The sequence below is a fragment of the Magnetofaba australis IT-1 genome, from assembly GCF_002109495.1.
Classification (GTDB): Bacteria; Pseudomonadota; Magnetococcia; order Magnetococcales; family Magnetococcaceae; genus Magnetofaba; species Magnetofaba australis.
The window spans coordinates 1-57671 of the sequence record NZ_LVJN01000004.1; the positions used below are offsets into that span (position 1 = coordinate 1).

Below are 57671 nucleotides of genomic sequence, written 5' to 3' on the forward strand. Positions count from 1 at the left end.
AATGAGTTGGCCGTTGCCCTGCGCGAAGTCGGGCGCATTGAACGCACGCTGTTCATCATCGATTGGGTTTTGGACGCCGATATGCAGCGCCGCGCCCAGATTGGCCTGAACAAGGGGGAATCCCACCATGCTCTGAAAAACGCCTTGCGGATAGGCCGTCAGGGGGAAATTCGGGACCGGACGAGCGAAGGTCAACATTACCGCATGGCGGGTCTGAATTTGCTCGCAGCAATCGTGATTTACTGGAATACAGCCCGATTGGGAGAAGCTGTGGCGCAAAGAAAACGCACCGGGTTGCCGGTTCCACCCGAACTCCTGGCGCACATCTCGCCTCTCGGGTGGTCCCATATCCTGCTCACGGGTGAATACAGATGGCCAAAAAGACGGTGAGCAATCCTTAGCGTGTCATTTCGCCCCCTACCGGATCAGACCCCGGCCAGCTAACTGATATTTTGGTATGGGCGGCTGTCATGTTCCCGCTGAACCAGCACAGAACTGCGTCGGCGCGTGCAAATCGGCTTGAACAAGGGCGAGGCCAAGAACGCTCTTGCCCGCGCCGTTTTCCTGAACCGGCTTGGTGAAATTCGCGACCGCAGTTTTGAGAACCAGCGCTACCGTGCAAACGGCCTCAATTTGGTAGTGGCGGCCATCATCCTGTGGAACACGGTCTATCTGGAGCACGCAGTCCAGGCGCTGCGCGACTCGGGCAGGAAAATCGACGAACAGTTACTATCGCATCTTTCTCCGCTTGGCTGGGAGCACATCAACCTCACCGGCGACTACATTTGGCGGCAGAACAAGCAGGTTGAGCAAGGCAAGTTCCGGCCACTACGAATACCCAGCGAGGCTTAGCGTACGATTTTTTCCGTTTCGTGAGCTGACCCCGAATACTCCATCTCAGATCTGGCCGAGCTCTTTTCAGTTTCGCGAGCAACTATCTATCGGACCCTTAAAAGAACCCCTGTCTGAGTTTTTTTGCAACAGAGCCCTCAGATCGATACCACCACGGCAAGTGGACGGCTGATTTTCGGGATCTTCGCCACACTGGCGGATTTTGAGCGGGAGTTGATCCGGGAGCGGACCATGGCGGGACTCTCCGCCGCCCGCGCCAGAGGACGGAAGGGCGGGAGAAAATTTGCGCTGACCAAAGCCCAGGTGCGCTTGGCGCAAGCGGCTATGGCGAATCGGGACACTTCTGTTGCGGAGCTCTGTAAGGAGCTCGGAGTGAAGCCGGTGACGCTCTATCGCTACGTGGGACCCGGTGGCGAGCTGAGGAGTCACGGCAAACGCGTGCTCAACCCTTAGCGTAGGATCTGACACTCAGCCGGAACAGACCCCGTCGATGAAGGAAGATGAGGTTGAAGTGGTCCTGCTCCGAGCTCAGGAGGCCTATCCGGAAGCTAAGCCGCGGCTGATCTCAGACAATGGGCCGCAGTTCGTTGCCAACGATTTTAAGGCGTTCATCCGGGAATCCGGCATGACGCATGTGAGGACTTCGCCTTACTATCCGCAGAGCAACGGAAAGCTGGAGCGTTTTCACGGTAGTTTGAAGCGTGAGTGCATTCGGCCTCAGACGCCATTATCGCTGGAAGATGCCCAACGGGTTGTGGGAAAGTACGTCGAGCATTACAACACCCGGCGGCTCCATAGCGCCATCGACTACGTCACCCCACAGGATCGCCTGGAAGGGCGGCATGTGCAGATCCTGGCCGAACGAGATGAAAAGCTTGAGGCGGCCAGAGAACGGCGTCGGACGACGCACCAAAAGCAGTCTTTTCAGCCATCCCAAAAAATGGCTGAAAAGGCGAACGGCTAACTGATATTTTGGCTTAGGCGGTTGTCATGTTTCCGCTGAACCAGCACACATCAACTTCGGGAGAACCAAATCCGCTGATAGCCCTGCCAGATCAACTCAGTGTCAGATCCCCTGTGGTGGGTTTGGTACCTTTATGCAGACGGACCCAGGATACGCCACCTGATCACTTCTCGCTCATACACAACTTTCGATCATAGCTCATCGGAATACGCAGCTGACCCCTCTTTGCGCATTAACGATACGTTTTTATCAGAAACCCCTTAATACCGAGCGCAGTCATGCTTTCAGCCGCCAAATCCGCCTCTGGACGGGATTCAAAAGGACCTGCTAAAGCACAGTAAAGTGTTGAACTTGTTCTTCTTACAGTACGTTGATAAACAGGCAGGCTACGGGCTTGGACTTTGGCCAAAATTTTGTGCGAACTCTGCTCGGAGCCATAGCAGCCAATCGCAATATAGTACCCGACCTGCTCACTGGCTGGAGGTGGCGCATACGCCACCAGTTTGGTTATTGGTTTGGTTTTTTGGCCAAGTCTGACGACAGAGCTTGTTTTGTCAACAGGCTTTGCTGGTTTGACAACAGGCGTTTGTGATGATGCGCCCGCCTCTTTCACTGGGGATGACGCAGGAGCAGCAGGTGCTGAGACTGCTTTTGAAATAGGAGTCTGATTGTTTGATACAGCAGGGGAGCCCATTGTAGTTAGAGAGGAAAAATCGATCTTTGGCGGCGCTTTTTGTGTCTCCACACGCATAGAAAACTCCGGATACCGCTCGGTCCAATAAGCGACATTATCCGGTTTTTTGAGAAGATGCGCCATCAACAGACGCACCTGATCATGCGCTTTGATCAAACTTAGCTCATTGGACTCGGCAGTGTATTCCTTACCGAGATCTTGCGCCCATTGCGCCGCCAGTTTTGGCATTTCGCTCAGGTCGTTTTGGCCGATCTGTTTCCCACGCAGTGTAAAACTGTCGCCTAGGGAGCGATCCCCGACGCTGCCTAAAAGCGCGCCAACCGCAATCAACCAACGCGCGTGTTTTAAGCTCCCTAGACCATAGATGCGGGATACGATCGTTTCAACTCGTTGCAGTTCCGCTTTGGCGCCGCCTGAAGCGCCGGTTCTGGCTTTCAGTATAGCGCCCATGGTCGCCGCTTCCATCCAAAAGGCGTTCTCTTCTGCGCTCATTTGCGTGTGCCCCCCGCCCACATCCGCCAATGCGGCGGCCATCGACTGCATGGCCTCGTCCATGCGGTTAAGGCGAGCGAAAAGTAGAGCGTTGAGAAACTTTAACCGGGCTCTCTGTAACCGCGTGGCGTTGGGTTGGCGACCAGACCAACCACCCTCAAGCGCTTGAATTTCTGTTTGCGCTTCTCCCAACTGGCCACGCGCTAGCAATATTTCGATATTGAGCAGACGCGCGGCGATGGACTCGGCGTGAAATGGTCCCAACTGCTCCGTTAATTCAGGAATAGACTGGTTCATCAGTACTGTTGCGCTCGCGAGAGCTGAACCACGGGTTAAAACCGTCTGGGCCAGACCGGAGCGGGCGCGCGCCAGGCCTAAATTCATGCGCTTGACCCAACTGGCCGTCAAGCGCGGTTTGGCGCGTTGTTGTACCAGCAAGGCATTGAATTTACGTGTGGCGAGTTCATAGCGCTCATAGGCTAGATCAATCTCGGAGACTTGTGTGGTGAGCGCCATGATGCGCGCATAGTTCGGCGGTTTGCTGAAAGTGGCCAGTTTGAGCGCGCGCTCTAAGTAGGGTTCGGCCAGCTCAAAACGCCCCTGCGCCAAGTAGAGATCGCCGATCTCTTGAAGCAGTGTGATCTGATCTTCTTTGCTCGAAGCGCTATCCAGAGCGATTTGCCGAAGTTCAACCAAAGCTTCGCGCAATCGCGGGCTTTCGGCTTGAGCTGGGTTTAGCAAAACTGCAAACGCCAATGCGCAGCAGAGCGTCACAAGCATCTGGAATGTATGAAAATGGGACGATTTCATGAAAAATTCTGTATTTTCCGCAGCGTTCCGAGCATCGCCATCAAGCGTCTCCCCTCCTCACGACTGATGTGGCGCGCATAGACAGCATCCAGAATTCGGCCAATGCCACGCTCAAAATCCTCTGCGCTGCATAGCGTCGGGATTTCAACTCGTTGGGAGAGTTTCTGCTCCTGTCGCACAGGAGCCGGGCCGTGCTCCAGTTGTTCCACACACTGTTGTAGGGCGGTTTGATCCCCCTGGGCGGCGCGCCCCATGGCCAGTTGCCGCGCACGGTCCAAAAAAGCGTCTCCCGCTTTGCGCACCCAACTGCCATGGGCGTTGCGACGCCGAATGGGGTTGCCGCGTTTGGCGTTTTGAGCTGATTTGACAAACGGGTTTTCCATCATCGTGCCTACCTTCGGTTCTCGGCAGAGCCAGTATTTTGCAGACCACACAATGGTTCGCCCGTCTGTCTATCCGCCAATTCAGCGCTTGAAAAATTGATTCAACGCACTGTAGAAGGCCGGATCGTCCGAGCTGTCGCGCGGGGGGCGACTCTGCACGCCGCCGCCCGCACTCTGTGGCCTGTCCGCAACGGGCGGCGCCGCGCTCTCAATCTCCTCCCGCCTGTCCACTTCATGCCCGGCAGGCGTTTGCTCCGCCGCAGCTTCGGGTTCAGTGGGCATGACCGCCGGGGGCTTTGCTACATTGATGCGCGTTTTGCTGCTCTCTTTGGCGTGCATAGAGTTGCGCGCGCGCTGCGCCAATATGGGTTTGGGTTGCTCCTGTGGGCTTTGTTGTGCCTGGACTGGGGGCTGCGCAACCTGCTGATCAGTCCCAAGCCCCGGCTTATGGGGGGAACTGGACTGCAATATGCGTGCAAGTTTGAGGAATCCCACATCCATTCCAGACAGATCCTCCGCGTTTACAAAGCCTTGGGATTTCAAGTTCGACAGCGTCTTAGCCATAGCGCTGACCACACGGATTACTTCGGAATCGGTGATTGGGGCGCCGCCGCGCAATTTGTTACTCAGCCACGCCACATCGTGGGAAAATTGTTCCGCCAACTGCGTGTTGCAGTCGGCAATCTTGGGTTGTAAAAACGCCAGGAGTTTCAGCATGCCGGTCTCCATGGCGCTGAGCGGCGCCGCCTCTTGCTGAGGCGTTGGCATGCTGGCCGGGCGCGTATCATCCGGGGCTTGCAGAGCGGGATCCGAACTGGGCGCGGCTAACATCTCGCCTGGCGGATCATCGGCGTCCGGCAATGGGATGCTGGGAGCGTCAGCGGCGACTTTTTTCGGCTCTGGCGGTGGCGACCAACTGGAGCGTTTAGCGCGGCGCACGACGGGTTCGCCAGCCCCTATTTCGGAAGCTTCTGCAATAGGGGCGCTCTGAGGGCTGGGTGACGGCGCTGATTTACTGGGGAGCAGTTGCGCGCTTACCGCGTGACACAGCGCGTCGACGAAACGCGTTCCCTCTTGCTCCACCAAGGTAGTGACCGCGTCTACATCCATCGATTGGGGCGCATGTTGGGATATCTTGCGTAGATTGCCGCCAATTTGCTCAGCAAGCGCCTGAAACCATTGATGGCTTTGAGACTGAATCCACTCTGCCAAAGCACGGTTCAGCGCATCGGCCTGCTGCGACCATTCGAGACTCTCTGCTTGTGGGGGCGAACTATCGCCATTCCCGCTCATGGTAAAATCCTTTGTAGAGTGTTCGCTAGCATCGCAATACGAAGAGATGAACATTGCAGCGCATAGGCGGCAGACAATAGCGACCGGTCAATTTTACGCTTTAAAAAGTAAATTGGTTGAAGATCTCCTGCATGACCAATAGTCCAAAGCGAGAGGTGTCTTCGGTTATGGTCAACATGACATGGTTCCCCTGCACGCGCACGATTCGACAGGGGAATCCGGGTTCATCGATAAACCTGCTCAAGTGAAAAACGCCGTGCGCATTGGCTTGTAAACCATGCTGACCATTGTGGATAACCATCTGCACGCCGGTAATGCTGATATCCTCTGTTTCGCCTTGTAGCACCCACCCCTCTTCGGTAATCAATTCCGCTTGCGAAACATGTGCCGAGCGCTCAGCCTGCCGTCCAGAGTATTGCGGTTCGCTGGCGCGCGTCAGAGACTCGGGGGCGCCTGGCGCCTGGAACATGGTGTTGCGGGATCTGGGTGCGACGGTTTTGCGTGGCGTGATATTGCGTGTAGAGCGCACCACTTGTTGGCCATAACGGGGGTGAATCTCCTGTGGCGAGGGTGCAAGCGGCTGGGGCGCTCTAGCCTCTGCCAAAGAGGGCGCGCTCTGCGGTGCGTTAAAGAGCCCGGCCAGTTCCGGCGGCAGATCCAGAGCCTCTAGCTGTGCGGACATTGGCGGCTCGGACTGCGGCGAGTCCAGATGTTGCACAGTGGGCGGTGCGCTCGGACGGTCGATGGTTTCAGGCTGGGGGGCGGGTATCATTTCCCTGGGGTTAGTGGGATTTTCCAACGAATCAGGGGCATGGCTGAGGGGGGGCGCCGTCTGTGCCGTAGGCTCGGCGGACGCAGCAAACTCAAAGTGATCGATCTCTTGCCCATCGGCGGACGACGCTTCCAGGGCCGAGGGCGTCTCATTTTGTCGCGTTACGCGGGTGCCCGGCTCAAAGTGCAAAGAGACATCCACGGACATGCGCGCATCTTCAACTTTCGACTTTAACTGTTTGATCCGGTTATGCAGTTGGCTCAGTTGCTGTAGGGTATGTTCCGGACCCTCATCGCTGGTGGGACTTTCATTCAATTCGTTGGTGACACGCGTGATCTGATCCACCTCATTTTCAATCTGCGTGTGAAGTTGCGCGCCGCTCATGGACTCCCAGCGTCCGCCGCGACCGGAGCTGACTGAGTTCATTTTCAGATGCATCAGGTCGCGTTTGACCCCCATGGCGATTTCGTGAATCTCCTGTACGAATTCGCGGGTTTTGGATTTGACCTGAATCTCCGTAGTAGCGTGCTGATGTGCGTCGAGGACCAACCGCTGGATTTCACGGAACTGCTCGAGCAGGGTAAAGGATGCGGTTTTCTCATCATACATTATGGTTTCTATATGTTTGTAATCATTATCAGAGATATCAACCACATCCGTACTCTGGCAATTCTTCCCAATGCCGATAATGCGTTTACTCTCCTCTTCAATATGATTCAGAACAACGCTATACTGCCTCAAGGAGAGCCTTAGAGTTTTTCCCCAAGTCTCAGATATGCCTTCCAGTTGGTTCAGAGTTTCGGGGATGATTTTATCTCGCAGTTGCGGAATCTCATCCAGCGCAATCCGAGCTTCGGGCAGGGCGTTTTTAATCGCCAGAAGCTTGGTCTGCGACTCCGAGGTTGATATGACGATGGATTTGACCCAGTCAAAACGGGTAAATCTCAAGGAGGGTTCGGGCGCTTGGGCGAAGCTGACAATAAACAATTTATGGTAGAGCGTGCGCGTTAGCAGCCGCAACATGAGCAACTGCTTTGGCGTCTTGGCGCTACGGAGCGAAGAGTTCGTTTTGCGTACGCTTTTAGCGCTTAGCGCTAGCCGGTTACGACTGCTGCGTGCAGGGCGCTCATCGTGTTTCTCTTCTTCGAAGCCGTCACCAGTGATCACTTCATCCGTTGATTTTTGCGCCGTTTTTTTCACACTTTCGAGCAGTGCGCGTTGCTGTGCTGGCGGCTGGAACAGATCCCGAAACTCAATGGTGGGCGGGCTGGCGGTGACCTTTGTCACATACTGGCAAAATTTCGAAAAATTTTCTTTTGTCTCTTCAATACCACTCTCTATCGAAAGTTGAACCTCGTAGAGCATTCTATTTTCGTCAGCGACGGTTTCGATCGTGAAACCGGGAAAAAGGGCATTCCACACGCAGTTTGTCTTATTCCTATGGTTGCTCAGGTCTTCAATTAACTCCGCCCAAGCGTTATAGATCGCAATCTGTTCAATGCGCACGCTGGTGAACAGTCCAAACATCCAATAGCGAAACCGCCTGAATGGGTGCAGAGTTTGCGGGTGATGAGTCTGTGGGGCCCACCGCTGCGCGCAACGAAAAATCACATCCCGCAGAGAGATCGTTGAAGGCGTTGGCAACCAGTTGGTGGCAATGCGCACCGGTTCGCCCGTTTTGAAGAGGCTCTGAAGCTGTGTTGCAGTCTCCTTTTGCCAGTTCAGAAGATCCTCTTGTCGCGCGTTGAGCTCTTTGGCGTCCTCACGGCCCAAACGCGCGGTAAATAATGCGAAAAACAGCAGATCGGCTAAGTCGATGCTAATCGCCAGGCAGAGGATGACGGTCAGGATGAAGGTGGCCATGGCCAAGCCATGCTCCTCCTCTAAGAAGCGCTTGAGTTCGTCCAGCCCCTTATGTGTCGCTGCGGGAATCACCCCCTTCTTGAGCGCTTCAATCCCTTCGATGGGGCGTACATCCACGTTGGCGGAGATTCGATAGCTGTCGCGCCGCGCCGCGCCAAACTTGTCCACCTGTTCGAGCACGCGCACATGGGTGGAAATAATGGCGTTCAACTCCGCGGCAACGCTATCGTAGAGGTTTTTACTCCTCTCCAAATGGCTTGTGATGCGACGCACCAGGTTATTGACGTCATAGTGTTCCAACGCCATTAATCGCGCCACTTCATCAAACTCGTAGCTTTTGAGGGTCATCATGCTATCGAGTTGTTTGGTTAATTTATTGACCTCACTGCGCGTTTGCTCCAGGTTTTCGGCGTACCGATCCACCAGGCGCTGAATTTTATTCTCAAAAGGCTGGCTCAAATCAAGCCCTGAACTAAGCAGCATGTCGTTGACTTGACGGGCCGCGGTGGTGTTGCGATAGACGCTGGGCAGGTCCATCACGCCCTGCTGAAAGCCGCCATAAACAATAAAATGTTTCGCCCAATAGCGCGGTCCCTTGCGCGGGTCGCTGCTGGAAGCCAGGCCGGAGAGCTCATCTTCAGGCAGTTTGTTGAAAGAGAGAATCGCCTGGCGCGCGGTCAACTCCAGGGAGAGTTGTAAACCCGTGAGGGACTGCGGGCGGTCGGGATTGCCAAACCCCACTTTTCCCAGAACCGCATCCACGCGCGAACGGATTAGCGTCGCCTGATTGGCCAGATCGCCCTGTTTGGAGAATACCGAGACGATGCCATCGTAGTTGGTCCATATGGAGACCGCCGTCAACAGTGAGGCCAATAGGATAAAGCGGGGAGAGTATAAAAAGACGTTGCGCACCCCCTTTAATACGCTGCCACACTCAGCCATGGCCTGGAAAATGCGGTTTTTAAAGCCCAAAATAGCGGCCGACAGCACTGTCCCAGCTACAATGCCCAGCAAATAGCGGAGGTTCTGCCCCTCCTCGCCAATAAAGAGTGCTCCAAATAACTGTTCGGAAACCGGCAGTTGCAGAACTTCGCTGACGCCGCGAAAGGTGGTGAAGGAGGAGAATACGAACAGCAAAGCGGCCAAGGGCATTTTCAGCCCGATCAGGAACCACTTGATGGTTAAACTCACCCGGATTAAAAGCGATGCACCCCGATTCTCCCGGCTCCAGATGATCTGCGGTGGGGGGGTAATGGGGATGGGCTCCACTTGTTGGGCGCCCTCAGTACTGGCCAAGCGATAGCCTACCTCCTTTTTAATAGCGATCAAATTCAGCCGTAGAATCGCTCGCAACAGATGATAGAAGGGGTTGCTCTCCATCCCCTCCTCACGCCCGGCGCGCACGGCGATCTTGAAGTCACTGTAGGCGTTTAGAAAGGGGGTATGAGCGTTAGCGCTTTCGCTGTCGTCGTGGTAATCATTGGTGAGGTGGCGCTCATCTTGAAGATGATTGCGCAGGGTTTTTATCGCTTCCTGGACCTCTTCCAACTCGTCGCTGGGCGCTTTGGCCATAAATTGGGCGCAGCGCTCCTCATCAACGCTGTCATTGTACCGAACGATGGGAAGAAGACAGGTGTCGACGTCAGCCCGCTCGGTATTGAACAGATTGATAACGCTTTGCCCGTACAGGACAAATATTTTCGAAGAGTTTGACTTGGCTTCGGCCATTAAACATCACCGAAATCAGGTTCCGTCAACGGGAGGGTCATGGCTCAGAGGGCGGCTCTTTAGATGCGCCGGGCAGACTTTCTACGGAGTGGTGCAGGCCATAGGTCACCAGATAGGGCGCCTCAATCATACGCTTGCCGTGCGGCACCAGAAAAACACCGCGACGCTGCTCCTGTAACCACACAATACGGTAGCGCACAAAATCGCCTGCACTGACGTTAAAACGCAGGCGCACAGAGCGCCGCACCTGTCCGCCGATATGAATCCCCAACTTGCGTTTGATGTGCAAAGCCGCCTTGGTCTCCACCAGATTGAGCAATTCGCCTTGGATGGAATCGGCGATGTCGCGCCCTCGCTCCCACTCAAAATTGACATTGGCGCTACGGGTAAATTCGTGTTCGCTCACCAAGGCGCTGCTGCCGCAACGATTATCCAATGGGATCTCTTCAGTGGCCAGAATCACCTGCTCGGGATCTGCGAAATCTTCGCTGATGATCTCAGCGCCGCCATCCACCAACTCCAGATTAGCGGGCTCCTGCTTGCTCAAATCACTGGGGCCTAGGGATTTTCTACGTACTCGGTTGAAGATTCCAACCCCCAAACCCACGCCTAATCCCGCAGCTAATCCAAGGGGTATCAACACCAGCATCTTACACCTGTTATGCCCGAACACGGGATACAAAATGGGATTAAACGCTACAGATTGTCTGGATCTTCTTCAACTTCCATGATGCCTTATTGAGTGGCTCAAGGCAAATAATGGTTCACTTTATCACTGGGCGTCGTTGTCGGTTTTCGGCTGGGGATGCGCCATGACAAAGCGCAACTCGACACGACGCGCTTGGGCCGTATCGTCATAAGAGGCCGCCATGCCGCCGACGCGAATCAGCGCCTGGCCATCGGCGCCCTTGAGAGCGTGAAGCTTGGGATTCTCGTTGACCAGAAACTTGAACGTCGCCAGAGCCCGGCCCAGAGCCAGCGACCAGTTGGCGCTAAAATTGGGCTCATCCTGGCCAACGAAACGGGATTGACCGGTGATGTAAACGCCGGACAATGGAATCTCCGAAGGGGACTCTTGACATGGCGTTGCAGCGTACGCGGAGGCGACATAGCACGGCAGGATGCGCTCCAGCGTATTAACCAATGCGACCAATCGCTTGCGTTGATCACGACGCAGGCTTTTTTGTCCACGATCAAAGTGCAGCAGATTGGGCAGATACAACACGCCAAAGTTTGGTTGTGGTTCAACTTTAAGGCCTGCGGCCTCCAACTCCATGACCAGCTGGGTCAAGAGGGTATCGCGCGCCAAGCGCACGCTATCCACAACCGGTTGCGCAGGGGGGGGCGCCTCTTCGGGCGGTGGTGCAGACTTATTAGGTAGTTGCTCGACTTTAGGGGCGGGCGTGGAAACGGCAACGGGCGCCACGGGCGCAGGGAGTTGATGCGGCTCCTGACTGACGACAACCAGCAGCATCAGCACGAAACCAATCAGCAACACCTCCAGCACAATTAGATTTAACCCTGAATCCAGGTCTCTCATCATTTCTTCCCGCGGTTCATCCCGTGCTGATGCGCCGGTCAGGCGTCATTATTGCGGAAATGCCGAACCAGTCCCTCAAAATCGGAAGCGTGGCGGCGGTCGGCAGGCGCGTCGCTTGACTCTGACCAGGATGCTTTAGCCTCTTCCAGATACCCTTCTTGAAGCGCTTCATCCAGTTTGTCGGCCAGCGCCAGGGGGAACTGTTCGGTCAGGTAGCGCACCGATTCCTGAGTACGACGCATCCCTTCCGCATTTTCATGCAGGAAATCCGCCAACTGCATAAACGGTTCATCCAGATCCGCCAACTCCTCGATCATATCGTCGGAGCTTTCCGTCAGATCAGTCACCGCTTCAGCCAGCATCAGCAGTTTATCCATAATCTCTTCGCTGGCCGCGCCCACGCCATTATCCAGTTTACTTTGCAACTCTTCAATAACGCGCTGCATCGGCCCGCCCTGTTCGGAGACCGAGGCGATTATTTTTACGGAAATCTCTTCAAGCATCAGCTCCAGCGCCTGTTTACGCTGCTGTTCGAGGTTTTCATTGTGCTCACGCAGCGCGCCCAGCACTGGTTCAAAGGCGTCCGCGCTCAATTTGGCTGGAGCCTCCTCAAGCTGTTTGACGGCGCTAACGACCTGCTGCGTCAACCCCTCCATATCGCTGAAAATATCTCCGCGCATCTGTTGGTTCAGATGAACCACAGAGGCGTTCAAACGCACATCCTGCGCTTCGAGTGCGCGCTCGGTTGTCTGTTGAAGTGCGACGCGCATTGATTCGCCCAGTTGTGCTGCCAATGCATTGACGTCCAGGCTCTGCTCCTGATCGGCCACGCGCTGGGCCACCGCGTCGACCAACTGCGCCAAAGCTTGCATGCGTTGGGTCTCGGCGGCCACATCGCTGCGCACTTCTTGACTCAATCCGGCCAAAGCGCTCTGCACGGTGGCGACGCTCTCCTGGGAGAAGCGTTCGCCCTCCTCTTTGAGCAACTCCAAGGCGGTGTCGAGGAATTGGCTCTCCATGTCGGATGCTTTGGCTTGCAGCGCGGCGACAGTCTGTTGCAGGCCGTTGTTGATCTCGCCCAACTGGCTGGTTTCGTCGGCGATGCGTTCGCGCACATCCGCTGCCATCTGCTCCAGAACATTACGCCACTGCTCCCCGCCGCCCATGCCGCCCAGCGCCTCAGAGACGCGCTCCATCACGCCGGTCAGGCGCTCCGGCGCCAGGGCTTCAAAGCGCTGCTCAAGGGTTTGGCCAATTTTCTCCACCTGGTCGCCAAGGTGCGCTATGGGTTGACGCTCCGCCTCCAGTCGCTCGGTCAACTGCGCGCGCAGTTGATCAAGCGATTCGCCCAGGGCGTCCATCAACGACTCGTCCGTTTGCGCGCCGTTCTCGTCCAGCGCCCGCTCAATGGCGGCCAGACGCGCAAGCGCCGCACTCTCAGCCTTGGTCTGCGCGCTCTGCAACTGCGCCCAGTTGTCGCTCAGTTGTTCCGCCTGAGTCTGCGCGGTTTGGCCCAGACGCCCGATTTCGTCGAGGATGCGCGTCTCTGAGGTGCGCCACTGCTGTGTCGCTTCGTTCAGGGTTTGGCTCAGCACGCTGTTGATCGCCGCCACATCTACGCCAGAGGACTGTTGTGTGATCTGTTCGCTCAGCGCCGCATGGGCAGCTGTAAGTGTGCTCTGCGTCTGCTCTGATTGCTCGACCAGCGACGCCATCAACGCGCTCTGTGTTTGCTCTGACTGCTCGGCCAGCAATGCTTTCAATGCGCTCTGCGTCTGGTGCACCTGCTGCGTCATCGATTCCGAGAGCATCTGTTGCAGAGATTGAATATCCAGCGTCTGGCTCTGCTCGGCTATGCGTTCCAGCACCTGGGCGGCTGAGTTCGCCAACTGCTGAGCCAGACTGCTTTGCTCGCTCCATTGCGCCTGCGCCTGGGCGGTCAATTCACGCAAGGAGACTTCAACAGCAGCGGCACCTTCCGCCGATTGGCGACGCCCCTCCTCCTGCAACAACGTTGCGGCAGTCTCCAGGAAGTCGTTTTCCAACTTCTGCGTTTGCGTTTGCATGGATTTAACAGCGTGCTCCAAATCGGATGTCAGCACGCCGACCTGCCCGGTCTCGGCAACGATGCGTTCTCGCACTTCGGCGGCGATTCCTTCGAGCATCTCACGCCACGTCGCGCCGCCGGCCATGCCGCCCAGTTCGTCGGCTAGCCGTGTCATCACTCCCTCCAGACGCTCCGGTTTGAGCGCTTCAAAACGCGCATCCAGCGTTTGGGAGATCTGCGCCATGCGTTCAGAAAGGGTGTTGAGCGCGCTTTGTTCCCGCCGCGCAGGCTCGGCCCATCCGGCGCGCAGCTCATCGAACAGCGTCTGAATGCGCGCAATCATTGGTTCAGTGAGCGCCGAATCGCGGGTTTCCAATTGCGCAACAAGCGTCTGTATCGGCGTCAGGTCCGGTTGTTGAGTAGACAGCTGCTCCATGCTCCCAGCCAGTTTGGCCAAGCGCTCCGCCTGGGCGTTCAGATGGTCATTGAATTTGTCGCCCCATGCCTCCATGGCCGCGCGCAGTGTCTGGTCATGATGGCTCGCGATGCGTTCGCCCTCTTCGCGCAACTGGGCTAAAATGGGCTCCAGAGAGATCACTTCACCACCGCTGGGCGGCATTTTGAATTGGTTGTTGAGCGCTTCTGCGGTCCCCCGCAGGCGATTCATCTGCTCAATGATCTCCTCACGCAGCCCCGCCAAAGCTTGATCAAGCACGTTTTTTATCTGCGGCGCATCGCTCAGAGCGCTCTGTTCATCGCGCCAGGCCTGCAAGCTCTCAGCGCGGCTCTCCAGGGCCTCGGCGGCGCCATGGAGCTTCTCCACCGCCGCCTGGAAGGTGACAATATTTTGCGCCTGCTCCTGCTGTATGCGCGCATGGGATGAATCCAAAGCTTGTCCAATGCCTTCGGCGGCGTGTTGGCGCAATTGCTCCGGCAGGTCGTTGAGCGCCGCCTGCAACTGGTTCAATAACGCCTGGCCAACACTCGGCGAATCGTTGGCGGGCGTAACGGTCAGCATCCCCTGAATGCGCTCAGCCAACTGTTCGGCATCGACGCCCTCCTCCTGGGCGCTCCATTGTGCTTCAAATTCGCTCAACGCCTCGCGCACCAGCGATCCCAATGCGGCCACATCATGGGCCTCCAGGCGCGCCACGGCGTTATTCATCCGCTCTTCATGAGCGCGCATGCGGGACTCCAACTGCCCGGTGATGCGCTGTAACTGCGCGCTCCACGCCGCCATCGCCTCGGCGTCCACGCTCTGCGGAGCTTGCGCCAACTGCGCAATCTGTGCGCTGATCTGCGCCATCGCCTCGGGCTGCTGCGTTGTCTCTTGTTCGGAATGAAGCGCGGTCCACAGCCCCTGCAAGGTTTCGGTGAGACGTTCTCCCAGACGCGCCATTGCCTCATCTAACGCAGCGACGTCTAGCGATCCAGCGACCTCCTGCGGCGGCGCGCTCTCCTGAATGCGCGCGGCCAACTCCTGGGCGTCGGGCAGGGTGAGAATCACCGCCTCCAGATCCGCCAGGCGATTGACCACCGCCGCCCACTCATCGCGCAGATCCACGCTGTTGAGCTGACTCTCATCTTGATGCCGTTCACCCTGCGCGCGCGGAACTTCGTCAGATTCGGGCTGCGGCGGCGCGGCGGTGATGGCGTCCAGCAGCTCCTCCAGGCGCTTATCCAACGCGCCCAGGCGCGTCTCCATAACAGTGACAAGCTCCGGATGGGCGCCGTTCAGCGGTGCGGGCGTGGCCTCATCAGCTCGGGGCGCTTCTCCAGCACGCCATGTCGCCAAAATCTCACGCAACCCCGTGATCTCGCTGGTCACCGTCTGACTTAACGTTTCGGCGTGCTCGCGCAGACTCTCTTGTAAACGTTCGCTGCGCGCGCTCCAGTCGCTCCAATTGGGCAACGCCTGGCGCAACGCGCCTATGGTCTCTGAGAAGTGGGCGGTCACTTGCTCCACCCCTTGCTTCTCGGCTTCGCGCAGTTGCGCAATGGCCTGCTGCAAGGTGGCCATCTCCGCTGCGAGGCGCTCTTGATAGGCGTGCATCTGCTGCGTGCTTTCGTCGCGCAGACGCTCCCAAGCCCCCTGCGCCGCTTCCTGCGCCAAGCGTTGATTCTCATCACGCAGCAGCGCGCTCAACTCATCCAGGCGCGCGCCCAGCACCATTACCGTATCACGCTCCTCTGTCTGACGTTGCGCCCCTTGTGCGCGTAACGCGCTGGCCAACTCTTCCAACTGCGCGCGACTCTGGGCGTAGGCGCTCATCATCTCCTGGCGATGATTCTCCAGGATCGGGCTCAGATCCGCTGCGCCGTCCGCCAACGGCGCCGCACCGGTTGTATTCAGAGACTCCAACTGCTGCGCCAACTGCCCCCAATTCTCGCGCGCGTCGCCATCACGGCTCTCCAGCGCGCCTTTCAATTCACCCAACGCATCGGCAATGGCGCGCCGGTTGTCATCAGCCATGCGCGCGCTCTCGTCGCGCAGCCAGTTGACCACAGGCTCCAAAGAGGCGCCGCTGGTCGGTTCACGCTGTAACGACAGCAGATCCAACGCGCGGTCAAGTTTGCCCGCAAGCTGTAGCATTTGCCCGCCGTCACTCTCCTGCTGGGCCGCGCGCCACTGCTCGCGCAACTCCCGCACCGCGCGTTCAAGGGTTTGCGACAAGCGCTTTTCACTGTTCTGTTGCTCAGCGCGCCAATCATCAAACAGCGCCTCCCAGGCGCTCTGCGGCGCTTGCGCCATACGCTCTTCCAAGCGCGCCAGGGCGTTGCTCACGCGCGTCAACGCCGGCCGCGTCTCTTCCCCTTGCAGACGGACAGCCAGTTTCAGATCCTCAGAAAACCCATCAAGCCAACCCTGCATCGCCTGGCGCGAATCAGACATCGCTTGCGCCTGACGCCCCACCGCTTCGAGCAGAGTCTGTTTGCTGGCGGCCATATTGGTTTGCAAACCCGCCATCGCCTCACGCAGCTGCGTGCTGGCGTGATCACGTTGTTGACGCTCCTGTGCAAACCACTGACGGGTTTCGCCCAGCCACTGCTCCGGCCCCATCTGGGCGACGGACTGAGTAATCTCACCCAACGCTGCATGGGCCTGATTCAGGCTCTGATGCACGCCGCCCAGCTCTCCGCCCAGACGCTCACAGACGCTGCGCGCAGCCCCTTGAACCTGTTCGGCAAGCGCCTCCATAAACGCGCCGCGCCACCAATCCCCGCGATTCAGCGCTTCAATGATGCGCTCTACACCCTCTTCAGAGGCTTGCGCCATGCGGTCTCCCAGCGCCTGCATGCGCGATCCCAGCGCACGGGTCTCCTCGGTCTGCTTTTCGCACCTCTGGGCCAGCGCCTCAATCCACTGTTCGCTATGTGCTCGCCAGCTATCGCGCAGCTTCGCGCTCTCCTCAAACAGGGGGCCAAGCAGGCGGCTACTGATCTGTTCCGGCGCCGCATCCAGGGCGCTGCTCACGCTTCGCAGCGCCGACTCTTGTGACAAGGCGTTCTGTTCGCGGCGCTTCTCTTCATGCGCGGCCTGCTCAAGCAGGTCGCGTCCCAGATCGCGCACGGCGGCGCTGACCTCTTGGGCCGCCAGCCGCTCCGATTTAGCCACCTGCTCAATGACCCCGCGCAGCAGTTCATCACGTGAGTGCGCATCTTCGCGCCATTGCGGGCCAAGTTGCTCCTCCAGCCAACGCGCGGCGCGCCCCTGTTGCGCAAAGATGTTGCGCAACAGAGTCAACTCATCGCCACGAGCATCGCGCATTGCCTGGGCGATGCCCTCGCGAATCCGCTCAGCCAACTCCCCTTGCTGCGCGTTCTGCTGATCACTCAGGCCGCGCATCAGGCCGCCAATCTCCTGCGCCAGTCGCTCGGCCATTTGCTCGGCCAGCTTCTCTGGCAAGTTGGCGCTCCAGGGCGAGGAAGGCGTGATGATCGGCGCGCCGCCTCCTTGCAACTGCTGAATGATCAGCGCTTCGCCTGCGGCGTACTCAATGCGTTTGTCCAACTCCGCGCAGATCGCCAGGATACGCATCTCCAGGCTATTCAGACGCCGCCGCATCTCCATGCTCATGACCACTGCGGCGGCCAGGCCAACGCCAGCGGCAAGGAAATTGAGCCCCGAGAGAGAGAGAACCTGACGAATTGATTCGCGAATTGCAGCGGAATCCTGCTGCGCTGCGTGTTGTAGCGCGGCGTACAGGCTGCCTGACAGCGCCGCCAACGACAGTAGCAGTCCCAGGCTAGCCAGCAGAATCGGAGCAGAGCGCATGCGCCGCATGTCGATATGCGGCGCCAATAGGGCGTTGATTTCAAAGTGGTCGCCTGGACGCGCCACGCTACGGACCGGTTGCGCGCCACTGACGTCAATAATCAGGGAGCCGTGGAATGCGCTCCAGGCTCGACCAATAACCGAATTGGCGCGTAGCTGAGCATCGGCCACAGGCGCCGCCTGGGCAAACTCTTCAGGGTCGACAGGGAGACCTTGCAGTTGGGATAGGGCTTTATTTAGCGCGCGACGGGCAGGCCGCAACTGGCCACCCACGAGTTGCAGCCACTCCACCATGCCCCAGGCGATGACAACCAAAGCCAGGAGGTAGGGAGCATAGGGGTGATGAAACCAGGAGATGATCTGCTCGATCATGTTGCTCCTCACTTGGGAACTGGCATGGACACCACGATATCATGACACTTGATGCAACGACCTGCCGCAGGGTGTCTTCGGGTTGAATCCGGGCGAATTGGCGGCCCGATTTTGTGCAATGTAGAGGCCTGCTCCAATACTTTGCCCACCGGCGTAATCGGTTGACTACCCGGCGGCGCGCCTCCTCGAATCAGATGGCATTTCACGCAAGGCCCCCAATAGGGGTGTGGCAACTTGGCGTTGCGTGGAATCGTTGGTAGACGCTGCACCACCATTTTTGCCTGCGCCTTTTTCCGCGCTTTAGGAGAAACGGTCTCTGTCACGCTCTCTTGTAGTGTCGGTTGCGTGGGCGCTGGATATGAGCCGAAAATCTCACCGCGTATATAGCGCGGCAAGCGATCGGTGCTCCACTCATTGAGCGTATCCTTGTACTTTACGTACATCAGCAAACCGGCTCCAAGAATCAGCAGCAGCACCAAGGCTCCCTGTAGAGGGCTGGTGCGTTTGGGGTTAGGGGGGCTCATCTACGCTCACCGCAATTTGTTGGACCACAGGGCAAAGCCCTCGTCGTTGCGCAACTGGCAACGGCGTCCATTAATGGTGAACTCTTTGGCGTAGACCACAGGATCCCGCTTGTTGGCCCGATCGAATTTAAACCCCCGACCATTCACCTGAGCATCATGGCTGAGCGTACAGCCCATAAACTGTAAAAACCATTTTGGCGCCACCGACACATGCAACTCCCGACCGCCTGGTTCCGTGACCCAAATATGGATCTGCTGATCGCGGCGCGGCAGCTCCGTTATCTGTTGTATCGTCCCGCTAAAACGCTTGATTGGCGCGCGCTCAAACGGCATCAAGCCCGGTTGCGCCGGCGTGGCGCCATCCTGCTGTGTTGTTTTGGCCCCGGGGCCGCCAGCCGCCAACGCCGCATTGCGGCGCTGCTTGGTCACGTTCTGTTGCTGCGCCACTTGCAGCGCCTGCCCTTGCGGCAGCAACTCCGGCGGGGCGTTTTGCGGCGTCACCACCGTGCCCACGGGCGGCGGCGAGAAGCTCGCATTCCCGCTCCACGATTGCGGAGAAAACAGCGCATCCCGCCATCCTGTCGGCGCCACGGCAAAAAGAGCGACCACGGCGAAGAACAGTATGGCCACAACGCCAATCCACTCTTCCAGCTTCATTTTTGGGGTTCCCATTTGGGCCTGTTGGCGCAATACGCCGTTAATTTGACGCTAACCTCTTACAGCAAACGTTAAATATAACAGCATGCAAGCGCATCGGGAACCAATCCTTAAACCAAGCGCCGACGTCAGCTTAGCGAAACGCAAAATTCAAGCCAAGATAAACAGAAAAAAGAAAGCGCCGCGTGGACATACGCGGCGCTTTCTCAGCATCAGGTGGCGGTGAACTGGCGTTGAAGCGGCTAAACGCCCTCTTCAACTGGAGTAAGAAACACTTCAAGTTGCCCAATATGGTCGATTTCACGCATCACTTGCTGCTTGAGCAGATCAACAATGAGGTCCCCTTCATACACTTTCAGATCCGCTGGCACATGGACGTTTACCTCCACATGGAGATCTTCGCCCAGGGTGCGCGCCCGCATATACGAGATGCCCATTACCCCCTTGGCCTTGGATACCACATTATAGATCGACTGTAGCTCATCCATCTCCGGCGAGGCGTCCATCAATCCATCAATGGCGTCAACATTCAGCTCAACCCCAATGCGGATCACCATTAGTGACACCATCAACGCCGCCAACGGGTCAGCGATGGGAAATCCAAAGGTAGCGAAAACAATCCCCACCAGCACCGCAATGGAGGAGTAGGCGTCGGAGCGGTTATCCCAGGCGTTGGCCATGATGGCGGGGCTGTTATTTTCTCGCCCGACGCAGCTCTGATAACGAAACATCAGTTCATTCATAGCCACTGAGATGGCGGCGCCGACGATCGCGATTCGATCCGGCGCGCCGTAGTCGCCGGTATAGATCGCTCTGATGGCGTCGATCAGAATGAAGATTGCCCCAATAATAAGAATCGTGCCCACAATGGACGAAGAGATGAACTGGATTTTGCCGTGACCATAGTGATGGTCAGAGTCCGCCGGTTTGTTGGAAACCTTGAGACTGACCATGGTCACCGAGGAGGCGATCACATCCGCCGACGAGTGGAATGCATCCGCAACCAGCGCCTGACAACCGGATAAAACGCCCAGCGTGCCTTTGTAGAACACTAGGAACACGTTGGTGAAAATGGAGAACCACGTCACCTGGTCCCGACACTCTTTACACTCGTCATACTTCATGGCGTAGCGCCCTTGTCAGCTCCGGCGGCGGGACGCGGCGCCGGGTTGGATTGCATGGCTGCGCCCGTTTCGCTAGGCAGCAGACGTTTAAAGATCTCCGGCGACGCTTTGGGCACAAAGAATGTGCTCTCTGGATGGTCTGTACGCACAGCAAAGTAATCATAGCGCTCAAAGCTAGTCACTTTGGCCAGAATATACCACGGAAAGGAGGAGATCAGGGTGTTGTAGATACGCACCTCTTCATTGTACTCGTCGCGCCGCATGGAGATACGGTTCTCCATCTCCACCATTTTATCCATCAACTGCTGATAGGTGACAGAAGCTGTGATATTTGGGTACTGCTCCACAATGGCCAGCAGCTTGGCCAATGGCGCGCCGCCCCCTTCTGGATTGATGCCCAGCATGTTGGCCAGCATCGACTGGGTTTTTGGATCGGCTCTTTTAGGCTCCGCCTCCACAGGCTCTGGTGGCGGCTTGGCTTCTGAATCCCCCTCGCGCCCCACATCCTTGCGGGTGGTGGCGACATAGCGATACACCTCCTGCTCCAACGCCGCATGATTGAGCGCCACATTGACCAGATTGGCAAACAGATTTTTACGCCGTTGCAGCACATCTTCCACATGGCCACGAGCGGAAAGAACCCGCTCTTCAAGCGTCACGAAACGGTTGAAATTATACAGTGTGGTCACGCCAAAAATCAGGACTGAGATAAACGACATGGCGACGATTAAAGCGCGTGACTTGATCGGCGGCAGATGCAGTTTCTTGGCCTCAAACTCCGCCCGGTGCATCTCGTTCATCAGCCGCTTCATGCGTCGCAGACGCTCACTGTTGAGCATCTCCGATTCGAGCGACTCGAACCCGTCCATATCGTTGCTATTTTGCGCCATTTCTCGTGTTTTCTGATTCGATGATATTCATATCGCCCAATGGCCTTGACGTTAGGCAGTGGATATCAGATCTCATCGACTCTTAAGTCGTCCAGAATATCCACTCGGCGCCGCACCGTTGAAGGCGTACGCGTCCGCCCCTCCTCCAGCGTTGCGTCGATCGCCGGTTCCACTTCGCGCAGAGACGGCTTATGACCGGTAAAACGCGCAGCTAGAACCACTCTTGCCGGGTGATGAGGAAACAGCGCACACGCTTTCCGCCAAGCCCTTTTCGCTGCGCGCTCCCGCCCTTCCGCATGCAACGCCAGCGCGCGACAATAGCACAATACTGGCCGACGTGTCTTGGACTGCGTCGTCAAGCGCGTCACCAGTTTCAGGGCGACGCTGGCTTGCTCCTGATCACACAGCAGTATTGTCAACTCTAACACCAACGACATTTCAGAGAGTGTAATACGCACGGCTGCGCGCTGTAGGGCCAGGATTGCTGGTTCTGTTTGGCGGAGCTGGAGTTGGCACTTCGCCGTCATCACCCACCCCTCGGCCGCCAAATCACCCCGTTGCGCTGCGCCCAGGAGCCAAGTCAAGGCCTCCTCATGGCGCTGCTGCGCCAAGGCGCGCTTACCCTGCAATACCCCATAATCCATCCGCAGCGCGCTCATCTCATCAAGCACGCCCAAATACCAGTTGATGGAGCCTTCGGCCATGCGCTGTAAAGCCAAGCCCATGCCCCCCAAAGCAAACCGCCAGGGTAGCCAAGTGGGGGCATTCAAATCATGGCGCTCAACCAAAGGGTCTATTTCTGGAGCGGCGCTCTGTGCGGCTTGCGTCGTTTTGAGCACCTCAGAACGGGCAGTGTCGGGTTTAAGATCCGCAGAGTCGTCAGTCGTTGAATCGTGGCCTTTTTGGTCCAAATCATCGGCCACTATAGCGGGCGATGCCGCCTCTGCGCGCGCGGCGACAAACACCGCCTCAAATGGCGCCACTTCCACCGCCAGATAGCGCAACTCAGCCTCTTCAGGCGTCCGATAGGGCTGTGGTGAGACCGTCTCAACGCTTGGCGGTGGCGTTTGCGCTATGCCTGGTGTGGCCGACTCTTCGGACGCATGCGATTTTTGCTTCAGGACAGATCGTCGGCGCTCGGTTCGCTTGTCATCAAACAGCGCATCCATCTTGTCGAGCAACGCATCAATATCGCCCCCCTGATCCGCTAAACGGCCATTGGGGTAAACAGGCGTTGAGCTGTTGAAGTGTGTATCGCGCTTTGCGCCTTGCACAGATGAATCTCTGGTGCTGTTAGCAGGCGCGTTTAAATGACCAAGCCATGCGCCTAGACGATGTGTCGCGCTCTGCTGCGGCGCCAGCAGATTCAGATCGCCAGTGGCCGATGTGCTCTCCTCTTGGTGCGCGGAAGACTCCGATGGGCGGGATTGTAAATCCGCCAATGCATCCAATGGGGCCACCATCTCGTCCAACACGCGCCAGGCTTGCTCAGAGCGACGCGTTAGCATTGCCACCTCATCGCGTTGACGCGTTGCAGTCAGAAGCGCTTTTAGTCTTTCTGGCGTTCTGCGTTTAGACGTTTGAGGCCTCTGGGAGGGTGTGTCGCTGTGTGGAGTTTGGGGGTGGGCGACCCTTTCCACTGCGCTCGAATGCGGCGCAGCAACCACCGTTTCCAGCTCAGAGGTGATCAATCGTAGTTGCGGCGGCGCATGCCGTTGGCGTTGCGCGACCCGAGGCTCCGCACGCGGGGATAGGGTTTGTGTATGGCGTAGCGATTGCTCTGTCGCAGGCCAAACGTCTTCTGGGAAGTCAAAGGGTTGCAGGCGCGGTAAGCGCCCCTTGGCACTGCTTTGAATCTCCTGCAGGAGATCCTCTAGTGCGCTCTCAAAGGATTGGCCTGACGCTGAAACAATGCTTAAATCGACTGGCGCATTGCCGCACTCAAAACCGGTCAGCTGCGGCAGCGTCGCATCCTTCAGGTTCATGAGCGTAAAACGCTCTTGAGCGACGGCCATGACGTTTAGCCGACTTGCTGCTTATCTTCAAGCTGCGCGGCGTGCTTAAACAGCTGCACGGCTTGATCGTGTTTGCCCAACTGCTCCAGCGAGAAACCCTGGGCGCGATACACTCGGGGCTCTTCAGGGCGGATCTTCATCGCGCGCTGAAACGCTTCTACCGCCTCTTCATAGCGTTCCAGATTATCCAGCGCCACACCCAAACGATAGTTGAGGTTGAAGTTGTCGGGCATCTGTTCGCATGCTGCGCTGAGCACGCCAACCGCCTCTTCATAGTTTTTGGTCTGGATATAGGCCATCCCTAAAATGGAACTGACTTTGCCATCTTGCGTATCTTTGGCGTACAGACGCTCCAAAATCTCAATAGCAGCCAGGGGCTTCTCCAGCTTTAAGTAGCAAAACGCTAGATGGAATGCGGCCTCATCATCAGCTGGATAAGCCTCAACCACGCCTTCAAGCACGCTCAGCGCCTGCACGTATCGCCCTTGCTTGGTGTATTTGATGCCGATATCGCGAAAATATTCGGCGCGCACGCTGTTGTCCAAGCTGAAAAAGCGCTCATACCATGTGATGGCGCCGGCATTCAATCGCAGCAGCACCTGCTTGCCGGTATGCATAAAAAAGCCCAGTTCATCCCAGACTGAACCTTTAGAAAATTTGCTCATGGTTTCACCTTACCACCCATTTGCTACAGACAGGCATTCGCTCGACGCCTTGCACACGAAGGTTTTAGAACAGATTTCTTAGGGACTCCACAGCGCTTAAGGCACAATGGCATGGCACGCCGCACAGGGTCCTCGGTCACGGTGTGGGCGCTGCGCCCCTTGGCGGATTGGCCCAGGTGGTAGAATAATCAGATCCGGATCCGGCATGGTCCCCTTGTTGGGGCTGATGGCGTGACAACTGGTGCACGGACCCCGGTACGGATGCGGCATGATATCTCCGGCCTGAATCATCGGCGCCGTTTCCACCTGCGCCAACCCGACATTCTTATCGGCTGAGAGCGTAAAGGTGTACAGTCTTCCTTTACGATAAGCGGTCAGATTAATCTGTTCGCGCATCTGCAAGCGGCGCGACTCCTCTTGAAACGCTTTCAAGTTGTCCACCGCGCGCCCATTGACGCCTACAATCACATCACCTGCCTGCAATCCGCTCAGTGCCGCATTCAAGCTCACTTCATCCACCAAAAGCCCGCTTAGGTCCAATGGCAGCTTCAGTTTTCGCTTCAACTCCAGCGTCAAAGGCAACGCCTCAAGCCCTTGCCAGTGCGCCTCAGAGAGCTGGATGTCCGGTGCAACGAATGCGCCTGAGCGGGTTGGGTCCGTTGGCATCGGAGCGCGCTGACGCGCAGGCTGTTCGGCGCCGGGCGTAAACGCCACAGACAAGCCCATAACAGGCTCCGCTCCTTGATTGGCGATGGGAGCCGTTATGGCGCTCTCCGTCGGCGCTGGCGTTACCGTCAGGTCCGATCCCGGCAGATCGAAAATACTCGACGCCACAAGAATGGCCAGCAACAAGAAGCCAACTGCGACAATGGTGGTTCCAGACGGCATCAGAATCCTGTCATCAACATACGCGCAGCGATAACGACCATCAGGATGGCGTAGATCCAGCGCAGAGCATTCATCGGAGCAACGGTTGTCAACCAAGCGCCAATCATACCGCCAACATAAGCGCCGGGCAAGAGAATCAACGCCATGATGATCGGTGCGGAGGCTTCAAACGCGCCGCTTTGAACCCCATGGATCATTGCCACGAAAGAACCGACTGAGGAGGCGAAAAAGACTAGCACCGCGCTATTGGCGATGGCGATCTTCATTGGCACGCGATTGACATAGCGCTGTAACGGCACCTCCACCACACCGCCGGTAATGCCCAGCAGGCCACTGATCAGGCCCATGGGTAGACCGAGCAACCCTTCGCGCAGTAGATGCGGGATGCGTCTGATCGCCTCTTCGTCGATAATTTCGCCATCCAGCCAATGGGGGCCCGGATGTTTCTGTCGATATTGCTCCCACAGCTCACTGAACATCTTGATCGCCAACACGGCGGCAAACAGCCCCAACAGAATCCGAATCACCGAGGCATCGAGCAGGTTGCCAATAAAGTAACCCGCCACCATGCCCACAATCGCCCAGGGCGCCATTGGCCGAATGTGCGCCCAGTCGATCAATCCCGCCTGTTTATAGCGCAAGGCCGCCGCGCCATACATGAAGATGTTGGTCAGATAGGCGACCGGACGCACCAGCACCAACCCATAGCCAAAGAAGGTCATCAGGCCGGTCACCTTGATGATGCCGCCGCCCATGGTCATCATGCCGCCGCTGATTCCAGAGATTAAGCCCAAAAACATCAGACCAAAGAATGAGCCGATAGAGTAGCCGAAAAGCTGATTTTTCTGGCTGTGCGGATCATCATCTGGAAACAGCCAGGAGAAATCAAAAGGCGTACTGGGAAGGTGCAGGTTAAGTGTATCGTGCAAATGATCACGCGCCCTCTTCCACCAGGCGTCTGCGGTATTCTTGGGGGGGGATGCGTTGGCGAATGCGGGGGGCGGGGGTTGGGTGGCGACGGGGAGAGCGACAGTTTGCATCGTCGGTCCACCTGGCGGCCCTGCGCCGCCTTGCCCCATTTTCGCCGCCGCGCCGCCGCCAGTGGGAGGGGGCAAATTGATTACATCACGAAAGTGCGCGCGTATCAGGTAACCTGGGATCATGAAGCCAGAAATCTCTCCCTTGTTATCAGCCAGCATCACATTGACGCCAAGGAGATTACCAAATCGATCCACCATGGGCCCGCCGCTCTGCGCCCAATGGTAGATGGCGTTGGTCGGGGTCATGCCACGCACGTCTGCGCCGCCAAGATTGACGATCTGACTGGGCCCGGTAATCACGCCAGGCTGTGCGATAACGTTACCCTGATGATTATCGCCCCACGCTACCACGTTGAGGCCGGGCTCCATCAGCTGACTGTCGGTTGGCGTCAAATAGGCGAATGTTTCACGCGACTGGATCTTTACCAGAGCCAAATTGTGTTCAGGAATCGCCTTGAGTAGACGCGCCGGGTAGTCTCTGGCGCCACCGGGTGTCGCCACCCGCACTTGCAACGCCTTTTTGCCATCTATCAGATGACTGGCGGTCGCAACATAGCCGTTAGAACCGACAAGCGCGCCAGAGCCCAACACCGTCAAAGGACCGTTGCGATCGGTCGCCCCGCTGATGCTAACCAGTGAGGCGCGCACCAGCGGCGCGGAAGTCCCACCCAAGGCTGCTTGTTGCGTTTGTGCATTAGGCGGACGATTTATCGCCGCGCCTGGCCCTGGCGCAACCGGTTGATTGATTGGCGGGCCGCCATTTCCGCCTAGTTTATGGATGGGCGGCAAATAGTCCACCCCGCGCAGCTCCTTCCGATGGTCCTGCATCAGATGGATGCCCCAGGCAAAGGTCGCCATGCACGCCAAGCTCAAAATCAGCGCGGGGATGCGCCAACTCTGACGGCAGAATGGAAAGGTATGTTTTCGCGGCGTTTTTTGCGTCATTTTGCGCTACACAGGCTCTATCCTGTTCGGACTGACCATAAACGATCAGACCGGATCCGGATGGGCTCCTTTGGTATCGGATGACGGCTCGCCATCCGGGCTATCGGGATCCTGCCCCAAAGTCAACAGCGATTCCATATCCTCTTTGATCTCATCAAACTCTGGCACGGAGCCAGGCGTGCAGCGGAAGTGGGCATTGACATTGCCAACATGCTCAATGTGATCCGCAAGCACCTCTTCGACTCGTTCAGCGATCATTTTGGCTTCCGAGATGCTGATCTCCGGCTCGACGCCGATAGTCAGGGAGATCCAAATCTCCTGGCCGACCATGCGGGTGCGAATGGACTCGACGATTTGCACCCCCTTGATGGAGTTGGCGCGCTCGTGGATCTTGCGCGATACCTCTTTAGGACCGGCGGTATCCATCAACCCTTTGAAGGCTTCCCAGAACACTTCACCGCCCAGGTAGAGCAGATGAACTGTCTCACCTAAGGCCACGACATTATCCAGCCAAGGCATGCCCAGATAGTGCGAGCCAATGATTCCTAAGGCCACGGCGCTGGAGGAGAAGGCGTCAGCATGGTGGTGCTTGGAGAGCGTGCGCACCATGGGGCTGTTGATCTCGGTGGCTACGCATTTGGAGTAGCCATAAAAGAACAGGTTGACAACCAAACTGAGAATGGCTGTCCAGAGCGCGATCATATGGGGGGCGGAGTGAGAGCCTTCCAACAATACGCTGGTGACGTTGTAGAGCAGCCAGCCGGTGGAGATCAGCAACACAATACTGATAACGAGCGAGAAGAGAAACTCTACTTTCCCGTGGCCAAAGGGGTGCTTTTCATCCAGAGGTTGACTGGAAATTTTAAGCCCGACGATGATCAATATCGACGTGACAACATCTTTGGCGGAGTAGAGGGCATCGGCGACAAGCGCATGCGATCCGGAGATGATGCCGACAAAGATCTTCATTGCTGACAGGACAAGATTGACCATCAGGCCAATCCAACCAATCATCTCATAGCAGACAACGCATCGGGCGTATCTCATGGGCGTCCTAACAACACAGGCGCTAAATTCACGATTTAGCCCTGAGCCATGCTCTCCTAACGGGACTTCTAATAGGGGAATTCGTTATCCGAGCGCTTCTTTCCCTGACTGGCGGTGCGTACGATATAGCTGAACGTCGCCATTCCAAAGCCTAGAATAAACGTTCCGGCCATGGCCAGGATCAACGGCATCTCTACTGGCTCGCCAAACACAAAACGCACTTCAACGTCGTGCATATTTTGTGATGAAAAGATCAACAGAAACAGGACCAGAACCAGGGAAACAAGCAACCGGAGCATCAAGCCCTCCTGAATCGTCCATTACACATCCAGACGTTCAGAGATATCTGACGATTCTCGAAATGCCAGGAATGGGGGAATAGCGACCAAGTATCACCGACCCCAAACCGTACACAGAAAGCACGAAGCAGAGCACGCTGGAAAATTGAAAAATCAGTTTTCCGATTCCCGGCACGATCAGCGCATAGACTGCTAACACTTCCCAGATCCAGATGATGATCCCCTGACGCGCATGAAACTGCACGAAAGGCTCATTTCGACCCGTCAAAAATGGCACCAGCACCAGAATGCCCAGGTAGCTCAGCGCGGCGTGAAGTTGCAGTTTCAGCGTAGGCGACGCATGGGCGGCCAAGGGGTCAGAGGCCTGCTCAATTTCTGGAGAGTGCATAGTAGATCCGCCATTAACCGCCGATGATGTCGCCAACCTGGTTCCAATACTCTGTGGGCAGCTCAGAAGCAAGCTTCAGCGCGCCCGCCGAGCCGGCAAAATCGGGGTCCGCCACGCGGGAGACATTCACTTTGCCATACTCTTTGAGACCTTCGGCCAGGGCGGTGTCCAGCCCGATCATATTGCAACCGCCGCCGGCTAGAATCACGTTCTTGAGCGCCTCGGTCTGATCTTCCGGATCGTAGCCGCTGATCAACGACTCCATGCTCTCCAGGATATCGGGAATAATGGTTTCACAGGCAAAGCGTAACTCACGGGTCACGTCATGCAGCATCGGTTTGCCGCCGGAGCGCAGATTGACCACCACCTCCTCGGTCGGATCGCCGACAAAGCCGTGCTTCTCCTTGATCTTCTGCGCCAGATAGGAGGTCATCTGCACGTCCGGATAAGATTCGGCTATGGCCTGACAGAACACCTCATCAACGTAATTACCGCCCTTCATCAAGGTGACCTGATCATTGGGCGCCGGGACGGTGCCTTTCATGGCGCACAGATCGATGGTGCCAGCGCCGATGTCAATGATGATGGCGTTGTTCAGCTTTTCCAGTCCATAGGCAACCATGAAGGGCTCGCTGACAACCATGGACATGTCCATGACTTCATCACTGATTTTCAGCAGTTGGCTTTTATTGTAGACCGAAGCGCGCGCGGGCACGCCGATGATGCCGTAGATTTTTTCGTCGGCTTGCGCATCGGCCAGGCTAACCACATGACGCAAAAGTTCAATGGCGGCTTGCTCATCCTTTTCACTGGTCTCTTTGAGAACGCCATCCGCCAGGGGGAAGTGAAGATTCAGATAGGTGTGGTTATCCAGCGCTTCCTGCCCCACCACCACGGTGTTATTAAGAATCTTTACGCCAATAATATCTCTGGGATAACCCACTACGCTACGCACCATGCTCTTGGCGCCGCGCCGCGACATGATGGTGGTCCGGGAGGTGCCCAGATCGATGCCGACGTAAAGTCTTTTGTCGTTGCTGTTTTGGCCTTGCATCTCAAATCCTCATATTTTTCAGTGCAGACGTTACGCGATAGCAGGTTTATTGCAACACATTGCGTCAACAGCGTTCTCGGTGGCGTCCACCATCACGCCACTTAAAAGAGGCTTGCCCAGCCTTTCATTCCAACAAAAGCGGACAGTATACTTAAGCATCACACCAGGAGCAACACTCCTACTCATCGCGGGAAATTATCCCTTTGACGCGACTATTCAGGGAGCCAAATCCACTGACAACGCCGCCAACCGCATCGCCCAGCAGATTGGCGACGCCAGCCCCCAATCCCTCCACGGGAATTTCTGCATACTCTACATAGGAAACCTGCTGTTCCACCACGGATTCTTGCGCGTCCTGGCTCTGTGGCCCTGCGACAACTTGTGCTTCTTGCACGTCCTGGCTCTGTGGCTCTTCGACAACTTGCGCTTCTGGCGCTGGCTCAGCATACAGGGGAGCGGGCGCAGCAACGGGGTCAACCTGTGTGACCATGGGCGCTTCGGTGAAGGGCTGCTCTTGCGCAGCCATGGGCGCTTTGGTGAAGGGCTGCTCTTGCGGTTGTTCCTCAATTTGTTGCGGCGCCATCATCGAATCGGAATAGTTGCTATCATCGCTCATCATGGCGGGCTTCTCCTGAGCTGGTTGTGATATTGGCGTTGTATCGCGCCGTCCGTCTGTGGTTCGGCGTGACGCGTTTTGCGCGTTGTTATGGTTACGCTCATTGGACTCAACGGCACTGTTTGCCCAGTCGCCATAAAGTGATTCGCCACGAGGCGCATTGCGCGGCGGATCCAGCTCAATCCCTTCGGAGACGATTCGCCGAGTTGCTCCAGGGGGCGCCTCCGGCGCGGACGTATCACTGACAGGCGGGGCGTCTGCCGCCACCATACTAACAGAAACCGTCTCTTCGGCGGCATCATTAACGCGTGTATTCTCTAAGCTCTGCGCCTCCTTGATGGCCGCATCTACCGGAGACGCCGGTGCGAACAGATTGTTAGGCAACATCTCGATGGGCATTCGGTCCAGCACGCGTTTATGTAGTGCACGCCGCACGATATGGCCACTTCCGCCCGCCGCGCCTTGGCGTTTATTCCAAAACATCGGACTACTGGTTTGCGGCAATACGGGATCGCCAAACGCATTCAGAAAACCGGACATTCCGTAATGCCAGCCGAATATTTCGTTTGCCGCCGCTGACTCTGGCGAATGCTGGTTGGCGCCTCGAACCGGAGAGGGCCACGCGTCCATCTGTGCATTGGGGGTCTTCCACGCCCCAAGCAGTTGGCTCCAATAGCCGTAGCGATGCAGCGGCTTAGTGGCAACGGATTCAGCGTTGCGCAGATTCTGCTGAGTAAATGGAGCCGTAGGCCATGATCGCTCTACGGTGCGTTTGCGCACCCCCTCGGGAGGCCCCCCTTTGAGCAGGCGTCTTGGGGTGAACGGTTCTGCGGGGTTCACGCCCCACATCGGCAGACGGTGGGGAAAATATCCGACAAACCCACCCAGATCTTTCAATTTTTGGGGTAGAACTGGGGCTTCGCGTTTAAACACGCGAAGCGTTTGCATATGTGTTTTATGTGCGTAGCTATCCACCAGACTGTGCAAAATTGCTTTGGTAAGCGCTGCATCGTCTTGCACATTGACGTCGGTCAAATTGAGATCCGGTTCGTTTGCAACCTTTGTTAAATGATCAGTGTCCGACTCTGCATAATCATCGGTGTGGACAATGGGCGCCGCCACGGACTGTGTTAATTCAGCCACAACGGGCGCGCTCCAGGGCGGGGGGGGCGCGACATCGATGTTCAACGACTCATGGGCGCTGGTCATCAAGGGCGATTCAGCCCCCTCCTGACGCTCATCGGGCAGAGCGCGCTTTTTTCCGTTGGCGTCCACAAACTCCTCCCAACGCGCTCTTTGGCTTTCAAGGCGCACACTTGCCTGTTGCGCCAATTCATCTTCCGTCGGCGCTTGGGGGGGAATCGGGGCAAACCCTTCCAGATCCACCAATGCGCCCCAGACGCTGTTCGGGCGACTGGAGCGGACGGCGTGGTGGAGCGCCATATGTTCAGGGCTTACAGGAGAAGAAAGCGGCGTGATTGGTTCCCCCTCTGCGGAAATGGAGGCTTCTACAGATGCTGCACTCCCCTTCTCAGTGGCGTTGGCTGCTGCGCTTTGAATTGCGGCTTGCTCGTTCTGTAGGGCGGTGGGCGCCTGCTCTGCGCTCCAGGGCATGTCCGGCTGCAAACGCAGCATCTGCTCTTTGACGCGCTCAAGGGAGAGTCCGGAGCGCACAATGGACGCAGCCCACGCCTGTTGATCAAAACTGGGCGTGATGGGTTCACGCAACTGGCTGGGCGTAGAAGATGGATTCCACGCCGTCTGCTTAGTCATCTGAAGGGAATCTGGCTGCTGTTCTTCAGTCTCCGGTTGCTGCCCGTTCGATTCCGGCACAGAGACGAGAGCGCCGCTCGGCGTGGGTGGCGGCTCTTCGGTGAGCCCCTCATCAAAGGAGGGCTTCACTCCAAACGCTGAGGGCGTTTTTTGTGCTGCAAAATGGGAAGCGGCAGACACCAGTAGGCGTTCGGCGCTGTCCATAGCGGGCGCAGTGACTCTGTCGCCCGCATCATCGTTTGGCTCTGCGATGGCCGGGGCTGGTTTGATTTTCTCTGTGCTCGCGTCAGCCTCAAGAGTGACGCTCTTTTCGCTCCAGGGCGAGGCGGTTGTCAGAGACGCGCGCGGCGCCCGCGGGCGAACCGCGACCAGCTCCGCTGGCGTGCTGTCGCCAACACGTTGCTCATCGCTTTGATCCTGTGTTGCGTCCGGCTGGCGCAGCAGACGCGCATCATGCAGGTGCGGGGCCTCATCCTGACTGGTTTTACGCGTTGCCCGGGAGGGGGCTTCCGGCTCTGCCGCTCCCGATTGAACGCCATCGCGCAGGGCGCCGACCTCGGCTTGTAAACCTGATGATTTTCCCTCTACCAATACACGTAACGCCGCATCGGAGACCCCAACTGCCTGGCGTACGGCTTTGCGTTCGCCCTGCCCGCCCGCAGAGACGACGCTTTTGTTCTCGCGATCAGGGGATTTTGGCTGTTTTTTGGCTGGGCGGCGTTTGGAGAACGATTTTTGCGCGGCTGGCGCACCAGCGTCTATTTTGGCGCTCTGGCCAAACTCGCTGGCAACCACGCTGGCTGGATCGGGGGCCTCTTTAACCAGCAGTAGCGGCTCCTCATCCAAATTCAACGCCTGCCCTGTCTGTACAGTGGTGTCAGCAGGCGGCGCAGAGGTCTGTGCTTTGGAGGCCGAAATCTCCTCTTCAGTCGCCGAGGTCGACTCCGGTCCATGCAGCGGCGACTCCATGAGGGGGGCGGTTGGCGTCACGGGGAGCTCCTGTGCGCGTGTGTCGTCTGCTTGGGGGTTGGAAGACGCTAGGGCTTCAATCTCTGCGGCGTTGATTGGCATTTCGGTTTTGTAATCCTGTTTTTCCATCTCCAGGCGTTGTTTTGGCGCTTGAGGCGAAGCAGGCGAGCCGTCGTTGTCACGCTCACGTTTTACAGGCGTTTGTATCGGCGTATCAACGCGCTTAGGCGCTGGCGGATGGCGGGAGATTGACTCTTCAGTCACCTGTTGATTGTGTTCGCGCAAGCCCTCCGCCACTTCTCTGGCAGCGTCACGGAAGGCGGCGATGCCGCGCAAGCGGTCGCGGCTGCGCGATTTGCGCTGTTGGCGGCGTTGCTGGCGGTTATTGGCGTCGTCTGTCGCCCCCCCCGACTGCACAGGCCCCGCAGTCACATCTGAAGAGTCGAGATGCGTTGCGCTCCCGGTAAGCTCCGCCGAAAGTGACTGATCACTCATGGGAGCCCGCTGGTTTTGATTGGCGGAAAGAAGCACATCATCTCAAATTTGCCCCAATACAAGAGATAGCTTATTGAATCTTCGCAAACATTCGTTGGCCGTTACGATCAACTTCCAATAGCGCCCACTGCCGTTTGGCCGCATTTTTAATGGCTTTATCCATGGTTTGGCCATTGGGTGTTGGCACGCCATTAATCGCTACCACAACATCATTCAGGCGGATCCCCGCCTGGGCGCCGGGCGAGCCAGGGGTCACTTCCTGCACCACGCCGCCCTGTTTATTTTGCAGCCCTGGCGTGCGCATCGCCATGGTGGGCGTTATGGGGATAATCTCCAACCCCTTCCACTCAAACTCCGTCTTGGCGGGCGTCGGTCGGGGATTGGTAAGCATATTCCCTGCCATGTTGGGCGCCGTGGCGGGATTCATACCGGTTGCAGGAGGATTGGCGGGAGCGAGCATGGGGGCGGTCTGCGCCGTCTGCGCGCCGCCATCTGGCGCCCATGGGGCCGAGCCGCCTGGAGGCGGCATCACCATCGCCACAGGTTGCGCCATGGGGGCCTGCATCGGCGGGGACGCGTTAGCCGTGGGTTGTGGCGTATTGGCTGTGGGAATCGATAGCTCCAGCGAACGGCGCTTGCCGTCGTTAATCACAGAGAGACGTAAAGAGTCGCCGGGTTTCAAGCGGTTGATCATGGAAGAGAGGGCGTCGCGTGATTTGATCCAGCGCCCGTCGGCTTTGTAGATCTGGTCCCCTTTCATCAATCCGGCGGCCGCGCCTGGTCCGTTGGCGACGACATCGGTGACGATTAATCCCATGGGGTAAGGGGAGTTTAAATCGTTGGCTTTGTTGGTTGTGAGCTTCTGCACGGTAATGAGTAGCCCTTTTAGACCTTTTTCCGGGTTGATCTGAGCGGGGGCGGCGACCTGTTGTTGGGCCACAGGAGACGCCGCTGCGCCACCAAAGCTATAAGCGCCGTTAGGGTCAAACATGAAACGGGAGTCGGCGTGACGTCGACGTCCCTGCCCCGGCCCGCCAAACTGCGCGCCAGGACCACCCCCCTGCCCCGGAGTAAACGCGACGGGGTTGGCCCCGCCCTGCCCCGCTGCGGCTCCAGCTGGCAGAATTTGATGGCAATTTTCACACGGCCCCCGGTCGCCATGGGGCATCACAGCGTCAATGGGGATCGGCGGCGGCGGGCGGGCGGCGACCGGCGCAGCAGCCGCGCCGCCGCCGCCGAGAATCTGATGACAGTTTTCACACGGCCCCCGGTCGCCATGGGGCATGGGCATATCCATGGTGATGGGCGGCGCAGTCTGGCCGCCGCGCGCGGCGACAGGAACCATCTGCGGCGGCGGCGGCGCGATGATCGGCAGTTGAATCAACTCCTCTAAGAAATCGCGCGCCACTTTGGAGGGCACGGCAAAGCCGACCCCGGCGAATGCGCTGGTGGTGGTATAGATGGCGGTGTTCACGCCCACCACATAGCCGTCCAGAGCCACCAGGGGACCGCCGGAGTTGCCGCGGTTGATAGCCGCATCCGTCTGGATTAAACCACGATGCACCACCCCGCCGATATTGACCGCCTTGCGTTTCCCGGAGATGATGCCCTGGCTGACGGTTTGGTCCAAACCAAACGGACTGCCGATGGCGATGACCGGATCGCCGATATTGAGTTCGATGTTGCTGGCCAGCGGGGCCGGTTTAAGCGGCTGTTCAGGCTCTACCTTGATCAGCGCCAAGTCGCGGCGAGAATCCAACTGGATAATCTCGGCGGGCAAACGTTTATTGCCGCCATTCTCCCGGAAGATGGTCACAAAAACCTGACGCGCCTTCTCAAGCACATGATAGTTGGTCAGGATATAGCCATCTTCTGTGACGATGATCCCGGAGCCAATGCTCTCGGTGGCGATGCCCGTGAACGGGTTGGCGAACTGCAAGCCGCTTGCCGGTTTGTTCGTGTCGGCTTGGGGTCTTTGGGTGGTGGCGCTGACGTTTACCACGCTGGGCATAACCGATTTCACCACTTGGGCGAAATTGGATGGCCCCGTCTGGGCTTTCGGTGGCGGCACGGTCATTTGCGCCACGCCGGGCAGCGCGGCGGGGATCGCGCCAGGTGCGCCGTTACCCGCCATGGGAGGCGGCTTGGGCAGCGATTGCGGCGGTCCCATCGGCGCCTGTTGCGCCACGGCGGAATTGGGCGACGCGCTGTTCATCATTGCCACTTTTTTCTGGTTGCTGACCCACAAATAGCTGGCAATCATCAAGGCAACGCCGCCGACGCCAACAGCATAGAGATATTTGTGGATGCGCCGCCCACACTGTGGATCATCGGCTGGGGTCATTCGACATCACCCGCCTTGGACGAAGCGTCTTCACGCAGCCCGATATCCGCATCCATCGACTCCGGCGCCGCTTCATGGGCGCGCAGGCGCGTAACGCCCGCGCCCAAGGCGACGAATCCCAGACCAATTAAAAACAGCGGGGTTAGTCCACGCAACAACTCCACCACGGACCACCACCAAACCGACAATCCCCACAAGCCCAGGGAGATGGCGATCAAACCAAAAATAATGCTAGGCATGGCGCGCTACTCTCACTTCCTACGGAAAAAAGCGCTTTTAGACGGCGCGTTCATAAATTGCGTACGTTATCAGATCACCTAAAAAGTTTCCAGCAGGGAATTGACCCCGTTGCGTGGAAGAATCACCACTCCAATGCATCATCCGACTCGTGTTGACGCTCTCTTCGCGACTTAGGCAAAAGGGTCAGACCATAGCCCATGATCAGGATGTTGGCCACGCCAGTAAACAGCAGCGGCGCCGTCGGACTCACCCAATCGAACAACAGCCCGCCTACTTGCAAAAAGAAGATCACGCCGATACAGCCGGCCGTATTAAACGCCCCCATCACCGAGCCGCGGATCTCCTCTTCGGCATGGTCCAGAGCCAGAATCTGCGGCGCCAACAGACACCCCGCCTGCCCCAGCCCCACCAGCGTGGCCGGCAGCAGCGACCACCAGGTCATGGGGTTGATGATAAAACCGAAGCCAATGAAACCCAGGCCGCTTAGAAACAATCCAAGAAGAACCGACTCCACACGTCCCTTAGTCTCAATCAACCATCCCCAAACTGGAATGCTCAACAGCACCACCACCCCAATGTAGCCGATCACAAACCCCGCCTTGGCCGCCGCCATGTTGTGGTCCACATTGGTCAGTAGATCGCCAAAATAGATAAACCAGGTCATTAGAAACAGACCGATGATCACCATGTCATTGCGTGACGAAAACGCCGCCAGAAAACTTAAACGCAGCTCGGGTTTGCGTTTTACCGTATCGAGCACGCGACGCAACGGGAATTTGCGCGCTTCCAGTCGGCTGGCGGTTTCAACAAGAAAGTTGCGCGTCAGCCAAGCGCCAATCAAAGCGATGAACGCAGGCAGCAGCATCACGACTTTAATCCCGGCATACTCAGGCAACTGCATCAGGATGGCGTAGACCAAAGTGGCGCCAAAAGCCATCATGAAACCCACTTTCGCCAACAACTTGGGGCGTTCTTCAACGCTGGTGTAGTCGCCGGTAAGAGTGGAAATCTGTGGCCAAACCGCCGTAGTGCCCAAAGACATCAACGTGCGCGCAACATAATAGAGGAGCAGCGCATCCAACCCGAACCATAGGGCGAGATCGCCCACAAATGGGGTCAGCAGCGCAGTCGCCCCAGCGACGATGAACCCATACATCATGATGGGAATACGACCATATCGATCGGACAGATAGCCCAGATAACCAACCAGAATCAGATCCATCACCTCGGTGATGACCTGAATATTGGCGTTGACAAAACCGGCGTTCTCCCGCTCCAGGTCCAGCACCATACGCAAGAATAGCGGTTGCGTGGCCAGCACCAGCGTCATGAAAATCATCGATAGCGCAACCACCAAGTAGAGTGTGTTGCGATGCCGGTCCTGAACAAGTGGGCGGTTGCTCATCAGATTTTGGGGCGTTCCTCGTTGGCGGCGTGATGCGGACGTCAAAGGCGTTCATGCACAAAGGGTACAGCAGACGCTGGCGGATTTGCCGTGCGCCTTGTTTGCCAAACCCGCTGATGATAGAAAAATCCGGCTTGCAGCGCAACATAAAGCGCAAGCGGCGGCTGTGCGCTTAAACCCACCCGTGATACAACTGATAATCGTTATTATTTATTGAATTCACAGCGCTTTTTTTGCAGATTCATATAAATTCACTTCACGAACTGTGCAATTATCTATATATTATTTTGCGTTGGGCAGATCTGTTTGCAGTTTGACACGTCTATTGGCTGGTTACGCTCGCTTTTTTTTGCTCCCGGATCATTTTGCGCGCGAGCTCCGTGCCAGCGCTCAGCAAACGCTTAACTGTTTACTCCTATTATCAGGTTTGGAAAGAGGAGCGCCAGAATGCCGTTACCGCCCCCCCCCGCATCTCCGCAACCGACCGCCGCCAAAGGCGGGCAGAACGCCGCGGCTGCGCAAAAACCTCTGCCGAATGAATTAGAAGGCGCCGCCGCAAAGAAAGCGCTGGCCGCTATGACCTGCCCAGTCGCTACCAAAGGCGGCGCGGTGAAAGCCGGTGCAAAGGGCGCCACGGCGCCCTGCCCTAACGCCGATCCGGCGATGATGAAAGCGTTGCAAAATGGCGAGTGGGAAGCCCCTGAAGGCGCCCCCAAAGCAAAAGCCGCCGCCAAGGGCAAAGCGGCGGTGGCGGCGCCTGGCGCCCCAAAAGCGGCGGGCGCCAAGGCTAACGCCGCCGCTCAACCGGTGGCGATGACCCAGCCAGCCATCGATCCGGCGCCTGCGGCCAAAGCAACCGTTAACGGCGCCAAGGCCAGCGCCGCCGCCGGCACCATCTGGACCGGTTCGGGAACCAGCCTGGGTTTGGGGCTGGGGCTAGGCGCCTGGGGTCCGGTTCTGCTGCTTGGCGCCGCCGCCGCCTTGGGAGCGGGCGCTTACTACTACTTAAAACGTAATAAAGCCGATAATGCGCTGGAAGAGGCGGTGAGTTGAGATGCTGAATTGGGGGGCTCGTATGAAACAGGCGAATCAAAACCGCTTTGTGACAACCAAGCGCGGCATGCGTAGCCGCACCATGGCGCTGTTTTCCTACCTGGGGATTCTCTGCCTGGTGCCGATGCTGTTCAACCGGGACGACGCTTATGTCCAGTTCCACGCCCGTCAGGGCGTTGTGTTATGGACTTGGGGCGTGCTTTCGATTCTGGCGCTGCATGTGCCGATCGCGGGCCCCTTCTTTTTCAGTTTTTCGGCCATGGTGATTGCGCTGCTCTCGCTGGTGGGCATCTGCTCTGTTCTGCTCGCTCGCGCTTGGCGCATTCCTGGCGTGAGCATCGTTGCCGGACTTCTCTGAAGCGCAACAAACGCTGCACTGACTAATGAAAAGAGCCCGTTGGATCTGCCAACGGGCTCTTTTTTAATCTCTGAAGGTTCAATTCCCCGCAGCTTGCAAGCAGGGTGATTGATTCTTGACGTCAAATGGGGGTTTCTAAATACTGAACCTGCGCGTCGTGGTGCCTGTCACTCGCTTTTGGGGGCGCTTTCGGCCGCCTTAACCGCCATTTTAAGAAACCACGCCGTCGCCAGAACCACTCCCGCCAACCCCAAGGCGGGTCCCAGGACATTGAGACCCAGTGCCGTGGATTTGACCGAAGCGGTCATGCCCGGCAGGGAGAGCGGCGAGATTTTGGTGATCGAGACCCCTTTGGCGGCCATCACCTTGATCTCGCCAGGGCCAGCGACTTTCAACGCTTCGTTAGTAGCCAGCGTGGTTTTCAAAGTTGTGACCATAATAAACATTTCCCATCGAGAAAAAAGGCGACGCCTCAGATAAATGACGCGCGGTAACTGAATGTAGCTTGATGGCGCAAACTAGTGAAGCCTTTATTCTAAAAAAAAAAACTGCTTATGCAGGCTCCGGCAGCACACCAGATGGGGCTCGTAAAGTTTTGAAAATCAAGATTTGATCTAAAGTGCGCGCACATCAAAGTGCGCGCACATCCTCTTAACCATCTCACTACAGACATGACAATACCCCTTTCAGAGTATAGAATCGAGGGTATGTCTGACTACCTGCTATTCCCGCCCCCCACTAACACACACAGTTTATGAGCACCATTGCCGATTGGATCTGGACGCCTTTCCTGAGTTTGATCTATCTGGAGTTGGGCGTGCTGTTTCTGCTAGTCACCGGCGGCGTTGTGTTGCGCCGAGCCGTGCCCATCTTCCTCGTCCAGATTCGGCAGCTCGGCAACCAGCGTACGGATGGAGGGCATATCGGGCATACCCATGGCTTTTTTGCCGGTCTGGCCACCAGCATCGGCGTAGGCAACATGGCGGGCGTCGGCACGGCGATCCATCTGGGCGGCCCTGGCGCGCTGTTCTGGATGTGGGTTTCTGCGCTGCTGGGCATGAGCTTTCGCATGTGCTCCACCTACATGGCGTTACGCTACCAACCGTCGGACGACAAAGACCCCGTTTTCGGCACGCCAATGGTCTATCTGCAACGCTTTTTTAGCGGACGCTGGGCCTTTATCGCCCCACTGTTTGCCGGGGTGATCATCGCCAAAGGACTGGTGGCGGCCAACCTGATTCAATCAAACTCTGTGGCGCACGCTATCCAGGAGCATTTGGGCTACTCCAGCGGCATCGTCGCACTGGCGTTATCGGCGCTGGTGGCGCTGGTGGTGATCAGCGGCCTGAACAGCATTTTGAACGTCAGTATGGCGCTGGCGCCATGGATGGCGGGTGGCTATCTGGCGCTCGCGCTGTGGGTTCTGGGCAGCCACCCAGCCCGTACCCTGGCTAGCTTTCATGCGGTGATCGAACACGCCTTCACGCCCTATACACTGGCTGGCGGCATCGCCGGATACTCCGTCATGCAGGCGGTTCAGTTCGGCATTGCGCGTGGCATCTTCTCCCATGGCTCCGGTATTGGATTGGCGCCGTTTCTCCATGCCGCCAATCGCGACCACCCTGTGGTCGGCGCCATGATGGCGGGCATGATCCCTCTGGTGGACACCATTTTAGTCTGTACGGCCACTGGTTTAGTGATCCTCTCCTCCGGCCTGTGGCATGAACAGACCGGCGCCTATTTGACTGTTTCAGCGTTTCAGATGGCCAGCGGCGACGGCGCGCGCCTGGCGGTCACGCTCTGCTTGGTGGTGTTCGCATTCACCACCATTATCAACTGGTCCTACTTTTCTGAACGCTGTTTTCTCTTTCTGGGAGGACGCAATCGCGTTGCCTATCGCTGGTTTTTCGTCATGGTCACCTTTTGCGGTCCATTTCTGCCGGTGGCGACAATCTGGTCAGTGGGGGACCTGCTCATTGCGGCCCTGATCATTATCCACCTGCTGCCGCTTACCTACTTGCTGTTGCGCTATAATCGCACCCTACGGCACGATCTCAACACGTCCATCGCGAGCACTGAAGGCGGCGGACGTTCACTGCGCAATGATGGAGCCCCCACTTTATGATTGATCTCTCTGTGGCCCGTATGGTCCATCTGGATTATGAAGCGCGTCTGGAGGAGGCGGTGCGCTCCGGCCGTGTGCCTGTTTTAACCGCCACGCGCATCGATGTGTCACATCATGAGTGCGAGTTGGGCCGTTGGCTCAATCGGCACGGCTCCGAACGCTACCGGGAACACTTGGAAATCTTGGCGCTTAACACCTGGCATAAACGATTCCATATCGAAGCGGAGCGCTCTTTGCGCCTGGTGCGCTCGGGACAAATGCGCGAAGCGGCAGAGAGCCTGCGGGATGTGCGCAGCGCCAGTAAAGAGGTGATCTACCTGTTGACTCAGCTGGAGTACCATTTGGTGCAACGCAGCCATGGCTTTAAAGATCTTCTGGATAAACCCGTGCGCTTGCTCGGACGCTTGATAGGACGCTAGAGCACCGTGTGGGCACTATTCCAAAAACATGCTCCCCGCAGTCGCACATCGTTGACGCAAGATGCGCCCGCCACACCGTTGGAGGCTCTTCAAGAGCGGGCGGCGCGTTTGGGCGCTGCTGGCGCCGACTTAGCGCCCTTTTTGAAAGAGCAACAAGCGCTGCATCGCGTTTGGCGAGAACCCCACCGGGAGATTGCTGTATTTGGTCTGCCTAATGTGGGGAAAAGCACGTTGATCCGCGCCTTCTGTCCAGGCGCATCCGTCCACTCTTCTCCTGTCTCAAGCGCAGAATACCGGATTGAGCGTCATATCTGGCGTATTCCAGAACTCGATGAAACGGTCTGCCTGGTGGATCTTCCCGGTGTGGCCCAAGTTGGCCGCGCCTGGGATGAAGTCGCCCGAGACCACGCGCTACGAGCCATCTGCGTGATCTATGTCTGCGCCAGTGACCTCACCGCAGAAGATGAAACTCAACTTAAGAAACTCATTGAGTTGAACAAACCCATGCTGGTGGCGTTCAACAAATCCGATCTCTACACACCGCAAGAGCGCCAGCAGATTGTGGCGAAACTGGGCGAAATTATAGATCGCCTGACGGGTTTGGGGACGGCGCCGCTCCAGTTGGCCGTCGCCAACGTTGGCGGTTCGCGTGAAATCACCCGCGTTGACGCCTCCGGCAATCATCATGGTGAAATTCAGCGCACCCCCCCCTATCTTGACGAAATTTGGCAAGGTTTGGCGCAGATCCTGAGTCTGGACGCCCAAACGTTGGCCCACTGGCGGCAGGCTGCGATTCTCACCAACGCCGAGGAGAAACTGGACCTGGCGCAGCAAGATCTACTGGAGAGGCGCATTGAACAGTGCGTTCACACCCATGTTATTGCATTGATTCATCATGTCCTGGCGGAACCGCAGGAGTTCTTGGCGTTCGCTTTTCCGCAAATGGCGGCGGGGCAACTTCTGGAGGAGTTGGTGACGATCATGCAAATACCGTTGATCTCCAAACGCCGCAGACAGGCCCTGCTTACGCACATCGCACAGAGCGCCCCAGCGTGGATAACGATTTTGGCCGAGCGCGCCGCCAGCGCTCTGGCGCAAAACACACAGATCGCGCTCAGTGGGCGGCGGGGGGCCGTCCTGGCGCTGTCCCAAGGCCTTGCCTTGATCTGTTTTGCCAACGCTTGGCGCGCTTTGAATGCAAATGCGCCGGAGCTGGATGCCGGGCAAATCGAAGCTCAATGCTACAACTCGGCAGCAAACTATCCACAAACGGAGATAGAGAATCTGCTCAAAATGCTCTAAACTGGCCTACGGGCACGCAAGGCGCCGTATTTTAGGCCATTACCAACCAGAGGGACCAAATGGCGAGAGGAGCATGAGAGATGTTCGCCTGGAAAACTGAATTCGCTGTAAATATTCCAGCTATCGATCGAGATCATAAGAATTTGGTCAAGATTCTTAGCCAAATTGGACTCCTGGATGCTGCCCAACCCGACTTTTTCCCCCAACTGCTCGAGCAGGCCAAAAGGCTCATCGCCTACACAGTTTGGCACTTTGAGAGGGAAGAGGCGTTTATGGGGCGATACGGCTATACGGGGTTGCGCGACCATAAAGCCATGCATGAAGCGTTTAACAGGGGCTGCTTGCAGCTTTTTCGCGAAATGATGGCGATGGAAAATGATCCCAACCAACATCAGGCTGCGCGCATTCTGCTTGGTGAGACGGTATCTGACTGGTTAAAGGCACATATTTTGGTTGAAGATCGTGCGTTTGCCGACTTCTATCATGGTAAAACGCCTGTGCCCACCCATCCACCGGCGTCCCAACCAAGCGCATCAGCAGCCATGCCAGACCTGCCACTGGGCTTGCCGCGCATCTGTTAATTTACTTGTCAAAGTTCGATGCATAACGCATGTTAAAGTAGTTTCCTAACCTCTCAAAATCCATAGGTAACCGTCACATGTCACAGCTTGTCGCCGCCAGGCCATCTTTGGGCGTTAAGGCGCTCACCCTGCTGAGCTACATCAGCTCCCTGTGTCTGATTCCCCTGATCTTCATGCGGGACAACCCCTATGCTTATTTCCATGCTCGGCAAGGGTTTGTGCTCTTTATCATCCAGGTGGTTGGCGCTTTTGTCACCATCATTCCCGCTGTGGGGCAGTTGGTTTATGGGGTGGTGCTGTGGCTGGTAATCCTCTTCTCCTTGGCGGGTGTAGTTGCTGTGCTATTTGGTCGCGCTTGGCGCCTGCCGCTGGTGTATGATCTGGCCCGTCGGATTTGATGCATTGTTACAAACTACACTCCCTGTGGGATTGATGAAAAAGACTACGCGTCGTTGTAACATAACTCCGGCTGCGTATTTTCACTCTTTCAGGGAGACATCCTGTCCTTTGACGTGATGAATACCGCTTATCAAGAGACCTCTTATGTTAAGTTTACAATCAGATGGTCAGACCTTAAAGATAGATATCAACAGGAGTATGACGCTTTCGGAATTCTCCAAGTGTGAGAAGCAACTGAAAGAGCATACTGATGTCGAAACTGTACTGGTTTCTCTGAGTCTAAATGTGGGGCTGGACAGCACCATAATTGGCTTGTTATTGGTCATTTATGAGATTTTCAAGTCCGCCAAGCTGCTCTCTGTTGAACTGAGTAGCCCGGAACAGCTACATGTACTGAAAATGGCGCAGTTAGATACACTATTTGAATTGAAATAAACTCAGGTTACTTCTATATAATTACGCGTTCTCTGAGAAAAGCGACTCTATCTTTTGCAGGAGACTAGTAGCATGGTTCACACACCTCTGAGCAATTCCATTCCAGCGCGCATCGTGCTGGATATTGATGTCATTGATCTACAGCACGCTGTTCTGTTCGATCTTATTGAACTGATGCAGGAGGGCGAGAGTGATGTTGAGATGTGCATTAATACGCTAGGGCGCTACACGGCCATGCACTTCAAGTTTGAAGAGTCGCTGATGCGCAGCGAGCGCTATGTTGAGCACCCGCAGCACCTGGAGATGCACCAGGAGTTTGAGGCGCGCTCCGTCCAGTTCAAACAGGAGTTACAGCAGGCGCAGTCCCCGGAAGCACGCGCAACCCTCCTCAATGAAGTCCTGGTTTTCGTCCGTGATTGGCTCATTAAGCACATCGATAAAGTGGACCGGCATCTCTTTTCCGATAAAAACCTCTATACCCTACCGAGCGAATAACGACGCAAGGGGCGCTCCCCTTAATCGCGCCCTTTTGTCGCCAAGCTTGCATACATTTTATCGTAGCGAACAATATGATCAAACAGCCACTTTTTGAAACGGGGCGCGTGGGTTTTCAATCTGCTTAACACCTCTTCGCGCTGGCCACGCAACTCAATGCGGAACGCCAGCACCTCCGATGTCATCTCTTCGTGCCGTTTAGCGTGATCCGCCAAAGCCGAATAGCCCTGGTGGCGCATCCATGACTCCTCCTGTTGAAAATGCTCTTTGGTATAGAGAAGCAACTCGTTAGCGGCCATCTGCGCCGTTTCCAGATTGCCCTCAGACTCCGCCAATAGGATCAGATTGATGACGGCCAACAGCTTGCGATGCGCCGCATCGAACTCCTCCACACCAACCGAGTAGGCGGTCTGGTTCCAAGTCAGGAGACTTACTGGGGCGACGGTTGTTTGCGGCGCAGAGAGATCTGGAAGCGCTGTATCCGCTTCCGCCTGTGCGCGGCGCTCTATACCAAACAACCGCTTGCGTGGCAACAAGTCACTCTGCTCGATAGGTTGGGCGACGGCGGAAAGACGCAGACGCGGCTCCTTCATGGCGCCTCGCGTGATCGATGCATTGGCCTCTTGCAGGATCGCTTCTAGCTCCCTGACCACGCCGTTGCGTCCAAACACGCGCTCCATTTGCGGACGACTCTCATCCACATAGTGAGTCCACAGCGCTGAGTTAAACGCATGACCGATAAATTTCTGAAACGAGCGGCGATCCTCCAGGGCATACACCAACCCATCCAGGGAGAGCCCATACCACGACTCCAGCGCCATCAAACGCAGATCAATCACCCGAAAGAGCGGCGTCTCCTCGGTAAGTTTCTCTTTAAGAGTTGCGAGTAATTCATTCCAATCCACCAGTTTATTAACGCTTACAAGGGGATCGATTTCGACTGCGGCCATAGCGGCGCTCCTGCGAATGTCACGAATTGAGATCCCTACAAGTATTATATGTTAAGGAGTGGAAAAGAAACAGTATTCTCGCCCTCATGAAGATCCTGCTATCTCGTTGACGTCAAAGGTTTGCGCAGAGAGTCGAAATCAGGGCAGTGGCCACGCCCGGCGGTGAAGAGTTCCAGCGCCTCACACCAGCCTGTATCGGCGCGCACGGAGCCCCAAGCCGAGGAGAGGGCGGCCAATCCAGGCGCAAACGCTTCAAGCGCCTGTGGATCGCTCACAAAGCGCCGACAGTTGACGCAATACGGCTGCGCCGTCATAGCTGCGCCCAATAGTCGCCAAAGATGTGTACGGAGAAGAGATAGCCCAGCAACACGTTGACCGCCACCCCCAGGGAGAAGGCGGCCACCGCGCCGCCGCCCACCTGGCTGAGCTCGCGGAAACGGGTATTCAGGCCAATGGAGAGGAAACAGAAGATAAACGCCCAGCCGCGCAGAGCGCCCAAAGGCTGGAGCAGATGGGGTTTGACCTCATTGGCCAGACCTTTGTCATCAAAACCCAACGTCGAGAGGGTAACCAGAATTGAAGCGGCAAAGAACCCGAGCACGAACTTGGGAAAGCGGCGCCAGATTTCACCCCGGTCCAGGGCCGCGCCAGGCTGTTGCCCACCCTGCCACACCGTCACTGCCACATAAGCCCACACCAACGACCACAAGCCAATCCAGATGTCACGGCCAATCACCTTCATCAAGGTGAACGCCTTGATGGCTGGCTCCTCGTTACCGGCCATTTTGCCCACCGCACTGGCGGCGGCGAAACCAGCGGCGTCAGCGAACTCCGAAGCGCCGATCCAGGCCCCCGCTACACCGGGGTGCAGATTAAGCGCCTGGGCGGCAATGGGCAGCGCAATGATCATCACCAGAGCCCACACCACCACCAAGGAGATGGTGGCGTAGATATGCTCCTTGCGCGCCCCAACCGCCGCCGCAATCGCCATACTCCCGGAGACGCCGCATACCGACCCACCCACGCTGAGCACCGCGGCAAAACGACGATCCAGCGCAAACACCCGCGTGGCCAGATAGTAGATGGTCAAACAGGTGACCACGGCAATGATGGTGGCCTGAACAATGGCCACGCCGCCAGCGCTGACAATCAGAGAAACCGGGAAGGTCGCCCCCAACAGCACAATGCCGAATTTGACATAGTACTCCACCCGCATGGCGCTCATCAGCCACTCGGGCAATTTGATGGTGTTGGCCAGAATCAACCCCACCACCAGCGCCACCAGCGGCGCCTCCAAATTAAACTGCGCCGCATGCTCCCAGCCACTGACGGCGAAGATGGCCAGGGAGAGACCGTAGAGCGCCGTGAAACCCCGCAGGAACTGTCCCAGCGGGATCCCCATGGCGTGACATGAGAAGCCAAACAGTGTGGCAAAAGTGAGGAATTGCGCCAGATATTGCGTTTGATTCTGCTGGAAATGGGCGCTCAACTGATCCAGCGAAGCCCATTTTAATCCTCCAGGGTTGACAGACAGGTCATGGATCAACTGGGCGCCGCCGAAAAAAGAGCCCAAGGCGACCAGCACCACCGTCATGCCCAACCAAACCGCCCACCAATCTTCAGTAATCAGAACAGCGCCTTCGCGCTCGCCCTGATGCGATCGGCGCAGGCGCGCTAAGCCGCTGCTCAGCGCCAGCCACCCCATACCCAACGCCATCAGCGGCAACGCCCCGCGCAGTGTCTCGCCCACCGACCACCACCATGCGACCAGCAATCCGATGCCGGTAATCAGTGTGGCTATGGCGATCAGCAGGGTATTCACCGCGCTCTCTCCCAAACCCTTCATGATTTCAACGTTAAGTAGCTCAGCATAACGTTTCGCCAGGATAAGCGGCTATGGCAGTGATGCGCCGTTACGCCAAATCATCAACCAACGCGTCCTGTTTAGCGGGTTGATGAGGCGCTGAACGCTTGCGTCCAGGTCGGGGTCCAGAGGCGCCGTCATGTCGTTTTTTCCAATACTGCCGCCCGCGGTACCCCAACAGCAGCGCCACCAGTAGCGCATACACATACGGCTCGCCATTCTCATGGGTGGCCGCAAAGATAAAGTGCAACGCCACCAAGGCGGTCAGAATGTAGTTGAGCTTGTGCAACTGTTTCCAGCGCTTGCCGCCCATCTTTCGCACCACCTGCTTAAACGAGGTGGCGGCCAGCGCGCACAGAAGAACAAAGGCCGCCACTCCCAGCAGAATGAACTCACGCTTGACGATGTCATCGACCATTTCGCCCCATTTGAACACCCACTCCAGCCAGACGTAGGTAAGCACATGCAGCAGGGCGTAGAAGAAGGCGTATAGACCCACCATGCGGCCATATTGCGCCAGGGTTTTCACACCGGTGATCTCATAGATGGGCCGCAGTGACAGAGAGATCAACAGAAAATTAAAGGCCCAGTCGCCCAGGTAGCGATTGATAAAACCCACCGGCATCTGACCCAATGAGCTGCCCGGGGCGTAACCGCTGAGCAAAACGCGTCCCACCAGCCACGCCAGCGGCAGAAGCGAAAAGAGAAATATCAGAGGTTTAAGGTTCAGTTGGCGACGCTTTTTAGGCAGCGTGTGCTCACTGTTCTCATCCATGCCAGTGCGCATCAGATAGACCGCATAGAGCATGATTAGAAGATTGCCTGTACCCATGAGAATAAACGGCGAGCGCGGCCCCACCGCATCGAAATAGTAGCCCCCACTCTGCACCAGCAGCACCAATCCCATGCCGCCGACCAGATAGAAGATTCCCTGCACCGCGCCCAGAATATCGGGCGGCGCCAACTCAGCAGCCAGCACTTTGGGCGCAGTCAAGCACCCCCCCTGCCCCACCCCGATGAGCAGCAAGGGAATCACCATCATCCAATCAAATGGGTTAACCACAAAACCCATAGCGATGAAGCCCGCCCCAGCCAGCGAAACACTGGCGCCAATGGCGGAAATCCGGCTGCGCTGCTGCATAAAACGGCGCCACAGCGGCATGGAGAGAATCACAACCAAGCCCAGAAAACCCACCGCCAACGCCGCATGGGCCACCGCATAATCGCGCCCCTGATCCACCACGTCGGCAAAGTTGATCGTCCACAAGGAGAGAAACAGACTGATGACAATCAGATCCGCGCGCGCGTAGAAACTGGCGGCAAAGCACAACTGCATGCGCGGGTCGCCGCTGACCAGCTCCCACACCCGATCCATGGGGCGATCCAGCTCCTCATGCCCGCTGGTGATCTCACGCAGACGCCGCCAAGCGAGCCAGGCTCCCGCCAAGCCCACGCCCACGGGAATCAACATCACCGTGAGCACGCCGCCGATATCGTGGGGAATTTGCAAAATGATGGCGTAGATCACCCCACCGCCGAGCGCCATCATCAGCATGATGTTGATGATGGCGCCGGCGCGCCGCTCATGGGAGGCGGCGTCGCCCATCAGGGTGGCAAGCTGCGACTGTGCGGCGTTGGCGCCCAAGGAGGAGAGGATGCGCGCCAGATAGAAGACACTCAAGCCGCCCAGGCCCAACGCCCCGCCAATTTGCAGTGAGAACGGCGCCAGCAGGGCGCCAATGGTCAACAGCGCAAAGCCGCCCATGACAAACCACTTGCGCCCCAAGGTGTGGCGCGTCGCGCCCAGATAGGCGATAACAAACAGGCTGACAATCTCCGCCACCACAGTCAAATTGGCGTTGATAGTGCCCGATTTTTCAAATGGAATTTTGAGCACATCGTCCAAGAACAGCGGTTGCAAACCGACGATGATGGCGATGGCCAGCGCCGCCAAGGCCGAGAGCAGATAGATCTCATTCCAAGGCGGTTCACGATGGAGGCAGTGGGGCACGGCGCTACTCCTCCTCCTGGTGGAAACCGGGGTTCCAGAATCCAATCATATGGTTGTCGCGCAACTGGCAATAGGCCCCATTGACTGAAAGGGTCGCCGCATAGAGCAACGCCTCACCTGCGCGCAGCGCCATGTCGCGATAGGCGGTTCCTTTGACATACATGCCCACGCCGACCGAGCACTGCTGTTGATTGAGGAACCAACCCGGGGCCACATTGACCCAACGCGGCGCATTCACGCCGTCATGCACCAGAATGTGCAGATTCTCTCGTCCCGAGTTCGGCGTTTTGTCCACCTGTCGGATGACCTTGCCCTGGAAGCGCGTCAGCGTGAACTGCTCATGCCACTCCGGTCCGCGCATGTTGCGCGGCGTAGACTGGGGCAGCGGCGGGTGCGTCGTCAAAGCGATGGGCGTAGCCGCCAACGGCCAGCGCGCTGATCCGGCCAGCGCCACCGGGGCACCGGTGGGCGCCACCAGTTTATGACAACTGGAGCAGACCCGTTTTTCCCGTCCGTCGGTGTGTGGCGCTGGCGCGCCACGCGCGATGGGCGGCGGCGGAATCTTCGCCGAAGCGCGTTTAGGCGCGCTATTGCCGCCAATAATTTCGTGACAGTTGGCGCAGGCCATCTTATCCCGGCTGTCCTTATGGGGACTGGGCGTCCCCTGCGTGATAGGCGGTATGGGCGGCGGTCCGCCGCCCTGCCCCGGCCCAGCGGTCACCCGACCATTTTTGGCGATAATCTCATGGCAGCTCGAACAGACCATCTTCTCCCGGCCATCCCGATGCGGCGCGGGAACACCCGCCCCAACTGGCGGCGCCTTATCGTAGGCGTGATCATCCCACGGATCATCATCGAACACCGCCAGCAGAAAAAACCCCAGACCAAAGACAATCCCCGACGCCATGATCCACTCAGCCATTTTCATCGCGATGTCTCCACATCCGAAAGGATGCGCCAGACGGTCAAGCTAGCGTCATATGGAAGTGAGTTCACGCGCACACAGGCTCAATTAGGGAAAAAATCGGTGTCTATGGGACCATGTGTCAGCATGGAAAGACGGCTCCGCGGCAATTTGGTGGGCATAAATGGATCGCCGCGCAACTCCATGCCATGGGCGATATTCATCAGATGGTTATAGGTGGAGCGGCGCAGCTTTTTATACAGCGCGTGCAACGTCATCGATTGCGTTTCGCCGATGGCCGTATCCAGCTCCAAAATCAGCGTCTCCTCCAACTCGCCTCCCACGCGCAGCGCAGAGGCGATGGATTGTCGTCCCTGGCGCAGCAGGTCGCCATACATCATGGCGAAATCCGGATCACTGAAAATGCCCATACGATCATCGGCTACGGAGTCCCGCAGGCCAAATCGCGCCATGGCGCCGGTCAGGGCGATCATATGGGTTTCGTGGGACTTGGCCAAACTGCTAAACAGCGCCATACGCCATCGCTGATGCAGCGCAAGGTAGAGATCCCGAGCCACCTTGGCCCCAGTACGCATGCGCGGCAGCAGTTGCGCATCTTTAACCGTCACCCCTTTTTCCGTCAAACGCGCAGCAGGGATCTTGGCCTGAAGCGGAGCCAGTAGCGCTACCGGCTGCGCCTGTGGCGCTGGCGGTGTAGATGAAGAGGTCGTACGGTGGTCATCCGCCATGTCGGAGTAGAGATGGTCCACCCAGATGGAGATGACCGCCACAGCCATCAATAACCCAACCAATAGTTGTAGTCGGTTGGGCGAGGCAAAAAGTTTGCGCAACAGCGGATGCATCGGCGCAACGCCGCAAGCGCCGTTGCGCGCAGCGCAACCGTCCCCCTCCCCATCCGCAGATTGGATGGGGATAATGCGTTCTGAGCGAGACGGTCTATTCTGGTCTGACATGGCGGAACGATTTCAGCCGCGACAAAATCAACGCAACTAGGCGCGCTGAATTCGCCTAGGTGATTGGGTGAGCCGATTAAGACTCCAGCCCCAGATCCTCCAGATCATCACGGCTGCGCTGACGCAACTGATCCTCTAAATATTCAGCGCCACGATCCCAGGCGTATTTGCCGGCAACGGCGGCAACCAACGCAGTCCCCAGGGAGACGACCAAACCGCCGCCCACAGCGCCGGCGGCAACGGCGCTGACGGCGGTGGCCACCCCCGCGCCAGCGGCCTCTTTCCCGCTGTCGATAGCGGCCTCTTCCGGTGACACCAACCCCTTATTGTAGAGATGGATATTCTTCGCGATAGCGGCTGAGCCACCCACCACGGCGCCAAGAACCCCGGTGCCGGAAGCGCTGGTGGTTAGAAATTGCGCCAGATTAAAAGCAGCCATGTGATGCTTCCTTCAAGAGTTTGGATCGTAGCAGTAAGGCGCCAACAACATTGAGGCAGCCTCTAACTCTACAGGAAACCAGATCAATCTGTAAAGCGCCTAGCCCGGATATTTCATGAATCTCTACGATGATTGCGTAGAGATTTGATCCAAAAAGGGAATTTTCGACTGCGGCGAATGCTTATTGCCTTCGCAAAGGAGAAAATTTCCCTTTTGGATCAAAGATCAAGCAAGGGCGTCTGAGATTCATGAAATATCCGGGCTAGCGCTACACGGTCTCCCGCTTGCGGGCGCTGTTGGGAATCTCATAGACCAGCGTATGAACCAACACAAACGCGACAAACAGCCAACTGACCGGCGCATGGAGACTGAACGGTTTGACGACCCGCAATCCCGTCAACATGCTCAACGCCAGCGTTATCGACATCCCAGCCTTAACGGCTTCCTTGCCCAGTCGTCGTTTTGAATTCGCCGCTCTGGGCTTGCGTCTTGGGTTCAGTCGCGCTTTCCGGCTTTGCTGTGGGCGCTCGATTTGTTCAACGGGCATACACTGTTGCTGCGCACACAGCGCCTCTTCACGCAAAATATCAGGCGTTGCATCCATGGATATCCCCTCGCTCCTGTCATTTATTAGCTGATACACACTGATTCAGTGATAATGGTTCTCATTAGCAAAATCAACATTTTTCAACTCCGGCTGCGCTTCTCTTTCAATTCGCCCGAGCATTATACTGTTGACTTTTTCTAGATTTAATCTAAATTTCATAATGTTGTAATGTAACCTTCGGGCGAAAAGCGGCGGCGTGCAAACACAATCAACACAATCCAAGCCCCACAACGCCTGTACCAAGAAGATCTAAATAGAGGAAAAATCATGCCTTTAACAGATTTGAACGCGACTCTGGCTGAGGGTGAGAAATTGACTTTGGTGGGGCCTGGCAACGTGGAGTTCACCGCCGCGCCGCCAGCCAAACCCGCCGCCGCCAAGACGGCGCCCATCAAAGCTGCCCAGCCCGCCGCCAAAGGCGTCGCCGCACCCCCTGCGCAGCCTATTGTGGACCCCGCCACGGCGCCCGCCGCCAAAGGCGTCGCCGCCGCGGCAACTGGCGGCACAATTTTTAAAGGAACAGGTTTGAGCTTAGGCCTGGGGCTGGGGCTGGGCGCCTGGGGACCGGCTCTGGCTGGGGCCGCAATCATTGGCGGCGGATACTACCTGTATCGCCGTAAGCGCATCAAAACCTCCTTGTGGCCGTTTTAATCCGGTTTCACGCTGAGCCTTTTGTCAACCTAACCCGGGTGAGCGCGCCTCTGCGCCTACGCCATAGGGAGAATACTGATGCCTGCGCCCCAAGAGTTGATCGGTCCACAACAGTTGGCCAACGTCACTGGAAAATCATTCACCGTGAAGGATCTTGGCAATGGCAAGGCGTTACTGTGTCCATTGCCGGAGGGTGGCGGCGCGGCGCTGTCGCCTATTGAGATCAACAATGCTGTCGTGGAAGGACTCAAAGCCGCCAAGGGGCAAGCGCCTGGCATGGCGCCTGTGGTTTCCATTGAAGGCGCCGGTAAAACCGTCTCGCCCCAGGGCCAGAAACTGCTGATCGACAAATTGCAGATCAAAGGCGTGATGGCCCCCGGCGGTGAGCGCATTGTGTTGAGCAATGGCGAGATGAAGATCGGTCCCGCACCCAAGAGCGCCGCCAAGGCGGCCAAGAAGATCGCCAAAGTCCAAGCCAAGGCGACGGCGCCACAACCCATGGCCAAAGCCGCCGCCGCAACGCCCCCCTGCCCTGCCGCCAACACGCCACAGCCCAGTGCGCAGAATGTGGCGATGACCCAAAACGTCGCCGCCAAAGCCGTAGGCGGCGGCGCCGCCAAGGCCGCTGCGGTGGGCACCATCTGGAATGGCGGGGGTTGGAGTCTGGGATTGGGCTTGGGTTTGGGCGTTTGGGGCGTGGTCGCCGCGACCGGTTTGGCCGCCGCCGCCATCGGCGTTGGCGTCTATAACTATAAATCGCGTCAATTGAAAGCGGAGGGTTAACCCACTTTTTCCCCTGAGCGCATGTGTTTGCTCTGTCGCACCCTGCCCATTAGCCCAATTTGTTACCGTAATGGGCAGGGCGTCCTGGATTGATTGGCGATGGTCCTTCCAAAAAAAACGCGCTCTTCTGCGCGCCGTTTAAAATCCATTCCCCCAACCGTTGAGCAGAAGCATCGGGTTTCATTAACCGAATGGGTGAAACAGGCGGGCCGGGCGGCTTTAATCGGGTTGGCGGTCAGTCTCGTTGTGGGATTAGCGGCAAAATTTCTCCTGGCGCGTTTTATCGCCGCCACCCGCTTTTGAAGCGCGGCCCTGCTCCCCGCTTATTCGTTCTAATCAGAGACATCCTCTCTTTTGCTACAGGCATTGGCTGACTCCCGCTTCATGGAGATGATCTTCACGCCGCTGTTCCAGGAAGCGGAACACCCCGCCGAGACGGAATTTCCCCCGCCACACCCGCCACACCCGCTTTTGCCACAGGCGCCATTTGATGCGGTGGGCCAGAGCAGACGCCAGACGCTGCGCACAATATAGGCCGACGCTGCGCCCCCCACGGCGGCCAGAAGCGCCCACTCCCACCAAGGGGTGACGGGGTGCGCCATTACGTCAGCGCCCCGCCCACCTTCACCACCAAAAACGCCAGGCTATACGCAATGGTTAGTGAAAACCCTACTGAGAACAACGCCCAACGCCACCCGCCCGCCTCGCGTTTGATCGCGGCAATGGTGGCGATACAGGGCGAGTAGAACAGGGCAAACACCATAAACGCCACCGCCACCAGCGGCGTCATGGTGCCCGCAAGGACCTGACGCAGCGTATCGGACTCTTCAGTGGATTCACTATCCTGGGAGTAGAGCACCGCGTAGCTGGCCACCACCACCTCTTTGGCGACAAATCCGGTAAGAATCGCCACCGTATCCTTCCAGGTAAACTCCAACGGCGTGAAAACCGGCGCCACAGTGTGCGCAATCTGCCCCAGATAGCTCTTCTCCAACGCCTCCTGGTTGCGTTGGCGCTGCAATTCGCCGATAGCGGCATTGCGCGCCGGGCTTTCCGGTTGCGCCTGGGCCTGCTCAATACGCGCGGCGTAGTCTGTGCTCCACTCCACCTCCTGGGGAAATGTCTGCAAAAACCAGATCACCACGGAGCCCACCAGAATCACCCCAGCGATTTTCTGAAGAAAGGTGACCGCCTTATCCCACATGTGAATGAATACCGCACGCAGAGTGGGAATGCGATAGGGCGGCAGCTCCATAACGAACGCTTCGTCTGCATCCCGGAACAGGAAGCGATTGAGAATCACCGCCGCGCCCATGGCCCCGACGATGCTGAGCATATACATGGCGAACACCACCGTGCCGGCATTCTGCGTAAAAAACGCCCCGGCGAACAGAATAAACACCGGCAGGCGCGCCGCACAGAGCATGAATGGATTGACCAGAATCGTTACCAAACGCGCCTTGTCGCTCTCAATGGTGCGCGCCGACATCACCGCCGGCACATTGCAGCCGAACCCCATCACAAGAGGGATCAAAGCCTTACCGTGCAAACCGAACTTGTGCATCACCTGGTCCATGAGAAACGCCGCGCGCGCCAGGTAGCCGGTTTCGCTGAACAGCGCCATGAAGAAAAACAGAATGACGATGTTGGGCAGGAAAATAATGGTCCCGCCGACCCCGGCGATCATACCTTCTACGACAAGATCCTTGAACAACCCCTCCGGCAGCAGAGCGGCCATCCAATCACTGAACGCGCCCACCCCGGCGTCGATCCAATTCATCGGAACCTCGCCCAAGGTAAAGGTCGTCTCGAACATCACCCACAACAGCGCCACAAAGATGGGAATGCCCAACACGCGATTAATGAACAGGGTATCCAGCACGCGGGTGGCGCGGTAGCGATTACGCAGCTTATCGCTGCGCTGCACCGCCTCGGAGATGATGCCGTGAACATGGCCGAAACGGGCGTCGGCAAACATGCTCTCACACGCCATCCCATGGCCGTGAGAGAGGTCATAACACTCGCGCCGCACCAGTTCGAGCAGATGCTGATGCTCCTGCTCATCGCGCATCATTTCGATGTCGCCTTCAAGCAGTTTGATCGCCATCCAACGGCTTCCCTCCTGCTCGCGGGCGTCTTCGGCGGCATGGTTCTCCTGCACCAAATGCTGCACGCGCTGCACCGCCTCTTCCAGGTGCGCGTCATAATGGACAAAGCTGCGCGCCGGCGCCTGTCCGGCATTGAATATTGAAATCGCCGCGCTCAACAACGCCTTAACGCCATCTCCATGTTTACCGGAAGTGCGCAACACCGGCGCTCCGAGCATCGACTCGAGCGCCTGCACGTCGATTTTTCCTTCGACGCTCTCTACCTCGTCCACCATATTCAAGGCAAACAGTAGCGGTTTGCCCATCTCCACCAACTGCGTGGTCAGATAGAGCGAACGCTCCAGATTGCCCGCATCAATGACATTGATGATCACATCCGCATGACCAGCCATGATGTATTCACGCGCTGACAGCTCCTCTGCCGACTGTGAGGTCAGCGCATAGATGCCGGGTAGATCGGCCAACATGAGCTTGCGCCCATCAAAAGTCAGTTCGCGCTCTTTAACGTCAACGGTCACGCGCGGATAGTTGCCGACCGAATCCTTACCGCCGGTCATCTGGTTGAGCAGGGAGGTTTTGCCGCTATTGGGATTACCCACCAAGGCGATGGTGATCGGTGCGTCTGACATGTGGGGTCTACTTTATGCAGATGGGTGATCGATTAGGGATAGTAAAGAGAGGATCAAGCAGCCGGTGTGAGCGGTTCAATCAGAATTTTCTCAGCGTCTTTATTACGCAGAGTCAGGTCGTACCCCATGATGGTGTAGATGCGCGGATCGCCGAACGGCGCGCGATTGCGTAGACGGATCTCCTTACCAATGACCAATCCCATGGTCAACAGCCGTTGACGTTGAACGCCATCCAACTGCAACGCCGTTATCTTCGCTGACACCCCAAATTTCAACTCACTGAGCTTGATGGTGTGGGTCTGTACTGGTGACTTGGTATCCATATTGGCGCTCCATAGAAGATGCTCACATAACGGAGGTAAGATACACCTATAATGGATGACTTGCAAATAGGAATTATTATTATCCAGCAGATCTTGCGTAATTTCCCCCAATGCCGCCCGCCGCCATATGTTAATTGCATTTTTTTCTGCTATGGTGTAAATTTGTGGTTTGACTAAATGTTGTCTTGATCTGTTGAAGGAGAACTCCTGTGCCGGTCAATGAATTCACTGCTCAAGTTCAAGCTGGGGACACCTTCACCGCCCCTGCGGCAGGCAATCTGGAATTCACCGCTGCGCCGCCGCCCGCGCCCCCTGTGGACCCCGCAGCCGCAGCCGCCAAACCCATCGCCATGACCGCTGTGAGCCCCGTCGCGGCGCCCGTAGCCCAGAGCGTACCAAGCCAAATTTTGTCCGGCAAGGTGTTGGGGCTCTCTCTGGCCAGCGTCAACCCCTGGATTCTGTTAGGCGTCGGCGCTGTTGGCGGGTACTTCTACTTCAAGAAAAAGCGCTTCAGCTTCTTCTAAGAGCTGCTGCTCCATCAAGCTGCGCGCAACAGAGCGCGCCTCAGTCACTCTGGGGCGCGCTTTTTTGTCTCTATATTGGCCCAAGGTTTGCTGCAATACGCTCAGAGCCCGTTGTCTGAATCTCCCGGTCACGTGGATCGGGGACACGCCGCACGAACTAACGCCCACTCTGGGAGCCAGTAGATGTTACAGGAACCGATCGCCCCCTATATCGACCAATCCCAACCGTTTCCGGCGGATAATCTCAGCGATATGCCGATTCACCCGGCCTTG

The 57671-nt window shown here is 57.3% G+C and carries 50 protein-coding genes and 3 pseudogenes (1 of these 53 running past the window's edge); 19 read left to right on the forward strand and 34 right to left on the reverse strand.

The features are described from left to right. The 5 genes and pseudogenes from MAIT1_RS00270 to MAIT1_RS00290 form a co-directional block, all read left to right on the forward strand. Positions 1-390, forward strand: a 390-nt coding sequence (locus tag MAIT1_RS00270) for a Tn3 family transposase (protein WP_143814560.1), incomplete at its 5' end; no start/stop codon positions are given. A gap of 96 nt (positions 391-486) precedes the next feature. Further along, positions 487-852: pseudogene (locus MAIT1_RS00275) on the forward strand (Tn3 family transposase); the annotation flags it as partial. A gap of 33 nt (positions 853-885) precedes the next feature. Beyond that, positions 886-969, forward strand: a pseudogene (locus MAIT1_RS22540) (helix-turn-helix domain-containing protein); the annotation flags it as partial. Between the two features lie 12 nt (positions 970-981). Further along, a pseudogene (locus MAIT1_RS00285) lies at positions 982-1305 on the forward strand (recombinase family protein); the annotation flags it as partial. Positions 1306-1342: 37 nt separating this feature from the next. Then, a complete protein-coding gene (locus MAIT1_RS00290) occupies positions 1343-1816 on the forward strand; it encodes an integrase core domain-containing protein (protein ID WP_143814561.1) in 474 nt (157 codons plus the stop codon). A 232-nt stretch (positions 1817-2048) separates the two neighbouring features. Here MAIT1_RS00290 and MAIT1_RS00295 read toward each other — a convergent pair whose 3' ends face one another. The 23 genes from MAIT1_RS00295 to mamH all read right to left on the reverse strand — a co-directional run bounded on the left by MAIT1_RS00295 (position 2049) and on the right by mamH (position 37464). Beyond that, entirely contained in the window at positions 2049-3812 is a 1764-nt protein-coding gene (locus tag MAIT1_RS00295; protein ID WP_085440030.1) for an SPOR domain-containing protein, read from the reverse strand. After that, entirely contained in the window at positions 3809-4195 is a 387-nt protein-coding gene (locus MAIT1_RS00300; RefSeq protein ID WP_085440031.1) for a hypothetical protein, read from the reverse strand. The genes MAIT1_RS00295 and MAIT1_RS00300 overlap by 4 nt, the downstream gene beginning before the upstream one ends. Positions 4196-4276: 81 nt before the next feature. Then, complete coding sequence (locus tag MAIT1_RS21360; RefSeq protein ID WP_143814563.1) at positions 4277-4924, reverse strand: hypothetical protein; 648 nt, start codon at positions 4922-4924, stop codon at positions 4277-4279. A 664-nt stretch (positions 4925-5588) separates the two neighbouring features. After that, the gene (locus MAIT1_RS00310) at positions 5589-9851 is read right to left on the reverse strand and encodes a PilZ domain-containing protein (RefSeq protein WP_143814564.1); all 4263 of its coding nucleotides are present in this window, start codon (positions 9849-9851) and stop codon (positions 5589-5591) included. Between the two features lie 37 nt (positions 9852-9888). After that, the gene (locus tag MAIT1_RS00315) at positions 9889-10398 is read right to left on the reverse strand and encodes a hypothetical protein (protein ID WP_085440034.1); all 510 of its coding nucleotides are present in this window, start codon (positions 10396-10398) and stop codon (positions 9889-9891) included. A 225-nt stretch (positions 10399-10623) separates the two neighbouring features. Further along, positions 10624-11391 carry an OmpA family protein gene (locus MAIT1_RS00320; RefSeq protein ID WP_143814565.1) on the reverse strand — a complete coding sequence of 256 codons (768 nt, stop codon included), beginning with the start codon at positions 11389-11391 and terminating at the stop codon, positions 10624-10626. Between the two features lie 38 nt (positions 11392-11429). Further along, complete coding sequence (locus tag MAIT1_RS00325; RefSeq protein ID WP_085440036.1) at positions 11430-18086, reverse strand: hypothetical protein; 6657 nt, start codon at positions 18084-18086, stop codon at positions 11430-11432. An 8-nt stretch (positions 18087-18094) separates the two neighbouring features. Beyond that, on the reverse strand, positions 18095-18562 hold the full coding sequence (gene mamT, locus MAIT1_RS21365) for a magnetosome protein MamT (RefSeq protein ID WP_143814566.1): 468 nt from the start codon (positions 18560-18562) through the stop codon (positions 18095-18097). Positions 18563-18616: 54 nt separating this feature from the next. Then, positions 18617-19267 carry a magnetosome protein MamS gene (gene mamS, locus MAIT1_RS00330; RefSeq protein WP_085440037.1) on the reverse strand — a complete coding sequence of 217 codons (651 nt, stop codon included), beginning with the start codon at positions 19265-19267 and terminating at the stop codon, positions 18617-18619. A 242-nt stretch (positions 19268-19509) separates the two neighbouring features. Beyond that, a complete protein-coding gene (gene mamB / locus MAIT1_RS00335) occupies positions 19510-20391 on the reverse strand; it encodes a magnetosome biogenesis CDF transporter MamB (RefSeq protein ID WP_085440038.1) in 882 nt (293 codons plus the stop codon). Continuing rightward, on the reverse strand, positions 20388-21260 hold the full coding sequence (mamQ, locus tag MAIT1_RS00340) for a magnetosome protein MamQ (RefSeq protein WP_158089227.1): 873 nt from the start codon (positions 21258-21260) through the stop codon (positions 20388-20390). Before mamQ ends, mamB begins: the two co-directional genes overlap by 4 nt. A gap of 86 nt (positions 21261-21346) precedes the next feature. Then, on the reverse strand, positions 21347-23296 hold the full coding sequence (locus MAIT1_RS00345; RefSeq protein ID WP_158089228.1) for a tetratricopeptide repeat protein: 1950 nt from the start codon (positions 23294-23296) through the stop codon (positions 21347-21349). Positions 23297-23301: 5 nt separating this feature from the next. Beyond that, positions 23302-23961: a magnetosome protein MamA gene (gene mamA / locus MAIT1_RS00350; RefSeq protein WP_085440041.1), complete on the reverse strand. Its 660-nt coding sequence runs from the start codon at positions 23959-23961 to the stop codon at positions 23302-23304. 96 nt (positions 23962-24057) lie between these two features. After that, positions 24058-24945 carry a magnetosome magnetite formation protein MamP gene (gene mamP / locus MAIT1_RS00355; protein WP_143814568.1) on the reverse strand — a complete coding sequence of 296 codons (888 nt, stop codon included), beginning with the start codon at positions 24943-24945 and terminating at the stop codon, positions 24058-24060. Continuing rightward, on the reverse strand, positions 24849-26834 hold the full coding sequence (gene mamO / locus MAIT1_RS00360; protein ID WP_085440043.1) for a magnetosome protein MamO: 1986 nt from the start codon (positions 26832-26834) through the stop codon (positions 24849-24851). Before mamO ends, mamP begins: the two co-directional genes overlap by 97 nt. A gap of 45 nt (positions 26835-26879) precedes the next feature. Further along, positions 26880-27881, reverse strand: coding sequence for a magnetosome biogenesis CDF transporter MamM (gene mamM, locus MAIT1_RS00365; RefSeq protein WP_085440044.1), 1002 nt, complete (start codon positions 27879-27881; stop codon positions 26880-26882). Between the two features lie 68 nt (positions 27882-27949). Continuing rightward, a complete protein-coding gene (locus MAIT1_RS00370; protein WP_085440045.1) occupies positions 27950-28180 on the reverse strand; it encodes a lipopolysaccharide assembly protein LapA domain-containing protein in 231 nt (76 codons plus the stop codon). Positions 28181-28217: 37 nt separating this feature from the next. Then, positions 28218-28568 carry a hypothetical protein gene (locus MAIT1_RS00375; protein ID WP_241893380.1) on the reverse strand — a complete coding sequence of 117 codons (351 nt, stop codon included), beginning with the start codon at positions 28566-28568 and terminating at the stop codon, positions 28218-28220. A 13-nt stretch (positions 28569-28581) separates the two neighbouring features. Beyond that, complete coding sequence (gene mamK, locus MAIT1_RS00380; protein WP_085440046.1) at positions 28582-29622, reverse strand: MamK family actin-like protein; 1041 nt, start codon at positions 29620-29622, stop codon at positions 28582-28584. A 178-nt stretch (positions 29623-29800) separates the two neighbouring features. Further along, positions 29801-33511, reverse strand: a complete 3711-nt coding sequence (locus MAIT1_RS00385) for a hypothetical protein (RefSeq protein WP_085440047.1) — start codon at positions 33509-33511, stop codon at positions 29801-29803. Between the two features lie 34 nt (positions 33512-33545). Further along, positions 33546-35819, reverse strand: a complete 2274-nt coding sequence (locus MAIT1_RS00390) for a trypsin-like peptidase domain-containing protein (protein WP_085440048.1) — start codon at positions 35817-35819, stop codon at positions 33546-33548. Beyond that, a complete protein-coding gene (mamI, locus tag MAIT1_RS00395) occupies positions 35816-36058 on the reverse strand; it encodes a magnetosome protein MamI (RefSeq protein WP_085440049.1) in 243 nt (80 codons plus the stop codon). Before mamI ends, MAIT1_RS00390 begins: the two co-directional genes overlap by 4 nt. Positions 36059-36180: 122 nt before the next feature. Then, positions 36181-37464, reverse strand: coding sequence for a magnetosome biogenesis transporter MamH (gene mamH, locus MAIT1_RS00400; RefSeq protein WP_085440050.1), 1284 nt, complete (start codon positions 37462-37464; stop codon positions 36181-36183). Between the two features lie 609 nt (positions 37465-38073). On the opposite strand from mamH, the gene MAIT1_RS21975 reads away from it, so the two are divergent. Together MAIT1_RS21975 and MAIT1_RS00410 are read left to right on the forward strand one after the other, a co-directional pair. Then, the gene (locus MAIT1_RS21975; protein WP_198947755.1) at positions 38074-38517 is read left to right on the forward strand and encodes a hypothetical protein; all 444 of its coding nucleotides are present in this window, start codon (positions 38074-38076) and stop codon (positions 38515-38517) included. A 22-nt stretch (positions 38518-38539) separates the two neighbouring features. Next, on the forward strand, positions 38540-38875 hold the full coding sequence (locus MAIT1_RS00410) for a hypothetical protein (RefSeq protein ID WP_085440052.1): 336 nt from the start codon (positions 38540-38542) through the stop codon (positions 38873-38875). Between the two features lie 167 nt (positions 38876-39042). Here MAIT1_RS00410 and MAIT1_RS00415 read toward each other — a convergent pair whose 3' ends face one another. Further along, positions 39043-39312 carry a hypothetical protein gene (locus MAIT1_RS00415; RefSeq protein WP_143814569.1) on the reverse strand — a complete coding sequence of 90 codons (270 nt, stop codon included), beginning with the start codon at positions 39310-39312 and terminating at the stop codon, positions 39043-39045. Between the two features lie 317 nt (positions 39313-39629). Between MAIT1_RS00415 and MAIT1_RS00420 the strand changes: the two genes are divergently transcribed. The 7 genes from MAIT1_RS00420 (at position 39630) to MAIT1_RS00450 (ending at position 44631) form a co-directional block, all read left to right on the forward strand. Continuing rightward, the gene (locus MAIT1_RS00420) at positions 39630-41000 is read left to right on the forward strand and encodes an alanine/glycine:cation symporter family protein (protein WP_085440054.1); all 1371 of its coding nucleotides are present in this window, start codon (positions 39630-39632) and stop codon (positions 40998-41000) included. Then, on the forward strand, positions 40997-41419 hold the full coding sequence (locus MAIT1_RS00425) for a CZB domain-containing protein (RefSeq protein WP_085440055.1): 423 nt from the start codon (positions 40997-40999) through the stop codon (positions 41417-41419). The genes MAIT1_RS00420 and MAIT1_RS00425 overlap by 4 nt, the downstream gene beginning before the upstream one ends. A gap of 6 nt (positions 41420-41425) precedes the next feature. Next, positions 41426-42721 carry a GTPase gene (locus MAIT1_RS00430; RefSeq protein ID WP_085440056.1) on the forward strand — a complete coding sequence of 432 codons (1296 nt, stop codon included), beginning with the start codon at positions 41426-41428 and terminating at the stop codon, positions 42719-42721. Between the two features lie 80 nt (positions 42722-42801). After that, positions 42802-43302: a bacteriohemerythrin gene (locus tag MAIT1_RS00435; protein ID WP_085440057.1), complete on the forward strand. Its 501-nt coding sequence runs from the start codon at positions 42802-42804 to the stop codon at positions 43300-43302. Between the two features lie 77 nt (positions 43303-43379). After that, the gene (locus MAIT1_RS00440) at positions 43380-43700 is read left to right on the forward strand and encodes a magnetosome magnetite crystal formation protein family (protein ID WP_143814570.1); all 321 of its coding nucleotides are present in this window, start codon (positions 43380-43382) and stop codon (positions 43698-43700) included. 145 nt (positions 43701-43845) lie between these two features. Then, entirely contained in the window at positions 43846-44136 is a 291-nt protein-coding gene (locus MAIT1_RS00445; RefSeq protein WP_085440059.1) for a hypothetical protein, read from the forward strand. Positions 44137-44208: 72 nt separating this feature from the next. Next, positions 44209-44631 carry a hemerythrin domain-containing protein gene (locus tag MAIT1_RS00450; protein WP_085440060.1) on the forward strand — a complete coding sequence of 141 codons (423 nt, stop codon included), beginning with the start codon at positions 44209-44211 and terminating at the stop codon, positions 44629-44631. A gap of 20 nt (positions 44632-44651) precedes the next feature. Here the strand turns inward: MAIT1_RS00450 and MAIT1_RS00455 are convergent, their stop codons facing one another. The 7 genes from MAIT1_RS00455 to MAIT1_RS21375 all read right to left on the reverse strand — a co-directional run bounded on the left by MAIT1_RS00455 (position 44652) and on the right by MAIT1_RS21375 (position 52377). Beyond that, positions 44652-45581: a bacteriohemerythrin gene (locus tag MAIT1_RS00455; RefSeq protein ID WP_085440061.1), complete on the reverse strand. Its 930-nt coding sequence runs from the start codon at positions 45579-45581 to the stop codon at positions 44652-44654. Between the two features lie 310 nt (positions 45582-45891). Beyond that, a complete protein-coding gene (locus MAIT1_RS00460; RefSeq protein WP_198947756.1) occupies positions 45892-47427 on the reverse strand; it encodes a putative sulfate exporter family transporter in 1536 nt (511 codons plus the stop codon). A gap of 67 nt (positions 47428-47494) precedes the next feature. Then, positions 47495-49456 (reverse strand): magnetosome biogenesis transporter MamZ, encoded by a 1962-nt coding sequence (gene mamZ, locus MAIT1_RS00465; RefSeq protein WP_085440062.1) that lies wholly within the window; start codon positions 49454-49456, stop codon positions 47495-47497. 4 nt (positions 49457-49460) lie between these two features. Next, positions 49461-50384 carry a magnetochrome domain-containing protein gene (locus MAIT1_RS00470; protein ID WP_085440063.1) on the reverse strand — a complete coding sequence of 308 codons (924 nt, stop codon included), beginning with the start codon at positions 50382-50384 and terminating at the stop codon, positions 49461-49463. Between the two features lie 80 nt (positions 50385-50464). Beyond that, entirely contained in the window at positions 50465-51157 is a 693-nt protein-coding gene (locus MAIT1_RS00475; RefSeq protein WP_158089232.1) for a DUF2202 domain-containing protein, read from the reverse strand. Positions 51158-51410: 253 nt separating this feature from the next. Further along, positions 51411-51773 (reverse strand): magnetosome protein MamC, encoded by a 363-nt coding sequence (mamC, locus tag MAIT1_RS00480; protein ID WP_085440065.1) that lies wholly within the window; start codon positions 51771-51773, stop codon positions 51411-51413. 268 nt (positions 51774-52041) lie between these two features. Continuing rightward, a complete protein-coding gene (locus MAIT1_RS21375) occupies positions 52042-52377 on the reverse strand; it encodes a hypothetical protein (RefSeq protein WP_143814571.1) in 336 nt (111 codons plus the stop codon). Between the two features lie 270 nt (positions 52378-52647). Here MAIT1_RS21375 and MAIT1_RS00485 point away from each other — a divergent pair, with 270 nt between their 5' ends. The 3 genes from MAIT1_RS00485 (at position 52648) to MAIT1_RS21380 (ending at position 54117) form a co-directional block, all read left to right on the forward strand. Then, positions 52648-53031 carry a hypothetical protein gene (locus tag MAIT1_RS00485; protein ID WP_143814572.1) on the forward strand — a complete coding sequence of 128 codons (384 nt, stop codon included), beginning with the start codon at positions 52648-52650 and terminating at the stop codon, positions 53029-53031. Positions 53032-53109: 78 nt separating this feature from the next. Next, positions 53110-53814, forward strand: a complete 705-nt coding sequence (locus tag MAIT1_RS00490) for a hypothetical protein (protein WP_085440066.1) — start codon at positions 53110-53112, stop codon at positions 53812-53814. 99 nt (positions 53815-53913) lie between these two features. Next, positions 53914-54117 (forward strand): hypothetical protein, encoded by a 204-nt coding sequence (locus MAIT1_RS21380; RefSeq protein WP_143814573.1) that lies wholly within the window; start codon positions 53914-53916, stop codon positions 54115-54117. Positions 54118-54146: 29 nt separating this feature from the next. Here MAIT1_RS21380 and MAIT1_RS21385 read toward each other — a convergent pair whose 3' ends face one another. From MAIT1_RS21385 to MAIT1_RS00500, 3 genes are read right to left on the reverse strand one after another with little or no spacing between them, the layout of a single operon-like run. Continuing rightward, positions 54147-54416, reverse strand: a complete 270-nt coding sequence (locus MAIT1_RS21385; RefSeq protein ID WP_143814574.1) for a hypothetical protein — start codon at positions 54414-54416, stop codon at positions 54147-54149. Next, positions 54416-56551 (reverse strand): ferrous iron transport protein B, encoded by a 2136-nt coding sequence (gene feoB / locus MAIT1_RS00495; protein ID WP_085440067.1) that lies wholly within the window; start codon positions 56549-56551, stop codon positions 54416-54418. The genes MAIT1_RS21385 and feoB overlap by 1 nt, the downstream gene beginning before the upstream one ends. A gap of 53 nt (positions 56552-56604) precedes the next feature. Then, positions 56605-56874: a FeoA family protein gene (locus MAIT1_RS00500; RefSeq protein ID WP_143814575.1), complete on the reverse strand. Its 270-nt coding sequence runs from the start codon at positions 56872-56874 to the stop codon at positions 56605-56607. Between the two features lie 209 nt (positions 56875-57083). Between MAIT1_RS00500 and MAIT1_RS00505 the strand changes: the two genes are divergently transcribed. Continuing rightward, positions 57084-57398, forward strand: coding sequence for a hypothetical protein (locus tag MAIT1_RS00505; protein WP_085440068.1), 315 nt, complete (start codon positions 57084-57086; stop codon positions 57396-57398). 183 nt (positions 57399-57581) lie between these two features. Next, a protein-coding gene (locus MAIT1_RS00510; RefSeq protein ID WP_085440069.1) for a tetratricopeptide repeat protein crosses the window boundary here: on the forward strand, positions 57582-57671 show its 5' portion. 663 nt of this gene lie beyond the right edge of the window; only the first 90 of its 753 coding nucleotides appear in the window; its start codon is at positions 57582-57584; its stop codon lies off the right edge, out of view.

Bases quoted from the DNA above. Each gene is read 5' to 3' on its own strand.
- MAIT1_RS00500 (WP_143814575.1), bottom strand. From the start codon at position 56,874: ATGGATACCAAGTCACCAGTACAGACCCACACCATCAAGCTCAGTGAG.
- MAIT1_RS00470 (WP_085440063.1), bottom strand. From the start codon at position 50,384: ATGAAAATGGCTGAGTGGATCATGGCGTCGGGGATTGTCTTTGGTCTG.
- MAIT1_RS00300 (WP_085440031.1), bottom strand. From the start codon at position 4,195: ATGGAAAACCCGTTTGTCAAATCAGCTCAAAACGCCAAACGCGGCAAC.
- MAIT1_RS00410 (WP_085440052.1), top strand. From the start codon at position 38,540: ATGAAACAGGCGAATCAAAACCGCTTTGTGACAACCAAGCGCGGCATG.
- mamO (WP_085440043.1), bottom strand. From the start codon at position 26,834: ATGACGCAAAAAACGCCGCGAAAACATACCTTTCCATTCTGCCGTCAG.
- feoB (WP_085440067.1), bottom strand. From the start codon at position 56,551: ATGTCAGACGCACCGATCACCATCGCCTTGGTGGGTAATCCCAATAGC.
- MAIT1_RS00455 (WP_085440061.1), bottom strand. From the start codon at position 45,581: ATGGCCGCAGTCGAAATCGATCCCCTTGTAAGCGTTAATAAACTGGTG.
- MAIT1_RS00475 (WP_158089232.1), bottom strand. From the start codon at position 51,157: ATGGCTGTGGCGGTCATCTCCATCTGGGTGGACCATCTCTACTCCGAC.
- MAIT1_RS00310 (WP_143814564.1), bottom strand. From the start codon at position 9,851: ATGGCCGAAGCCAAGTCAAACTCTTCGAAAATATTTGTCCTGTACGGG.
- MAIT1_RS00290 (WP_143814561.1), top strand. From the start codon at position 1,343: ATGAAGGAAGATGAGGTTGAAGTGGTCCTGCTCCGAGCTCAGGAGGCC.
- MAIT1_RS00345 (WP_158089228.1), bottom strand. From the start codon at position 23,296: ATGGCCGTCGCTCAAGAGCGTTTTACGCTCATGAACCTGAAGGATGCG.
- MAIT1_RS21380 (WP_143814573.1), top strand. From the start codon at position 53,914: ATGGTCCTTCCAAAAAAAACGCGCTCTTCTGCGCGCCGTTTAAAATCC.
- MAIT1_RS00440 (WP_143814570.1), top strand. From the start codon at position 43,380: ATGTCACAGCTTGTCGCCGCCAGGCCATCTTTGGGCGTTAAGGCGCTC.
- MAIT1_RS00425 (WP_085440055.1), top strand. From the start codon at position 40,997: ATGATTGATCTCTCTGTGGCCCGTATGGTCCATCTGGATTATGAAGCG.
- MAIT1_RS21375 (WP_143814571.1), bottom strand. From the start codon at position 52,377: ATGGATGCAACGCCTGATATTTTGCGTGAAGAGGCGCTGTGTGCGCAG.
- MAIT1_RS00325 (WP_085440036.1), bottom strand. From the start codon at position 18,086: ATGATCGAGCAGATCATCTCCTGGTTTCATCACCCCTATGCTCCCTAC.
- MAIT1_RS00370 (WP_085440045.1), bottom strand. From the start codon at position 28,180: ATGCTCCGGTTGCTTGTTTCCCTGGTTCTGGTCCTGTTTCTGTTGATC.
- MAIT1_RS21385 (WP_143814574.1), bottom strand. From the start codon at position 54,416: ATGGCGCACCCCGTCACCCCTTGGTGGGAGTGGGCGCTTCTGGCCGCC.
- MAIT1_RS00490 (WP_085440066.1), top strand. From the start codon at position 53,110: ATGCCTGCGCCCCAAGAGTTGATCGGTCCACAACAGTTGGCCAACGTC.
- mamQ (WP_158089227.1), bottom strand. From the start codon at position 21,260: ATGGACGGGTTCGAGTCGCTCGAATCGGAGATGCTCAACAGTGAGCGT.
- MAIT1_RS00390 (WP_085440048.1), bottom strand. From the start codon at position 35,819: ATGACCCCAGCCGATGATCCACAGTGTGGGCGGCGCATCCACAAATAT.
- mamK (WP_085440046.1), bottom strand. From the start codon at position 29,622: ATGCAAGGCCAAAACAGCAACGACAAAAGACTTTACGTCGGCATCGAT.
- mamB (WP_085440038.1), bottom strand. From the start codon at position 20,391: ATGAAGTATGACGAGTGTAAAGAGTGTCGGGACCAGGTGACGTGGTTC.
- MAIT1_RS00295 (WP_085440030.1), bottom strand. From the start codon at position 3,812: ATGAAATCGTCCCATTTTCATACATTCCAGATGCTTGTGACGCTCTGC.
- mamA (WP_085440041.1), bottom strand. From the start codon at position 23,961: ATGAGCAAATTTTCTAAAGGTTCAGTCTGGGATGAACTGGGCTTTTTT.
- MAIT1_RS00450 (WP_085440060.1), top strand. From the start codon at position 44,209: ATGGTTCACACACCTCTGAGCAATTCCATTCCAGCGCGCATCGTGCTG.
- MAIT1_RS00375 (WP_241893380.1), bottom strand. From the start codon at position 28,568: ATGCACTCTCCAGAAATTGAGCAGGCCTCTGACCCCTTGGCCGCCCAT.
- mamM (WP_085440044.1), bottom strand. From the start codon at position 27,881: ATGAGATACGCCCGATGCGTTGTCTGCTATGAGATGATTGGTTGGATT.
- MAIT1_RS21360 (WP_143814563.1), bottom strand. From the start codon at position 4,924: ATGGAGACCGGCATGCTGAAACTCCTGGCGTTTTTACAACCCAAGATT.
- mamH (WP_085440050.1), bottom strand. From the start codon at position 37,464: ATGAGCAACCGCCCACTTGTTCAGGACCGGCATCGCAACACACTCTAC.
- MAIT1_RS00420 (WP_085440054.1), top strand. From the start codon at position 39,630: ATGAGCACCATTGCCGATTGGATCTGGACGCCTTTCCTGAGTTTGATC.
- mamS (WP_085440037.1), bottom strand. From the start codon at position 19,267: ATGAAGCTGGAAGAGTGGATTGGCGTTGTGGCCATACTGTTCTTCGCC.
- MAIT1_RS00320 (WP_143814565.1), bottom strand. From the start codon at position 11,391: ATGAGAGACCTGGATTCAGGGTTAAATCTAATTGTGCTGGAGGTGTTG.
- MAIT1_RS00485 (WP_143814572.1), top strand. From the start codon at position 52,648: ATGCCTTTAACAGATTTGAACGCGACTCTGGCTGAGGGTGAGAAATTG.
- MAIT1_RS00415 (WP_143814569.1), bottom strand. From the start codon at position 39,312: ATGGTCACAACTTTGAAAACCACGCTGGCTACTAACGAAGCGTTGAAA.
- MAIT1_RS00460 (WP_198947756.1), bottom strand. From the start codon at position 47,427: ATGAAGGGTTTGGGAGAGAGCGCGGTGAATACCCTGCTGATCGCCATA.
- MAIT1_RS00435 (WP_085440057.1), top strand. From the start codon at position 42,802: ATGTTCGCCTGGAAAACTGAATTCGCTGTAAATATTCCAGCTATCGAT.
- mamI (WP_085440049.1), bottom strand. From the start codon at position 36,058: ATGCCTAGCATTATTTTTGGTTTGATCGCCATCTCCCTGGGCTTGTGG.
- MAIT1_RS00445 (WP_085440059.1), top strand. From the start codon at position 43,846: ATGTTAAGTTTACAATCAGATGGTCAGACCTTAAAGATAGATATCAAC.
- mamC (WP_085440065.1), bottom strand. From the start codon at position 51,773: ATGGCTGCTTTTAATCTGGCGCAATTTCTAACCACCAGCGCTTCCGGC.